The 56,375-nt window shown below is 72.1% G+C and carries 55 protein-coding genes (1 of these 55 cut by a window edge); 16 read left to right on the top strand and 39 right to left on the bottom strand.

Annotation, left to right across the window (positions count from 1 at the left end):
* The 3 genes from ACWCYO_RS04495 to ACWCYO_RS04505 all read right to left on the bottom strand — a co-directional run.
* Positions 1-2,543, bottom strand: a 2,543-nt coding sequence (locus tag ACWCYO_RS04495; protein WP_449783303.1) for an nSTAND1 domain-containing NTPase, incomplete at its 3' end; no start/stop codon positions are given.
* A gap of 3 nt (positions 2,544-2,546) precedes the next feature.
* Entirely contained in the window at positions 2,547-2,909 is a 363-nt protein-coding gene (locus ACWCYO_RS04500; RefSeq protein WP_270150025.1) for a CU044_2847 family protein, read from the bottom strand.
* Between the two features lie 358 nt (positions 2,910-3,267).
* Complete coding sequence (locus tag ACWCYO_RS04505) at positions 3,268-4,020, bottom strand: MerR family transcriptional regulator (RefSeq protein WP_270150026.1); 753 nt, start codon at positions 4,018-4,020, stop codon at positions 3,268-3,270.
* Positions 4,021-4,114: 94 nt separating this feature from the next.
* Here ACWCYO_RS04505 and ACWCYO_RS04510 point away from each other — a divergent pair, with 94 nt between their 5' ends.
* A complete protein-coding gene (locus ACWCYO_RS04510) occupies positions 4,115-5,263 on the top strand; it encodes an erythromycin esterase family protein (protein WP_449783304.1) in 1,149 nt (382 codons plus the stop codon).
* On the opposite strand, the gene ACWCYO_RS04515 is transcribed toward ACWCYO_RS04510, so the two are convergent.
* A complete protein-coding gene (locus tag ACWCYO_RS04515) occupies positions 5,182-5,511 on the bottom strand; it encodes a LysR substrate-binding domain-containing protein (protein ID WP_449783305.1) in 330 nt (109 codons plus the stop codon). The genes ACWCYO_RS04510 and ACWCYO_RS04515 overlap by 82 nt on opposite strands.
* On the opposite strand from ACWCYO_RS04515, the gene ACWCYO_RS04520 reads away from it, so the two are divergent.
* The 9 genes from ACWCYO_RS04520 (at position 5,449) to ACWCYO_RS04560 (ending at position 21,110) form a co-directional block, all read left to right on the top strand.
* Positions 5,449-5,721 carry a hypothetical protein gene (locus ACWCYO_RS04520; protein ID WP_449783470.1) on the top strand — a complete coding sequence of 91 codons (273 nt, stop codon included), beginning with the start codon at positions 5,449-5,451 and terminating at the stop codon, positions 5,719-5,721. The two genes, ACWCYO_RS04515 and ACWCYO_RS04520, sit on opposite strands and share 63 nt — an antisense overlap.
* A gap of 160 nt (positions 5,722-5,881) precedes the next feature.
* Positions 5,882-6,997, top strand: a complete 1,116-nt coding sequence (locus tag ACWCYO_RS04525; RefSeq protein ID WP_270150030.1) for a PP2C family protein-serine/threonine phosphatase — start codon at positions 5,882-5,884, stop codon at positions 6,995-6,997.
* Between the two features lie 440 nt (positions 6,998-7,437).
* Positions 7,438-8,805 carry an MFS transporter gene (locus ACWCYO_RS04530; RefSeq protein WP_270150032.1) on the top strand — a complete coding sequence of 456 codons (1,368 nt, stop codon included), beginning with the start codon at positions 7,438-7,440 and terminating at the stop codon, positions 8,803-8,805.
* Between the two features lie 41 nt (positions 8,806-8,846).
* Positions 8,847-10,115, top strand: coding sequence for a non-ribosomal peptide synthetase (locus tag ACWCYO_RS04535; RefSeq protein ID WP_270150034.1), 1,269 nt, complete (start codon positions 8,847-8,849; stop codon positions 10,113-10,115).
* A 204-nt stretch (positions 10,116-10,319) separates the two neighbouring features.
* Positions 10,320-13,406 carry a non-ribosomal peptide synthetase gene (locus ACWCYO_RS04540; protein ID WP_449783306.1) on the top strand — a complete coding sequence of 1,029 codons (3,087 nt, stop codon included), beginning with the start codon at positions 10,320-10,322 and terminating at the stop codon, positions 13,404-13,406.
* Positions 13,403-14,578: an acyl-CoA dehydrogenase family protein gene (locus tag ACWCYO_RS04545; protein ID WP_270150038.1), complete on the top strand. Its 1,176-nt coding sequence runs from the start codon at positions 13,403-13,405 to the stop codon at positions 14,576-14,578. Before ACWCYO_RS04540 ends, ACWCYO_RS04545 begins: the two co-directional genes overlap by 4 nt.
* Positions 14,579-14,587: 9 nt before the next feature.
* Positions 14,588-16,390 (top strand): AMP-binding protein, encoded by a 1,803-nt coding sequence (locus tag ACWCYO_RS04550; RefSeq protein ID WP_449783307.1) that lies wholly within the window; start codon positions 14,588-14,590, stop codon positions 16,388-16,390.
* Between the two features lie 74 nt (positions 16,391-16,464).
* On the top strand, positions 16,465-18,243 hold the full coding sequence (locus ACWCYO_RS04555) for a non-ribosomal peptide synthetase (protein WP_449783308.1): 1,779 nt from the start codon (positions 16,465-16,467) through the stop codon (positions 18,241-18,243).
* Positions 18,240-21,110, top strand: a complete 2,871-nt coding sequence (locus ACWCYO_RS04560) for a condensation domain-containing protein (protein WP_449783309.1) — start codon at positions 18,240-18,242, stop codon at positions 21,108-21,110. Before ACWCYO_RS04555 ends, ACWCYO_RS04560 begins: the two co-directional genes overlap by 4 nt.
* Before the next feature lie 81 nt (positions 21,111-21,191).
* On the opposite strand, the gene ACWCYO_RS04565 is transcribed toward ACWCYO_RS04560, so the two are convergent.
* The 6 genes from ACWCYO_RS04565 to ACWCYO_RS04590 all read right to left on the bottom strand — a co-directional run bounded on the left by ACWCYO_RS04565 (position 21,192) and on the right by ACWCYO_RS04590 (position 27,949).
* Entirely contained in the window at positions 21,192-21,656 is a 465-nt protein-coding gene (locus ACWCYO_RS04565) for a hypothetical protein (protein ID WP_449783310.1), read from the bottom strand.
* 65 nt (positions 21,657-21,721) lie between these two features.
* Positions 21,722-23,098, bottom strand: coding sequence for a vWA domain-containing protein (locus tag ACWCYO_RS04570; protein ID WP_449783311.1), 1,377 nt, complete (start codon positions 23,096-23,098; stop codon positions 21,722-21,724).
* On the bottom strand, positions 23,095-24,342 hold the full coding sequence (locus tag ACWCYO_RS04575; RefSeq protein ID WP_449783465.1) for an AAA family ATPase: 1,248 nt from the start codon (positions 24,340-24,342) through the stop codon (positions 23,095-23,097). Before ACWCYO_RS04575 ends, ACWCYO_RS04570 begins: the two co-directional genes overlap by 4 nt.
* Before the next feature lie 42 nt (positions 24,343-24,384).
* Complete coding sequence (locus tag ACWCYO_RS04580) at positions 24,385-25,740, bottom strand: hypothetical protein (RefSeq protein WP_449783312.1); 1,356 nt, start codon at positions 25,738-25,740, stop codon at positions 24,385-24,387.
* A gap of 582 nt (positions 25,741-26,322) precedes the next feature.
* Entirely contained in the window at positions 26,323-26,823 is a 501-nt protein-coding gene (tpx, locus tag ACWCYO_RS04585; protein ID WP_449783313.1) for a thiol peroxidase, read from the bottom strand.
* A gap of 124 nt (positions 26,824-26,947) precedes the next feature.
* A complete protein-coding gene (locus ACWCYO_RS04590) occupies positions 26,948-27,949 on the bottom strand; it encodes a phosphotransferase family protein (RefSeq protein ID WP_449783314.1) in 1,002 nt (333 codons plus the stop codon).
* A gap of 244 nt (positions 27,950-28,193) precedes the next feature.
* On the opposite strand from ACWCYO_RS04590, the gene ACWCYO_RS04595 reads away from it, so the two are divergent.
* Both ACWCYO_RS04595 and ACWCYO_RS04600 read left to right on the top strand, forming a co-directional pair.
* Positions 28,194-28,931, top strand: a complete 738-nt coding sequence (locus ACWCYO_RS04595) for an alcohol dehydrogenase catalytic domain-containing protein (protein WP_449783466.1) — start codon at positions 28,194-28,196, stop codon at positions 28,929-28,931.
* A 160-nt stretch (positions 28,932-29,091) separates the two neighbouring features.
* On the top strand, positions 29,092-30,099 hold the full coding sequence (locus tag ACWCYO_RS04600; RefSeq protein WP_449783315.1) for a hypothetical protein: 1,008 nt from the start codon (positions 29,092-29,094) through the stop codon (positions 30,097-30,099).
* Here ACWCYO_RS04600 and ACWCYO_RS04605 read toward each other — a convergent pair.
* The gene (locus ACWCYO_RS04605; protein WP_449783316.1) at positions 30,096-30,419 is read right to left on the bottom strand and encodes a hypothetical protein; all 324 of its coding nucleotides are present in this window, start codon (positions 30,417-30,419) and stop codon (positions 30,096-30,098) included. The two genes, ACWCYO_RS04600 and ACWCYO_RS04605, sit on opposite strands and share 4 nt — an antisense overlap.
* 52 nt (positions 30,420-30,471) lie before the next feature.
* Between ACWCYO_RS04605 and ACWCYO_RS04610 the strand changes: the two genes are divergently transcribed.
* Positions 30,472-30,717 carry a helix-turn-helix domain-containing protein gene (locus ACWCYO_RS04610; RefSeq protein WP_270147924.1) on the top strand — a complete coding sequence of 82 codons (246 nt, stop codon included), beginning with the start codon at positions 30,472-30,474 and terminating at the stop codon, positions 30,715-30,717.
* 54 nt (positions 30,718-30,771) lie between these two features.
* On the opposite strand, the gene ACWCYO_RS04615 is transcribed toward ACWCYO_RS04610, so the two are convergent.
* From ACWCYO_RS04615 to ACWCYO_RS04630, 4 genes are all read right to left on the bottom strand, one after another.
* Positions 30,772-30,948, bottom strand: a complete 177-nt coding sequence (locus tag ACWCYO_RS04615) for a hypothetical protein (protein ID WP_270147922.1) — start codon at positions 30,946-30,948, stop codon at positions 30,772-30,774.
* Complete coding sequence (locus tag ACWCYO_RS04620) at positions 30,945-31,466, bottom strand: hypothetical protein (protein ID WP_449783317.1); 522 nt, start codon at positions 31,464-31,466, stop codon at positions 30,945-30,947. Before ACWCYO_RS04620 ends, ACWCYO_RS04615 begins: the two co-directional genes overlap by 4 nt.
* Positions 31,467-31,912: 446 nt before the next feature.
* On the bottom strand, positions 31,913-33,097 hold the full coding sequence (locus ACWCYO_RS04625) for a helix-turn-helix domain-containing protein (RefSeq protein ID WP_449783318.1): 1,185 nt from the start codon (positions 33,095-33,097) through the stop codon (positions 31,913-31,915).
* 99 nt (positions 33,098-33,196) lie between these two features.
* Positions 33,197-33,829 (bottom strand): HAD family hydrolase, encoded by a 633-nt coding sequence (locus tag ACWCYO_RS04630; RefSeq protein WP_449783319.1) that lies wholly within the window; start codon positions 33,827-33,829, stop codon positions 33,197-33,199.
* 57 nt (positions 33,830-33,886) lie between these two features.
* On the opposite strand from ACWCYO_RS04630, the gene ACWCYO_RS04635 reads away from it, so the two are divergent.
* Both ACWCYO_RS04635 and ACWCYO_RS04640 read left to right on the top strand, forming a co-directional pair.
* Positions 33,887-34,147: a hypothetical protein gene (locus tag ACWCYO_RS04635; RefSeq protein WP_449783320.1), complete on the top strand. Its 261-nt coding sequence runs from the start codon at positions 33,887-33,889 to the stop codon at positions 34,145-34,147.
* Between the two features lie 94 nt (positions 34,148-34,241).
* Positions 34,242-34,772: a hypothetical protein gene (locus ACWCYO_RS04640; protein ID WP_449783321.1), complete on the top strand. Its 531-nt coding sequence runs from the start codon at positions 34,242-34,244 to the stop codon at positions 34,770-34,772.
* 53 nt (positions 34,773-34,825) lie between these two features.
* Here the strand turns inward: ACWCYO_RS04640 and ACWCYO_RS04645 are convergent, their stop codons facing one another.
* The 10 genes from ACWCYO_RS04645 to ACWCYO_RS04690 form a co-directional block, all read right to left on the bottom strand.
* On the bottom strand, positions 34,826-35,062 hold the full coding sequence (locus tag ACWCYO_RS04645) for a hypothetical protein (protein ID WP_449783322.1): 237 nt from the start codon (positions 35,060-35,062) through the stop codon (positions 34,826-34,828).
* Between the two features lie 23 nt (positions 35,063-35,085).
* Positions 35,086-35,367 (bottom strand): hypothetical protein, encoded by a 282-nt coding sequence (locus ACWCYO_RS04650; protein ID WP_449783323.1) that lies wholly within the window; start codon positions 35,365-35,367, stop codon positions 35,086-35,088.
* 11 nt (positions 35,368-35,378) lie between these two features.
* Complete coding sequence (locus ACWCYO_RS04655) at positions 35,379-36,872, bottom strand: GH25 family lysozyme (RefSeq protein ID WP_449783324.1); 1,494 nt, start codon at positions 36,870-36,872, stop codon at positions 35,379-35,381.
* Entirely contained in the window at positions 36,872-37,285 is a 414-nt protein-coding gene (locus ACWCYO_RS04660; protein WP_449783325.1) for a DUF1003 domain-containing protein, read from the bottom strand. The genes ACWCYO_RS04655 and ACWCYO_RS04660 overlap by 1 nt, the downstream gene beginning before the upstream one ends.
* Positions 37,282-37,821, bottom strand: coding sequence for a phospholipase D-like domain-containing protein (locus ACWCYO_RS04665; RefSeq protein ID WP_449783326.1), 540 nt, complete (start codon positions 37,819-37,821; stop codon positions 37,282-37,284). The genes ACWCYO_RS04660 and ACWCYO_RS04665 overlap by 4 nt, the downstream gene beginning before the upstream one ends.
* Before the next feature lie 79 nt (positions 37,822-37,900).
* A complete protein-coding gene (locus ACWCYO_RS04670; protein ID WP_449783327.1) occupies positions 37,901-39,889 on the bottom strand; it encodes a glycosyl hydrolase family 28-related protein in 1,989 nt (662 codons plus the stop codon).
* A 14-nt stretch (positions 39,890-39,903) separates the two neighbouring features.
* On the bottom strand, positions 39,904-40,209 hold the full coding sequence (locus tag ACWCYO_RS04675; protein WP_449783328.1) for a hypothetical protein: 306 nt from the start codon (positions 40,207-40,209) through the stop codon (positions 39,904-39,906).
* Between the two features lie 26 nt (positions 40,210-40,235).
* On the bottom strand, positions 40,236-41,441 hold the full coding sequence (locus ACWCYO_RS04680; protein WP_449783329.1) for a hypothetical protein: 1,206 nt from the start codon (positions 41,439-41,441) through the stop codon (positions 40,236-40,238).
* The gene (locus ACWCYO_RS04685) at positions 41,438-42,514 is read right to left on the bottom strand and encodes a hypothetical protein (protein ID WP_449783330.1); all 1,077 of its coding nucleotides are present in this window, start codon (positions 42,512-42,514) and stop codon (positions 41,438-41,440) included. The genes ACWCYO_RS04680 and ACWCYO_RS04685 overlap by 4 nt, the downstream gene beginning before the upstream one ends.
* A 25-nt stretch (positions 42,515-42,539) precedes the next feature.
* Positions 42,540-43,787, bottom strand: a complete 1,248-nt coding sequence (locus ACWCYO_RS04690) for a hypothetical protein (RefSeq protein ID WP_449783331.1) — start codon at positions 43,785-43,787, stop codon at positions 42,540-42,542.
* Between the two features lie 351 nt (positions 43,788-44,138).
* Between ACWCYO_RS04690 and ACWCYO_RS04695 the strand changes: the two genes are divergently transcribed.
* Positions 44,139-44,543 (top strand): hypothetical protein, encoded by a 405-nt coding sequence (locus ACWCYO_RS04695; protein WP_449783332.1) that lies wholly within the window; start codon positions 44,139-44,141, stop codon positions 44,541-44,543.
* A 43-nt stretch (positions 44,544-44,586) separates the two neighbouring features.
* Here ACWCYO_RS04695 and ACWCYO_RS04700 read toward each other — a convergent pair whose 3' ends face one another.
* The 14 genes from ACWCYO_RS04700 to ACWCYO_RS04765 all read right to left on the bottom strand — a co-directional run.
* A complete protein-coding gene (locus tag ACWCYO_RS04700) occupies positions 44,587-48,705 on the bottom strand; it encodes a hypothetical protein (protein ID WP_449783333.1) in 4,119 nt (1,372 codons plus the stop codon).
* A 3-nt stretch (positions 48,706-48,708) separates the two neighbouring features.
* Positions 48,709-48,996 carry a hypothetical protein gene (locus ACWCYO_RS04705; RefSeq protein WP_449783334.1) on the bottom strand — a complete coding sequence of 96 codons (288 nt, stop codon included), beginning with the start codon at positions 48,994-48,996 and terminating at the stop codon, positions 48,709-48,711.
* 26 nt (positions 48,997-49,022) lie between these two features.
* Positions 49,023-49,412 carry a hypothetical protein gene (locus tag ACWCYO_RS04710; RefSeq protein ID WP_449783335.1) on the bottom strand — a complete coding sequence of 130 codons (390 nt, stop codon included), beginning with the start codon at positions 49,410-49,412 and terminating at the stop codon, positions 49,023-49,025.
* 40 nt (positions 49,413-49,452) lie between these two features.
* Positions 49,453-50,037, bottom strand: coding sequence for a hypothetical protein (locus ACWCYO_RS04715; protein WP_449783336.1), 585 nt, complete (start codon positions 50,035-50,037; stop codon positions 49,453-49,455).
* Between the two features lie 87 nt (positions 50,038-50,124).
* Positions 50,125-50,838 carry a hypothetical protein gene (locus ACWCYO_RS04720; RefSeq protein WP_449783337.1) on the bottom strand — a complete coding sequence of 238 codons (714 nt, stop codon included), beginning with the start codon at positions 50,836-50,838 and terminating at the stop codon, positions 50,125-50,127.
* Positions 50,835-51,005, bottom strand: coding sequence for a hypothetical protein (locus ACWCYO_RS04725; protein ID WP_449783338.1), 171 nt, complete (start codon positions 51,003-51,005; stop codon positions 50,835-50,837). Before ACWCYO_RS04725 ends, ACWCYO_RS04720 begins: the two co-directional genes overlap by 4 nt.
* A gap of 11 nt (positions 51,006-51,016) precedes the next feature.
* Positions 51,017-51,517, bottom strand: a complete 501-nt coding sequence (locus ACWCYO_RS04730) for a hypothetical protein (RefSeq protein WP_449783339.1) — start codon at positions 51,515-51,517, stop codon at positions 51,017-51,019.
* 12 nt (positions 51,518-51,529) lie between these two features.
* Positions 51,530-51,907 (bottom strand): HK97 gp10 family phage protein, encoded by a 378-nt coding sequence (locus ACWCYO_RS04735; protein WP_449783340.1) that lies wholly within the window; start codon positions 51,905-51,907, stop codon positions 51,530-51,532.
* A 10-nt stretch (positions 51,908-51,917) separates the two neighbouring features.
* Positions 51,918-52,325 (bottom strand): hypothetical protein, encoded by a 408-nt coding sequence (locus ACWCYO_RS04740; RefSeq protein WP_449783341.1) that lies wholly within the window; start codon positions 52,323-52,325, stop codon positions 51,918-51,920.
* Positions 52,325-53,254: a hypothetical protein gene (locus ACWCYO_RS04745; RefSeq protein ID WP_449783342.1), complete on the bottom strand. Its 930-nt coding sequence runs from the start codon at positions 53,252-53,254 to the stop codon at positions 52,325-52,327. The genes ACWCYO_RS04740 and ACWCYO_RS04745 overlap by 1 nt, the downstream gene beginning before the upstream one ends.
* A gap of 49 nt (positions 53,255-53,303) precedes the next feature.
* A complete protein-coding gene (locus ACWCYO_RS04750; protein ID WP_449783343.1) occupies positions 53,304-53,657 on the bottom strand; it encodes a hypothetical protein in 354 nt (117 codons plus the stop codon).
* A 53-nt stretch (positions 53,658-53,710) separates the two neighbouring features.
* Complete coding sequence (locus tag ACWCYO_RS04755) at positions 53,711-54,151, bottom strand: hypothetical protein (protein ID WP_449783344.1); 441 nt, start codon at positions 54,149-54,151, stop codon at positions 53,711-53,713.
* Positions 54,152-54,248: 97 nt separating this feature from the next.
* Positions 54,249-55,748, bottom strand: a complete 1,500-nt coding sequence (locus tag ACWCYO_RS04760) for a hypothetical protein (RefSeq protein ID WP_449783345.1) — start codon at positions 55,746-55,748, stop codon at positions 54,249-54,251.
* An 82-nt stretch (positions 55,749-55,830) separates the two neighbouring features.
* Positions 55,831-56,375, bottom strand: partial view of a hypothetical protein gene (locus ACWCYO_RS04765; protein ID WP_449783346.1) — the final stretch only. The gene runs 1,042 nt beyond the window's last position; the window shows 545 of its 1,587 coding nt (coding positions 1,043-1,587); the start codon falls outside the window, past its right edge; it ends in the stop codon at positions 55,831-55,833.

Here is a 56,375-nt window from a genome sequence, read left to right on the forward strand (position 1 = left end):
GTGGCCCGGACGGTGCCGGTGGCCGCGTCCCACAGGCGAACGGTCCGGTCGGCGCTGGCGGTTGCGAGGGTGTGGCCGTCGGGGCTGAACGCCACTGAGCGCACCTCTCCGGTGTGGCCGGTGAGGGTGGCCCGGACGGTGCCGGTGGCCGCGTCCCACAGGCGAACGGTCCGGTCGGCGCTGGCGGTTGCGAGGGTGTGGCCGTCGGGGCTGAACGCCACCGAGTAGACCGAGTCGGTGTGGCCGGACAGGCGTCGCCGCAGTGGGAGGGCCGCGGCGTCGTCCAGGCTCTCGACGGATTCGGGAGTGTGGCCGGTGCGGTACGCCTGGACGGCCAGCAGCGAGGCGAGGTCGGGGTTGGTGCTGATGAGGGTGCCGGACTGGAGGGCGAGCTGCCGGGAGAGGGCCGTCTGCCGTTCGGCGACGGCCGTCCGCTGCTGCCAGACGGCGTATCCCGCAGCGGCGAGTGCGAGGACGAGGACCCCGGCCAGGATCGCGTTGAGGCGTCTGCTGCGCCGGATGACGGCCTGCTGGCGCTGCCTGCTGGCGGTGAGGAAGGCGGCGATCCCGCTCGGTAGGCGGCGGTGCCGGGACCATTCAAGGCCTTCCGCGAGCGCCGTCCCGGCGAGCAGGTCACCGGGGTCCTTCCGCTCGGCCCAGCGGGCTCGCCGTTCCCGGGTGTGTCCGAGCCACTCCTGGAAGCGATGGTCCTGGTTGACCCACTCGCGTAGTGTGCCCCAGTCGCGGATGAGCGCGTCATGGATGAGCTCGGCCACCGGCTGTCCGGCCGGGGCGTCGGGTCCTTCGGGTGCGCGGGGCGTGTAGGTGGTGATGATCCGATGGCCGGTGAGGGCGGCGAGGACGGCGTCGATGGCCCGCTCGCTGCCGGGAACGGCGTCGGGGTCGGCTGCCAGGTCGCGCAGCTCCCGCAGGGGGACCTGTGTTCGGATGGCCGGAACCTGGTGGCTCGGGTCGGCCGGGCGAACCAGGGAGGTCAGGATCCGCCGTGCGATGGGCCGGTGGCCGGGGGCCAGCTGGTCGAGGGCGGTGTCGCACCAGGTGGTCAGGCTTCCGGTGACCGCGCCGATGCGCCGGTAGGCGTCGTGGGTGAGGTAGCCGTCCTGGCGGCCTTGCCAGAGCCGGCTGAGAGTCAGCTCCAGCAGGGGCAGGACGGTGACGGGCGCCTGGCGGGTGGCGGATCCCTCGGGGGTGGTGGCCAGGACGTCGGTGACGATCTGCTCAGGCAGTCCGGGCTGGAAGCGGGCGCCCACGTCCTGGGCGGGCAGGGTGATGATGTCGCGCAGGTCGTCCTCGCTCAGGCTGCCCGGCACGTTGAGGAGCCCAGGCATCGCGGCGTGCAGCAACCTTGGTGCAAGGGCAGCGAGTTGATGGTAGAAGTCATCGCGCATGATCAGGATCACCTGGAGCCGGGCGATCGAGTCGACCGCCGCGGTGAGCTGGTCCGCGATGGCCGGGCAGCGGTCCGGCCGTCGGCCGTCGGCGGGCTGGGCGAGGAACTCCTCGAACTGGTCGATGATCAGGATGATGCGCTGACAGTCGGGGTCGGCCGCGAGTCTGCGGGTGACGGCGGTGGCGATCCCGTCGGTGGCAGCCCCGGGGAGCCCGGCGTGTTCGAGTTCGGCCGTCAGATCCTGCCTCGGTCTGGCGAGCACGGGTAACCACCGTTCGCTGCCAGGAAGTTCACCTGCGGCGAGGGCGGGTAGGACGCCGGCCTGGATCAGGGACGACTTGCCCGATCCGGAGGGTCCGAGCAGCAGCGTCAACCGCCTGTGCCGGGCCAGGTTCGCCAGCGCCTGCCGCACCGCGTCCCTGCGGCCCTCGAACCACCTGGCCTGCTCCGCGGTGAACGGCTCCAGCCCCCGGTAGGGGCACACGTCCCGCTCGGCCAGGTCGGGCCGGATCTCCCGCAGTGTCCGTGTCGGTGTGGCATAGGCGATGCCCTGCCCCCGCGAAAAGGCGTCGGGGGCGGTGATCTCGGTGACCATGCCGACGACCAGGCCTGTCACCTCGTCCAGGACCGGGCCGCCACTGAATCCGGTGGTCAGGTCGTTGGCATCGGTCAACTGCAGCAGCGCGCCCCGGCCCGCGGCGGGCGGCAGCAGATCACCGGCCACCCCGAAGCCGAAGTGCCCGCCCGGCGGGGCCTGCGCGGGGAACCCGAACGACCGCACCCGGTGGCCCCGGCAGCCCGCCGCAGCGCCCAACGGCAACGGCTCCGTACCCGTAGCGGTCCCGTTCAGGCGCACGACGGCGACGTCGTCGCCTTCCGGGGGCCGCCAGGCCTCGTCCAGGACCCGGCCCTCCACCCGCGGCGCGGCGTCCGGGTGCGGGAAGACCAGCCGCACCCGCCCACCGGGCCCGCTTCCGGCGGCAGCCACCACGTGCGCGCAGGTGACCAGGAGGCCCTCGGCCACCAGGAAGCCCGCCCCGACCACCTCACCGCCCACTCCGAGGACCTGGGCCACGGCGGACAGCAGTGCCGGCGTACGGTCGCCGTCCGGCCCCTTGCCGTCGATGTCCACCGGTCACCCCGGACTCTCGCCCGCGCCCGGGTGGTCGGCCGCATTCCTGTTCCACGTCATGGTCACCATCAGATGACCGGTGGCAGCGGCCTTGGTGATCACGGCCCCGGCCTCGACCGCGAGGTCGACGCCGAACGCGACGGTGATCCCGTCGGGGCAGGCCTTGCGGAGCTCGTCGAGGGTGGCCCGCGCCGCCTCGGTGACCGGCTGCAGAGCCCCCTGCAGACTCTCCGGCAGCTCTTGGATGGCATCGCCGACACGACCGGCCTTCACCGGCCCCTCCGGCCTTGCCGGGGTCTCGATCAGGACGCAGCCCCCGCCCTCCAACGGCATCCGAGCCAGAGCTGCCACGATCTCCTCCTTCACCCCGTCGCACTCGTCGACACGTGGGCTTTGGTGCCTCTCAGACGACGGCGGGCGGTACGGGGTACGTCGGGCCGCCCACAGCACGTGAACCGTTCACCCGCCCTGAGGGGGCATCGCACGCCGCCACCCAGTGTCATCGTCATCAGCGCCAGTACCTGCCGCACTTGGAGTGGGCCGTGTGAATGAAAGGCCCGTCGGTGGCCGCGGGTGGACCGCCTGACGGCGGTTTCGAGGCGTCTCATCCAACCGGCGCACCCGCACGAGCACCCCACTCCCGCCTCAGGCCAGCCCCGTGACCTGCGACTTCAGGTTGGAAAACACCCAGTGCGCCCGACGAGTTCCTCGGCATCCTCGCCCGTCACCCCGAGTGGGACTGGCGCGGGGGCCCGAGCCCGGAACGGCCCGAGGGGCCGGTGGACAGCGCCAGGTAGGCGTCCAGCCGGGCGGCGGCGGTGAGCATCGCCCGGCCACGGTCGGTGAGGCGCTGCTGCCAGCCGTCGAGGGCGGCGGCGAGGCCGCCCGTCCCGCCCGCCGTGCGGATCTCCCGGACCACGGTGGCGATGTGGGCCAGCGGGTAGCCGCCGCGCCGGAGCAGGTGGGCGAGGTCGGCGTCGCGGATGTCCTCGGGGCGGAAGAGGCGGTGGCCGGTGGCGCGGTCGCGGGGCGGGGTGAGGATGCCGGCCGCCTCCCAGGTGCGCAGGGTGGCGGGGGTGACGCCGAGGCGGTGGGAAAGTTCGCCGATGCTGAGCGGGCCGGGGAGCGCACCACGGATTTCACCGGGGTCCTGTTCGGCGGACAGGTGGTCGACGGCCCGGCGGACGGCGCTGAGCGTCTCCCGGTCGCGCAGCAGCTGGGCGTGGCCCCGGTCGACGGCGGTCAGCGCCTCGTCCGGGCGGTCGGCGTGCAGGGCGGTCATGACCTGGCCGGCGATCGCGTGCCCGTGGGCACGGACCAGGGCGAGGAAGGCCCGCAGGGCGGCGGCGTGCAGTTCGGTGTAGATCCGGTAGCCGCTGGGGGTGCGCTCGGCGGGCGGGAGGAAGCCATCGTGCTCGTAGTTGCGTACGGCCTGGGTGGAGATGCCGTGCTCGCGGGCGAGGTCGGCGGGGCGCACGGCGAGTTCCTCCGGTTTGAGACTTCTTGGCGGCAGTCACGGGCTGGCATCGGTGAAAGTCTCAACCGATCCTTCAAGGATACGCTTGAGGTCCATGAGTCAGGACATTGGAGACTTCCTCACCCCCTCCTGCGAACTGCTGGCGCTCGGCGAACCGACGCACCAGGAACCGGCCTTCGGGCGGGTCCGCAACCGGCTGTTCGTCCAACTGGTCGAGCGGGGCTTCCGCTCGATCGCCCTGGAGACCGACCGGGTGGCCGCGCTCGCCGTGGACGACTACGTCCGGCACGGCGTGGGCACCCTCGACGCGGTACTGGACGAAGGCTTCTCGCACGGCTTCGGCGCCCAGCCGGGCAACCGCGAACTCGTCGCCTGGATGCGCGAGTTCAACCGCGACCGGGAACCCGTCGAGCGACTGGCCTTCCACGGCTTCGACATCCAGACCGAGAACACCACCGCGCCCAGCCCGCGCCGCTACCTCGAACACGCCCGCGACTTCCTCCAACTCGACCTCGACATCGCCGGGTTGACGGGCGAGGACGAGCGCTGGGAGCGCGAGGAGGCGATCCTGGACGCCGCGATGTCGCCCGGGGCCACCCCCGAGGCCGAGCGGCTGCGCCGCATCGCCGACGACCTGGTCAACCAACTCTACGTACGGGCACCGGACTTGATCGACGCCAGCTCGCACGCCGAGTGGCTCCGGGCCGGGACGCACCTGCAGGCCGGGATCGGACTGCTGCGCTACCACGCGCAGTCGGCGCTCCAGGGCCTCGGGATGAGCGCCCGGATCTCCGGCCTGATCAGGATGCGGGACGCCCTGATGGCGCAGAACCTGCTCGACATCCGCGCCGTCGAGGCCCGGCGCGGGCCGACCCTGGTGTTCGCCCACAACCGCCACCTCCAGCGGAACCCGAGCGCCTGGTCACAGGACGAACTGGACTGCGGCTGGAACGGGGCCGGCCACATCGCCGGCTCGCTGCTGGGCGAGCGCTACGTCTTCGTCGCCGGGAGCCTCGGGCGCAGCGAGGCGATGGGGCTGGGCGCGCCGGCGCCGGGGACGTACGAGGCGCTGCTGCAACCCGGCATCGAGGCCTGGCGGTTGGTGGCCCCGCTGGAGCCGGGTGTGGCCCGCACCCGTACCGACACCACCCCGCGGCAGGGCTACTTCCCGCTGGACCTGGAGACCCTCGACGGGGCAGCCGCGCTGCTGCACCTCGCCGACGGCGCGGCGGCGGCCGGGTAGCCACCCCGTCGCGGGCCCGGGTAGGCGTTGCGCAGGTGGGCCAGCAGGGCGGCGGTCGGCGGTGCCGGCGGCCGCCCGGTCGGCCACGCCAGCGCGATCCGTACCCGGGGCACGGGGTCGGTCAGCCGCCGGACCGGCAGGCCGGCGGCCGGCCCCGGGGCCGGCAGCACCGCCACGCCCAGCCCGTGCGCGGCGAGCGCGGCCCGTGCGTGCGGCAGCACCGCCTCGCCGACCCTGGTCAGCCGCACCGTGCCCGCACCGCCTCGGGCCGCAGCCTGCGCTTCTTCGGAGCCCGGTTGGAGGGCGTACGGCTGCGGGCGACGGACGCGGACTGGTCGTACGGGCAGGGGCCGCTGCCGGTGGAGGGGCGGGCGGAACACCTGCTGCTGGTGGCGTACGGGCGGCGGCTGCCGGCGGGGCTGCTGTCCGGGGCGGGGGCGGAGCGGTTCACGCGTTGAGGCGGGCGCGGCCGGGGCCCTCCGTGCTCGTTGCGGCGGGGTCTGGGGTTCGTCGTGGCGGGGTGTGGGCGGTCCCCTGACCGCACCGCCCTGCGCCTCGCCGTCGCCCGTGCCTACGATCGGTTCATCGCAGGAGGGCGAGAGGGAAGCCAGGTCGCCGATGGCCCCGAGGTCCGTGCAGTGGCCGCCGTACGTGCGGGTCGCGCCGTGGTTGCTGATCGTCGGCGGGCTGGTGTGGAACTCGCTGGATCCGGCCGACTACTGGGGCGATCCGTTGCTGGCGGCCGCCGCCGTGCTGTCCGGGGCGCTGCTGACGCTGCGCGACACCGTTGCCGTCGGGGTGGCGAACGTGACCGGGATCCTGGTGCTCTCCCTGCGGGACGGGTCGTTCGGGACCCAGGACGGCTACCTGGAGCTGGTGAACACCGCCTTCACCGCCCTGCTCGGGGTCGGGGTGAACCGGGTGGTGGCCCGGCACGGGCGCAGGCTGGCGCGGGTGCGGTCGGTGGCGGAGGCGGCGCAGCGGGCGGTGTTGCCGGAGCCGCCGGGGCGGGTGGCGGGGCTGGAGGTCGCGGCCTGCTACCGGGCGGCCCAGGACGAGGCGCTGATCGGCGGGGACGCGTACGCGCTGCAGGCCACTCCGTACGGTGTGCGGGTGCTGATCGCGGACGTGCGGGGCAAGGGGCTGCACGCGGTGGGGGCGGTGTCGGTGCTGCTCGGGGCGTTCCGGGAGGACGCGCACCGGGAGCCGGACCTCGCCGCGCTCGCGGACGCGTTGGAGCGCACGCTGGCCCGGGAGAGCGCCGCGCTGGGGGAGGAGCTGCGGGTGGAGGGGTTCGTCACCGCGCTGCTGGTGGAGTTCCCGCCGGGGGAGGCCGTCGCGCGCACCCTGGACTGCGGTCACCCCGGGCCGTACCTGCTGGGCGACGGCGAACCGGGGGTGAGCCGGTGGGACGCGGCCGATCCGGGGCTGCCGCTCGGGATGGGCGCGCTGGGGGTGGCGCGCCCGCCGGTGGAGACCAGGCCCTTCCCGACGGGGTGCACGCTGCTGCTGGTGACGGACGGCGTGACCGAGGCGCGGGACGCGGCTGGGGAGTTCTACGACCCGGTGCGCGGGCTGGCCCCGCTCGGGCCCTTCGCCGGGGCGCGGGAGGCGGTGGACGCGCTGGTGGCGGATGTGGCCCGGTGGACGGGCGGGCCGCGCGACGACGACATGGCGGTGCTCGCGGTGACCCGGCGCGGGATCGGTGACGGGCCGGGAGCATGGCCGGGGTAGGCGTGGAGCTCGGGTAGGGGGCGGAGCCGGGGTAGGGGGCGCGATGGGCGCCGGATATGCGCTGGACAGGCGCCCCCGGGAGGTTGGCCACGGCTCCGGACGGTGACGCCGATATCACGATGAGGTTACCGAAGGTGCCTGCTCCACGGGATCCGGCCAAGTTGAGCGGTGCCCTCCGGTGGCCGGAAAGCGGGTGTCCGGATACCGGACGACGCAATGGACTTCCTGGTCGCGAAGTGGCCCGGATGCCCGGATGGACTGTGATGCCTTGGCCGACGGGCGGTGGCGGCCGCGTGCCGGATCGCCGCCGGAACATAAGGGCTCGTAAGGGAGGCACAAGGGCCGGTCACGGCAGTGGCGGGATCCGGCCGACCCGTGCTTCGTCCGGAAACGGACCAGGTGGTTGCCCCGTGTCGAATGGGTGACCGAGAGTCGCATCGATGAACGAGAAGCCTCGCCCCCGCCAGGCCCGTCTGTTCGGCCACCGCGACTTCCGGCTCCTGCTGACCGGAGCCGCGGCGGCCCAGACGGGCAGTCAGGTCACCCTGGTCGCCCTGCCGCTGGTGGCGGTGGTGGTGCTCGACGCCACCCCGTTCGAGGTCGGTCTGCTCACGGCCGCCGAGACCGCCGCGTTCCTGCTGGTCGGCCTGCCGGCCGGTGCCTGGCTGGACCGGATGCGCAAGCTCCCGGTGCTGATCCGCGCCGACGTGGTGCGCTGCGTCGCGGTGGGCTCGATCCCGCCGGCGGCGGCGCTCGGGGTGCTGACCATGCCCCAGCTCTACCTGGTCGCGCTGGTCACCGGGGTGGCCACGGTCTTCTTCGACGTGGCTCACCAGTCCTTCCTGCCCGCCGTCCTGCCGCGTGAGCAACTGGTCGGTGGCAACGGCGCGTTGGAGACCGTCCGGTCCTCGGCGCAGATCGCCGGGCCGGGCCTGGGCGGCGGGCTGGTCCAGCTGCTCGGCGCGCCGGTCGCCATCGTGGCCGACGCCTGCGGCTACCTCGCCTCGGCCCTGCTGCTCACCCGGATCCGGGTCGAGGAGGCGCGGCCGGAGCCGGAGCCCGGACGGTCGCTGCGCGCCGAGGTGACCGAGGGCGTGCGCTTCGTGCTCGGCCACCCGCTGCTGCGGGCCATCGCCACCGCGACCGCCATGGCCAACCTGTTCGGCGCCGTCCTGGCGGCCGTCCAGACGGTGTTCTGGGTCCGGGTGCTCGACCTGTCGCCCGGCGCCATCGGCGCCCTGCTGTCGGCCTCCGCCGTCGGCGGGCTGGCGGGCGCGCTCTGCGCGGGGCGGCTGTCCCGCTGGGTCGGGCAGGCCCGGCTGATCTGGCTGGCCACCGTGGTGACCGCGCCCTTCGCGGTGCTGTGGCCGCTGTCCAGCGGCGCTGCGGGCGTCCTGCCGTTCGGCCTCGCCTCGGGCGTGGTGCTGTTCGGCGCGGTGGCCTACAACGTCGCGCAGGTGAGCTTCCGGCAGAGCGTCTGCCCGCCCGAGCTTCTCGGGCGGATGAACGCCACCATGCGCTTCCTGGTGTGGGGCACCATGCCGATCGGCGCGCTCGGCGGCGGGGCGGTCGCCGACTGGGCCGGCCCGCGCGCCGCGCTGTGGGTGTGCGCGGCGGGCTTCCTGGTGGTGCCGGTTCCGCTGCTGCTGTCGCCGCTCCGGGGGATGCGCGAGCTGCCCGCGGCGCCGGCGGAACCCGGGGCCGTGGACGCCACGGACACCACGAACGGCGGGCCCGCTGCGGACATCCGGCCCACCCCGGACACTCCGGACGCCGAGCACTCCGCCGCGAGTCCCACCGCCCCCTGATCCCCTGACCCGAGCCGACACCGGAAATCGGAGACCGTTCCGTGCACGCCAGCATCACCGCCGCCTACCTCGCCCGGTACCGCTCCGCCGCCGCCGAATCCCCGGTGGAGCTGCTCCCGCTGACCGGCGCCCAGCGGCGGTTCCTGATCACCCGCCGGCTCGCGCCGCGGTCCCGCTCCGACCTCGCCCCGCTGTTCTTCGCCTACCCGGGCGGCACCCTCGACCTCGACCGGCTGGGCCGCGCCGCCGCCGCCGTGGCGGCCGGCCACCCGGCGCTGTGCGGCGCCTTCGTGACCGTCCGCGGCACACCCGTGCTGCGCACCGGCGGCCCCTCGGTCGAGGTCGCCCCGATCGCCGTCACCCCCGGCGGCAGCGCCGAGGGCGCGCTGCGCGAGGCGCTGCTGGACTGGCCGCTGGACGGGCCCGCGCTGCGCCTCCTGGTGGCCCGAGAACCCGACGACGGCGAGGAGTTGCTCGCCCTCGCGCTGGACCACGCCGCCTGCGACGAGCAGTCGATCGGGGCGCTGGTCGGCGAGCTCACCGAGGCGTACCGGCAGGACGAGCCGCCCGCGTCCGCCCTTGGGGCCTGCCCCGACCAGCGGGCCGTCGCCACCTTCCGGGAGGCCGTCGAACTCCAGCTGGCCGCCGAGGAAGCCGCCGCCGGGCCCGCCGCGCGCGCTCACTGGGGGCGCCGGCTCGGCGCGCTGACCGGGGCGGGCGGCGGCGCCGCGAAGGCCGCCGGCGTGCTCACCGAGCGGCTGCCCGCCGTCGAGGGCGGCGCCCGCAGCGCCCTCTTCCCCGCCCTGCTGGACGCCGTCGGCGCCGCCGCCCGGCGACTGCACCGCGCGGACGGCCCGCTCGCCCTCGGCTACCCGTGGGGCGGCCGCCCGCCCGGCGCGCCCGCCGTGCTCGGCTGCTTCCTCAACACCCTGGTGCACGCCGTCCCTCCGCAACCCGCCACCGACCTGGAGGCGCTCTGCGACGACTGGTGGGACGACCTCGACCACGCCGGCACCCCCTTCGACGAGGTGGTCCGGGCCGCCCGGGCCGCCGGGTCCCCCTGGTCGGGCGGGCTGGACGCGATGCTCACCTTCGAGGACCTCCGACGCCGCCCGCCCCTGGTGCTCGGCGGCGTGCCCGGCCGGGAGGTCCACGTCGCCGGACGCCCGCTCGCCGCGCCGCTGGCCGTCTCCGCCTCGCACGGCGACGACCTGACGGTGCGCCTCGCCTGGGACAGCGAGCGCTTCCCGGCCGCCGACGCCGAGGCCGCCTTCGGCGATCTGCTCGCCGTGCTGCGCCGCCACCTCTAGGGCCTGCCCTAGCGCCCGCCCTGGGTAGCCGACAGTCTCCTCGACCCCGGCCCCCAAGACCGTCCTTCCCCGAAGACCGAAGACCCCCCGGCCCGCACCCTCACCCCGGTGCGGCCCGGCCCCCACCGGCCGTACCGGGACCACCCCACGCCCCGCACCCGGCCACCGCAGTGCCAACACGCCCACCACACAAGGGAATCATCCATGTTCGCACTCTCTCCCTCGCAGGAGATCGTCTGGCTGCACGAGCAGATGCAGCCGGGCAGCCGCGCCTACAACTTCACCGGAGTGCTCGACCTGTGGGGCACCCTCGACCGGGACGCCCTGCACACCGGACTCGCCGCCGTCCTGGCTCAGCACCCGGGCCTGCGGCTGGAGCTGGTGGCCCGGCCGGAGGGCGTGCCCGGCCAGCGGGTCGCCGAGGAGTGCCAACCCGTGCTGCGTCACAGCGACTTCACCGCCGAGCCGGACCGGGAGGCCGCCTTCCGCCGACTGCTCGCCGCCGAGGCCGAGGAGCCGCTGGACACCGAGCGGGCCCCGCTGCTGCGCTGGCACCTGGTCCGGATCGCCGAGGACCACCACCGGCTGATCCACGTCGAGCACCACCTCGTCCACGACGGCCACTCCTTCGCGATCTTCCTGCGCGACCTGTTCACCGTCTACCGCGCCCGCGTCCTCGACCAGCCCTACGAGCTGGCCACTGCTCCGTCGTACGAGCAGCACGCCCGCACCGAGGCCGACCCGCAGGACCGTGAGCGTGCCCTCGCCTTCTGGACCAGGGAGCTGACCGACGCCCCGCGCGAGGTCACCCTGCCCGGGCTGGCCCGGCCGGGCGTCGAGCGCCGCCACCGCGGCGGGCAGCTGCGCCAGTCGATCGGCGCCGACCTCGCCCAGCGGCTGCGCGAGCGCAGCAAGGCCGACGGCCACACCCCGTTCAGTACCCTGCTCGCCCTGTTCGCCGAGCTGCTGCGCCGGCACAGCGGTCACCGCGAGGTGACCGTCGGCACCGCCGTCGGCAACCGCCCGGAGGGCTACGAGGGCACCGTCGGCATGTTCGTCAACACCGTCCCGCTGCGCCTGCGGCTCGACCCGGCCGCCTCCGGCACCGACGCCGTGGACGAGGCGACCGACGTCCTGATGCGCGCCCTGCCCCACCAGCACCTGCCCGTGCAGGAGCTGACCCGCCGGCTCGGGCTGCACACCGGCGGCACCGACAACCCGCTGTTCAACGTGATGTTCAGCGCCCACGACGCCGCGCTGCCCGACGTCCAGGCGCCCGGCCTCGACGTCTCGCTGTACGAGGGCTTCAACACCGGCACCACCCGCTTCGACCTCGACCTGGTGCTGCTGCCCGACGACCGCCGGGTGGTCGGCGAGAAGCACGGCGCCGCCGGGATGACCCTGATCTGGGACTACGACGCCGACCTGTTCGGCGAGACCGAGGCCGTGCTGCTCTCCGAGCGCCTGCTGGAGCTGCTGCGCCACTACCTCGACCGGCCCGAGGCGGTGCTCGCCGAGCTGGCCCCCGCGCCGCAGGCCGAGCCGGCCGCCACGCCCACCCCGGCCGACCTCGACCCGGCCGCCGCCCACGACCCGACCGCGCTAGCCCTGCTGGCCGGCAACGAGCGCACCAGCTACGGCGAACTCGACCGCCGCGTCGGTGAGTTGGTCGACCGGATGCGCGCCGCCGGGGTCACCGCCGGGCAGCCGGTGGCCGCCGTGCTGCCGCGCGGCACCGACAGCGTGGTCACCCTGCTGGCCTGCCTGCGCCTGGGCGCCGTGTACGCGCCGCTGTCCACCGAGGACCCGGCCGCCCGGCTCGGCCTGCTGCTGGAGCGGCTCGCCCCCGCGCTCGTCCTCGCCACCCGGCAGAGCGCGCTCGCGCTGCCCGCCGAGGGCGTCACCCCGGCCCTGCTGGACGGCCCCGCCTTCCCGAAGGCCGAGCCCGCCGCCGTCCTGGACGGCGCCGCGTACATCGTCCACACCTCCGGCTCCACCGGCGTGCCCAAGCCCGTCCTGGTCGGCCGCGACGCGCTCGCCGGGTACGTCGCCGCGATCGCCGACCGCTACCGACTCAGCTCCGCCGACCGGGTGTTGCTGTTCGCCCGGCCGTCCTTCGACGTGGCCCTGGAGGAGGTGTTGCCGGCCCTCGCGGTCGGCGCCGCCCTGGTGGTGCCGCAGCGCGAGGTGCCCACCGGGCCGGAGCTGGTCGCCGTGCTCGCCGCCCGCGGCGTCACCGTCGCCAACCTGCCCACCAGCTACCTGCTCGCCGTCCGCGAGGACCTGCGCGAGGCACTGCGCGACGGCCGCTGGACGCCGCGGCTGCTCGTCCTCGGCGGCGAACGGCTGCCCGCCCGCGCGCTCGCCGGGCTGACCGAGGCCACCACCGTGCTCAACGCGTACGGCGTCACCGAGGCCACCGTCACCTCCACCGTCCACCAGGTGACCGCGGCCGACGTCACCGAGGACGGCGAGATCCCGCTCGGCACCGAGATCGACGGCGTGCGCCTGCACGTCCTGGACGAGACGCTGCGCCCGCTCCCGTACGGCTGCGTCGGCGAACTCGCCGTCAGCGGCGACCTGTTGGCCGAGGGCTACGTCGGGTTGCCGGAGCCCACCGCGGCCCGCTTCACCACCGTCCCCGCACTCGGCGGCCTGCGGGTCTACCGCACCGGCGACCGCGGCTACCGCGACACCGAGGGCCGACTGCGCTTCCTCGGCCGCGCCGACAACCAGGTCAAGCTGCGCGGTCACCGGATCGAGCTGGAGGAGATCGAGTCCGCCGCCTCCGCCGAACTCGGCGGCCGCTCCTGCGCGGTGGTGCTGCACACCGACCCGCGGACCGGCCCCCGCCTGCTCGGCTTCCTCGAGGGCACCGAGCGCCCCGACCAGGCCGCCCTGCACACCGCGCTCGCCCGCCGGCTGCCCGGCGGACTCGTCCCCTCCGGCTGGACGGCCGTCGCCACCATGCCCACCCTGCCCGGCGGGAAGCCCGACCGCGCCGCCCTCGCCCGGCTGGCCGAGGAGAGCCCGGAGGAGCCGGCGACCGCGCCCAGCGCCTTCGCCGACCCCGGCCAGGAGCTGATCGCCGCCGCCTGGCGCGAGGTGCTCGGCCACGACCGCTTCACCGCGGACTCGCACTTCTTCGAGGTCGGCGGCCACTCGCTGCTCGCCGCCCAGCTCGCCGCCCACCTGGAACCGCACCTGGGCAGCCGCCCGCCGCTGCGCACCCTGTTCCGCCACGCCGTCCTGGCCGACCAGGCCCGCGTCCTCACCGGAGGCGCCAAGTGAGCTCCCCCTCCGCCGTCTTCGAAGACGGCCACCGCGAACTCGTCGACGCCTTCGAGAGCTTCATCCGCCGCGAACTCGTGCCACTCGCCGCCGAGCTGCCCGAAACGGCAGACCAGGTCCCGACCGACCTGCGGGCCTACGTCCGCAAGCGCTCCGCGGCGCTCGGCTTCTACGCCGGCGACTACCCGGAGGAACTCGGCGGCTCCGGCATGCCGTTCACCGCCGTCGTGCTGCTGCACCACGCCGCCGGACGCAGCGGCTGCGTGCTCGCCCCGTACGCGCTGGCCGGCTCCGACGGCCCCAGCCCGCTGCTGCGGCACGGCACCCCCGAGCAGATCGAGCGCCACCTCGTCCCGCTGGTGCGCGGCGAGCAGACCCGCTGCCTGGCGCTCACCGAGCCCCAGGCCGGATCGGACGCCTTCCACCTCACCACCACCGCCGTGCGCACCGGCGACGACTGGGTGCTGAACGGGCGCAAGACCTTCGTCAGCAACGCCGAACACGCCGGGATCGCCCTGGTGGTCGCCGCCACCGACCTCGGCGACGGCGCCGGGCCGACCGCCGGGGCCACCGCCTTCGTGCTGCCGATGGACCAGCCCGGGCTGCGGATCGGCCAGCGGTACGAGGGGATGTCCGGCGAGCCGCTGTTCGAGCTGCTGCTCGACCAGGTCACCGTCGGCCCGGAGGCCGTCATCGGCGGCGAGGAGGGCATCGCCGCGGCCACCGCCCTCGCCATGGACAGCCTCTCCCGCGGCCGCCTGGTGGTCGCCGCGATGTGCAACGGCATCGCCGAGTACGCGCTGAAGGCCGGCGTCGAGTACGCCCGCGAGCGGCGCGCTTTCGGCAGGGTGATCGGCGAGTACCAGCACGTCCAGGAGCACCTGGTGGCCACCCGCGCCGAGGTGGAGTCCTCCAAGCTGCTCACCCTCGCCTGCGCCCGGCTGGTGGACGAGGGCACCGAGGCGCCCGAGAACGCGGCGCTCGCCAAGCTCACCGCCTCCGAGACCGCCGTCCGCGCGGTGGACCGCTCGCTCCAGGTGCACGGCGCCACCGGCTGGGTGCGCGGCCACCCGCTGGAGTTCCTGTACCGCTACGTCCGGATGACCACGATCATCGAGGGGACCTCCGAGGTCCAGAAGGTCATCATCGCCCGTGCCATGGGCCTGAACTGACGGTTACGCATGCATCTGGAGACGATGATGGAATCCCTGAGCATCGGGTACGGCCGTCCGCACCAGCACGGCGCGGTCCTCGACCTGTTCACCAGCTGGGCGCACCGCACCCCGCAGGCGCCCGCCCTGATCGACGGCGAGCGCACCCGGAGCTACGCCGAACTCGACCGCCTCGCCGACACCGTCGCCGAGGCCCTGCGCGGCAAGGTCGGCGAGGGCGACCTGGTCGGCGTCTGCCTCGGCCACTCCGTGGAACTGGTCGCCGTCACCCTGGCGATAGCCAAGCTCGGCGCCGTACACCTGCCGCTCGGCCCGCGCCCCGGCGAGAAGCGGCTGCGGGCCGTCGCCGAGCAGCTGCGCCCGGTCTGCCTGGTCGGCGAGGACGCCGTGCTGCCGCCCGGCGGAGAGCGGCTCGAGCTGGACCTGCCCGGCGGCGGCGTGCCGGCCGCCCTGATGCCCGGCACACAGGTCAGCGTGCCCGCCGGCACCCACTACGCCGTTCTCACCTCCGGCTCCACCGGTACCCCCAAGGCCGTCGCCGTCACCGAACCCGCGCTCGGCGCACTGCTGCAGTGGTACCGCGAGCTGACCGGCCTCGGCCCCGGCGAGCGGCACAGCCTGCTGATCGGGGTCTCCTTCGACCCGCACGTCCTGGAGCTGTGGGCCACCCTCACCTCCGGTGCCGCGCTGGTCGTCGCGCCCGAGGCGGTGCGCTGGGACTCCGGCGCGCTGACCGACTGGTGGCGCGAGGCCGGCATCACGGCCTGCGTGCTGCCCACCCCGCTGGGCGAGCCGGTCCTGGCCCGGCCCTGGCCCGCCGGGCTGGCGCTGCGCCACCTGCTCATCGGCGGCGACCGGCTGCGCCGCGCCCCCGGGCCGGACGTCACCGCGACCGTCCACAACGGCTACGGCCCCGCCGAGGCGACCGTCGTCACCACCGTGCACACCATGGCCCCCGGCGGCGACCACGGCGACGGCGCGCCGCCGATCGGACTGCCGATCCCCGGGGCCGTCGTGCTGGTCACCGACGAGCAGGGCCGCCCGGTGCCCAGAGGGACGGCCGGCGAACTGCGGATCGGCGGCCGGGGCCTGGCCGCCGGATACCTCGACCCCGAACTGACCGCCCGCCGCTTCGTCGAGGTGCCGCCCGGCGTGGACGGCGTCGACCGGGTCTACCGCACCGGCGACCGGGTGGTGATGCGCGCCGACGGCGTGCTCGAGTTCCACGGACGCCTGGACGACCAGGTCAAGGTCAGCGGGGTGCGGATCGAACCGGCCGAGGTCGAGGCCGCCTTCGAACGCGACCCCCGGGTGCGCCGCGCCGTGGTCGCCGCCGAGCCGGCCGCGGCCGGCGGCGCACGGCTGCTCGCCTTCGTCCAGACCGAGGAGGACGCCGAACCCACGAGCCTGCTGGACGCCGTCCGCCCCTGGCTGCCCGAGCAGGCCGTGCCCGCCACCGTGCGGCTGGTCGAGCACTACCCGCTGGACGCCAACGGCAAGGTGGACCGCGCGGCGCTGCTCGCCGCCGAGCCGGCGGCCCCGGAGGCGGTGGCGGTGACCGAGGACGGGGACACCCCGGTCGAGCGCACCGTGCTGAAGCTCTGCCGCGAGCTGATCGGCCGCGCAGACCTCGGCCCGGCCGACAACTTCCTGGACGCGGGCGGCAATTCGCTCGCCGCCGCCCGACTGCTGGAGGCCCTGGAGGAGGAGTACGGGGTGCGGCTGCGCGCCCCCCTGGTGCTGCGCCAGCCCGACCTGCGGGCGATCGCGCGACTGATCGAGGAGCGGATGCCGAGCGCGTCCCTCACCTGACGGCCCGCCGTACCTCCTGTCCTGCACAACGGCGCCCCGGCCGCACGGCCGGGGCGCCCGGAAGGGAACCCGCCATGACGCCCACGCTCCCCGCCCTGATCGCCCGGCAGGCCGAGCAGCACCCGACCGCCCTCGCCGTGACCGACGGCGACACCTACCTCACCTACCGCGAACTCCTCGACGCCTCCGGCCGGTTGGCCGCCGTACTGGCCGCACGCGGAATCGGCCCCGGCAGCACCGTCGGGCTGCTGTGCGCCCGCTCGACCCGGCACGTCGTCGCCCAGCTCGCCGTCTGGCGGGCCGGCGCCCTCGTCCTCCCGCTCGACCCCGGCTACCCGCGCCCGCGCATCGCCGAGCTGACCGCCGACGCCGGCGCGCGGCTCGTCCTCGGCGACAAGGCGCTGCTCGCCGAGGCCGGACTGCCCGTCGAGCACACCCTCGTCCTGACCGAACGCGGCACCGAGGCCACCGGCGGCGCCGTCCCCGACGCCGCGGAGCCGGACGCGCCCGCCCTGCTCTACTACACCTCCGGCTCCACCGGCCACCCCAAGGGCGTGCTCGTCCCGCACCGCGCCGTCACCGACCTGGTCACGGCCCCCGACGCGATCCCCGTCGGCCCGCGCGACCGGGTGCTCCTGCACGCCACCCCCTCCTTCGACGCCGCCACCTTCGAACTGTGGGCCCCGCTCGCCCACGGCGCCGCCGTCGCCGTCTCCCCGGCCGACCGGCCCAGCGCCGAGGAACTCGTCCGCGACGTCGAACGGTTCGGCGTCACCGTCCTGCTCCTCACCACCGCGCTCTTCCACCACCTGGCCGCCCGGCAGTCCCGGATCTTCGGCGTGCTGCGCACCGTGGCCGTCGGCGGCGAGGCACTCGCCCCCGAACACGCCGGCGCGGTGCTGCGGGCCTTCCCCTGGCTGGAGCTCCACAACGTCTACGGGCCCACCGAGGCCACCACCTTCACCACCACCCACCTGGTCACCCCCGCCGACTGCGAGGGCGGAACCGTCCCGATCGGACGGCCCTTCGGCGGCGCCCGCCTGCTCGTCCTGGACGAGCACCTCGCGCCGGTGGAGCCCGGCACCGTCGGCGAACTGTGGATCGGCGGCGAGCGGCTCGCCCAGGGCTACCTCAACCGGCCCGAGCTGACCGCCGAGCGCTTCCGCGACCTCCCGGGCCGGGGCCGCGCCTACCGCAGCGGCGACCTGGTGCGCCAACGGCCCGACGGCGTCCTGGAGTTCCACGGCCGCACCGACGACCAGGTCAAGGTCCGCGGCTTCCGGATCGAGCCCGGCGAGGTCGAGCACGCGCTGCTGCGGTTCCCCGAGGTCGCCGAGGCGGCCGTGGTGGTCCGCCGCGCCGGACAGGCCGACGCCGCGCTCACCGCCTGCGTCGTCCTCGCCGACGGCGCCGCGACGGCCGTCGAGACCCTGCGCACCCGGCTCGCCGAGCGGCTGCCCGCCCACCTGGTGCCCACCGCCTGGACCGTCCTCGCCGCACTGCCGGTCACCGGCAGCGGCAAGGTCGACCGGCGGGCGCTCGCCGACGCCCCGGATCCGGCCGCCGCCGGACACGCCCCCGCCGAGGCCGAACTCACCCCGATCCAGCAGGTCGTCGCCGAGGCCTGGAGCCGCGCCCTGGAACGCCCGATCACCGACCCGGCCGCCGACTTCCTCGCCGAGGGCGGCCACTCCCTGCTCGCCATGTGGGTCGTCGACGACCTGCGCGAGGACCTCGGCGTCGAACTCTCCCTCGCCGACTTCCTCGACCACCCCACCGTGGCCGGGCAGGCCGAACTACTGGAGCGCGCCCTGCGGGCCGCCGACGACACCCAGGGGGCGGCCCAGCGATGACCAGCGACCAGAACGACCTGCTGCGCCGCGCCCGCAACCGCCGCACCGCGCTCACGCCGGACCGCGCGGCCGCTGCCTCCGTCTGCGCCTCCGTCGACGCCGGCCCGGCCCCGCTCTCCCACGCCCAGCAGCGGATGTGGCTGATGGAGCGGCTCGGCCAGGGCGGCGCCCTCTACAACGTCCCGGTCGCCACCCGGCTGCGCGGGCCGCTCGACCCGGACGCCCTGGCCACCGCGCTCACCGCCCTCACCGAACGGCACGCCGTCCTGCGCACCCGCTACCCGCGCCGCGGCGAGCAGCCCTACCAGCACGTCGAGCCGGCCGGCCCGGTGCCGCTGCCGGTGGTGGACGCGGCAGGCTCCGGGCAACTCGTCGAAGAGGCCGGCCGACCGTTCGACCTCACCACCGGACCGGTGCTGCGCGCCCTGCTGCTGCGGCACGGGCCCGAGGACCACACCCTACTGCTGACGATCCATCACATCGCCGTCGACGGCGGCTCACTGCCCGTCCTCGCCGCAGACCTCGCCGAGCTGTACGCCGCCGCCCGCGACGGCGTCGAGCCCCAACTCCCGCCGCCCGGGATGCCGTACACCGAGTACGCCCGCCAGGAGCGCGCCCGCGACGCCGAACTCGCCGCCGCCGCCGACGCCCGCGCCGCCCACCTGGCCGGCGCCCGCCCGCTGCCGCTGCTGCGACCCGTCCCGCCCGGCGCCCGCGACCGCCGCGCCGCCCTGCACGCCGCCCCGCTCGAGCCGGCCACGGTCGAAGGCCTGCGGAAGCTCGGCGCCCGGCACGGCGCCACCCTGTTCGCCGTCGTCCTCGCCGCCGCCTTCGCCACCCTGCGCACCGCCGCCGGCCAGGACGACCTCACCCTCAGCTGCGCCAGCGGCCAGCGCGCCCGGCCCGAACTGCGCCGCACGGTGGGCCTCGGCGTCAACACCCTCGCAGTGCGGGCGGAACCGGCCGCCGGCGGATCCTTCGCCGACGCGCTCGCCCTGGTGCGCGGCGCCCTGCTGGAGGCGCAGCAGCACCACCAGGTGCCCTTCGACCTGGTGGTCGAGCGGCTCGGCGCGGCGGCGCGCGGCGCCGACGGCAACCCGCTGCCGTCGGTCAGCTGCGACCTCTTCCAGGCCCCGGCACCGCTGGCGCTGCCCGGGCTCGACGCCGAGGACGTCGAACTCGACCTGGGACTGGCCAAGTTCGACCTCTCCCTGGTGCTGGAGGACGGTCCGCGGCCGCGCTGCCTGGTCCAGCACGACCAGGCCGCGCTGGACCGGGCGACCGGCGCCCGGCTGGTGGAGGCCTTCGCCGCGGTGCTCCGGGCGGTGGCCGAGGACGCGGACGTCGTGCTTTCCGAGCTGCCCGGCGAGCTCCTGGTCTCGCCTTCCGCCCAACACCCGGTGCTGGAAGCTCTGTTGGCCGACCCCGAGGTGGCCGACGCGGCCGTCGTCGAAACCGGCGACGGCCCGCCGCTCGCCTACGCCGTGGTGCGCGGACCGGTCGCCCCCAGCGGCACCGACCTGCGCGCCCGGCTCCGGCGCTCGCCGGCGGCCGCCGAACTTCCGCTCGCCGTCACCCTGTTGGACCGCATCCCGCGCCGTGCGGACGGCGGCGTCGACCGCGCCCGGCTGCCCGATGCCGCTGTCGCCGCGCCCGGCGCCGCCGCCCCTGCGGCCGTCCCTGCCGCCGAGCGGACCGGGCCGCTCGACCTGGTCCGCACCGCCTTCGGCGAACTGCTCGGCAGCGTCCCGCCCGCCGACGGCGACTTCTTCGCCCTCGGCGGCCACTCGCTGATCGCCGTCCAGCTCGCCGAACGCCTGCGCACCCGGGTCGGGCTGCCGCTCACCGGCCTCGACGTCCTGGAACACCGCACCCCGCGCGCCCTCGCCGCCCTACTGGCAACCCGCGAGGAGGAACGCCGCGCCGCCGCCCTCACCCGCACCGGCGGTCACCCGACCGCCGGGCCCCGCACCGGCACCGTGCTGCTCACCGGCGCCACCGGCGGGGTCGGGGCCGCGGTGCTGCAGGAACTGATGGCCCAAGGGCGGCCGGTGCGCGTCCTGGTCCGCCCGGAGTCCGCCCACCTGCCGGCCCTGCACGGCGCCGAGATCGCCGAGGGCGACCTGGCCGACCCGGACAGCCTCCAGCGCGCCGTCAAGGGCGTGGACGCCGTCATCCACGCCGCCTGCACCTTCACCGAGCACGAGACCGACGTGGCCGCCATGCGGGCCCTGCTGGACGGCTGGTCCGGCGGCCCGTTCGTCTTCGTCAGCAGCATCGACGCGTACGGGCAGCCGTCCGGCACCGACATCGCCGAGGGCGGCCCCAGCGGCGCGCCGGTCACCGCGTACGGGCAGGCCAAGCTGGACTGCGAGCGGATGCTGTTCGAGACGGCCGAGGCCACCGGCCACGGCCCGGCCACCGTGGTGCGCGCCCCGATCGTCTGGGGTCCGCACCGGCGACTGCGCGACCAGCTCCGCTGGGGCTCCACCGGCGAGCTCTACCAGGCGGCCCTGGCCGGGCGGCCGATCGTCCTGCCGGAACCGGGAGTCGACGGGGGGAGCGGTTGGAACGGCGCCGCCTGGGTGCACTCCGCGGCCCTGGCCCGCGCCCTCGCCGCCTGCGCCCTGCCAGACGGTCCCGCCGCGGGCCGGATCGTCAACGCGATCAACGGGCACGTGTCCTGGGCGGAGTTCGGCACCGAGCTGATCCGGCTGCTCGGGTCGGCGAGCCGGGTGGAGCTGAGCGCCGACGCCGACCCGGAGCTGCGACGCCCCTGGCGCTACCGGTCGGAGACCCTGGCGGCCGCGCTGCAGCCGGAGCCGGGGGAGGACTGGCGCAGCGTGCTGGCGGCCATGGTGGGCTGAGCGGTCCGTGAACGGGCGGAGGGGCCTTCGGGCTCCTCCGCCTGGCTACCGCAGCCGCCGCGGTTGTCGCAGCGACCGCAGTCATCGCAGCCGCCGCAGCCGGGCCGCGGCGGTGGTGCGGATCCGCCGGGTGCGCCCGCCCGCGGCCAGGACACCCAGGCACGACCCGGCCGAGGCCGACTCGGCAGCCTGCAACTGGAGCCAGTTCGAGGCCGCGAGCAACTGCCGTTCCTCCCACGGCTCGTCCAGTTCCATCGCCCGCAGCAGCGCCCACTCGTCCAGCCGCCGCCGCGCGAAGCCGTCGGCGGAAACCGCTTGGGCCAGCTCCCGGCACCAGGCCGGGAAGGCCGGCTCCGTCAGCAACTCCGCCGCCCGCCGGTCCAGGTACTCGCACACCGCGCCGCTCGCCATCGCCCGATCGGGATCGGCGAGCACCCGCGCCACCAGCCCGGCCACCTCCTCCGGAGCCGCCCGCGCGAACTCCCGCCGGTAGCGCGCCAAGCGCAGGTGCTCGTCGGGCTCCGGCTCCGGCCCATCCGTCTTCAAGAGGTTCGCTTCCTTCCGTCATGCCCGGCGGCCGAGCCGGCCGGTCGGCGCAGAACCGGCCCGGCTCAGCCGATGGTGACCACGCGCGCCCACTCCGGCGGCGCATCCGGCCGGTACTCGCCGTTGTTCTCGTCGTACCGGCTCGGCCGCCGGAACAGACCGACCACCGTACGGCACGCCGGCGCGACCGTCGGCCACGGCGTCTGGCCGTCCGTCAGCACCACGACGACGTCCGGTTGCGGTCGGGTCCGCAGCGCCGCGGCGAAGCCCGTCCGCAGGTCCGTCCCGCCGCCGCCGATCAGCGGTATGCCCGCCGCCCGGCAGAGCGCGCCGACGGACTGGGCGGCGGCGTCGCAGGACAGCACGGTGACCTGGTCGTGGCGGCCGCCGACCGCCCGGCCGATCGCCGCCACCTCCAGCAGCGCACTGCCCAGCTCCCGGTCCGAGACCGACCCCGAGGTGTCGACCACCACCGACACCCGGGGCGGCCGCCGCCGCAGGCTCGGCAGCACCACACCGGGCAGCCCGACCGAGCGCCGCGCCGGGCGGCCGTAGCTGTAGTCCCCGCCCGCGCCCGGCCCGGACACCGCCGAGCGCATCGCCGCACCCAGCAGCTGCCGCCACGGCTGCGGCGGGTGGAACACCTCCTCGGCCCAGCGCCGCCAGCCCGCCGGGGCGTTCCCGGGGCGGCCCCGGATGCCCTCGGCGACCCGGAAGCGCACGGCGTCCCGCTCCTGGGCGGTCAGCCCGTGGGCGCCGTCCGGGCCGAGCTCCCACGGCCGGTCCACGCCGTCGGCGCCGCCGCCGCAGTCCAGCCAGGCCAGGCCCGGGCGGCGCAGGTCGAAGCTGAATCCGCGGAGGTAGTCCTCCATCAGCTTCCCCTCCGGCAGGCCGAGGAGCCTGGGGGTCAGCGCGCCCGCCGGTTTGACCAGGCCGTCCCCGAACGCGTCGTCGTTGATCTCGCAGTCGGCGGCGATGTTCATCCGCAGCCGGTCCGCCGGGTCCCTCAGGCCGAGGTCGCGGGCCAGGCGGTCGCTGCGCCCGTGGTGGTCGCGCAGCAGGTGCGACACCTCGTGCACCCAGATCGAGGCGAGGTCCTCCACAGCGGTGCGCTCGACGAAGCCGGGCGAGGCGTAGCAGCGCCAGTGGCGGTCCACGCCCATGGTCGGCACCTGCCGGGACTCCACCAGGTGCAGGGCGAACAACGCGGTCGCCAGATAGGGGCGGGCCCGGACGGCCTGCAGTCGGGCGGCGTAGAGCTTCTCGAGGTCCAGCGGGCGGAGCTCCGGCGGGCCGGCCTGCGGCTTGACCTGCCAGTCGGGGTCCCCGGGGGTGGGGGCGGGCCTGGCGACCTTGGGCCGGATGCGCCTGCCGAGGTCCAGCGGGGTCGGGGCGGGCCGGGTGTTCCAGCCGGTGTCCGGCGGCGTGGCGCCCGCGCTCATCGGCCGGCCGTGACGTTGGTGCGGGCGGCGACGCGACCGGCGGCGCGGTCGGCCCGCCGGGACAGGGCCACCGTCGAGGCGAGGTGCTCGATCGCCTCCGGGACCTCCCAGTCCTCCCGGCGCAGCGAGGCCAGCGTGGTCGCCGGGACGACCAGCACGTCCGGCGCGCCGCTCTCCAGCGCCCGCAGCAGCAGCGCCCAGGCGGCGTCCCACCGCGCCCGCTCCGGCCGGTTGCGCACCGCGGCCACCACCCCGTCCAGCACCACCTGGCGCAGGTCCCCGCGCTCGGGCAGCACCGCGCCCGCCGGGTCCGCGAGCAGCTGCTCCGGGTCCGGCAGGTCCATCCGGTCCATGCTCGCCATCAGCTCCAGCCCCGGACCGTCCCCGACCGTGCCCCGGACCAGCAGCGACAGCACCTCCCGGGAGGAGCCGGCCGCGGTGGCGAAAGCGATCAGCCGCAAGGTCATGTCCCAGCTGCGCGGGGACGGCCAGGCGCCGCCGCGCTTGGTCTCGCTGGTCGGCAGCCGGTGCACCAACTCCGGCCGCACGGTGAGTAGTTCGCACACCGCCCGGCGGGCGAAGGCGACCGCCGCCGGCAGCGCCGCCGGATCGAGCCGCGGAAGGGTGGCGACCGGCCACACCCCGCCGAGACCCCGCACCACCACCTCGTGGTCGTGCACCCACTGCAGGTGGACGAACCGGTTGGCCAGCGGCGGGCTCAGCTCCCACCCGTCGGCCGCCGAGGAACGGGGGTTGGCGGCCGCCACGATCCGTACGCCCGGCGGCAGTTGGAGCGCGCCGATGCGCCGCTCCAGGACCAGCCGGAGCAGCGCGGCCTGGACAGCGGGCGGCGCGGTGGACAGCTCGTCCAGGAACAGCAGCCCGCGCCCGGCCCGGACCAGGCGCACCGCCCAGTCCGGCGGGGCCAGCGGGACGCCCTGCTGTGCCGGGTCGTCACCGACGATGGGCAGGCCGGAGAAGTCGGAGGGCTCGTGGACGCTGGCGATGACGGTGGTCAGTGGCAGGTCCAGGGCCTCGGCGAGCTGGTTGAGGGCCGCGGTCTTGCCGATGCCCGGTTCGCCCCAGAGCAGGACGGGCAGGTCGGCGGCCACGGCGAGGGTGAGGGCCTCCAGTTGGTCGTCGGGACGGGGTTCGGTGCGGGTGTCGCCGAGCAGGTCGAGCAGTTGGCGGGCGACGTCGAGCCGGGCGTGCGCGGGCATGGGCATGGGCATGGACGTGGGCATGGGCATGGGTGATCACCTTGGGAAGTCGGAAGTCAGGGGTTTTCAGCGGCTGGCGGGGCGAGGCGGCCGGGGGAACGGGTAGACGGTGCCGCGGATCGGGCCCTCTGCGAGATGGAGGGCGTAGGAGACCTTGCTCTGTTCGGTCTTGGCTCGTTGGTCGACGGTCAGGCCGGCCCGGTAGAGGCCGTAGACGACCCGGCGCTCCGCCGCCGCCGCGAGCTCCTCCCGCAGCGGGCCGTCCCGCAGCGCCGCCTGCGGGCCGAGCAGACCCTCCACCACGGCCAGCGCCCCGGCGGTGTCGCCGTGGCTCAACCGCTCGCGCACACCGGCCAGTTCGGCCGGGTTGCGGTGCGCCTGGTCGATCGCGCGCAGGCAAGGCAGCGGGGTGCCGGACAGCGCGGCCAGCAGCTCCTCGCGACGCAGCTGGGCCGGGTCGTGGTCGAGCGCCGTCAGCACGCCGTCGACCACCGCGATCCGGTGCCGGGCGCCGCGGCACTCCACCAGCCGCAGCCCCCGGGGCGGTTGGGGGTGTCGGGCGGCTCGGTGCCCAGGCACCAGCGCGGCCGCGACCAGCGGGTGCAACCGGTCGGGCTCGATCGCCCCGCTGTGCAGCAGGTCGGCGTCGGGCAGTACCCAGGTCGCGGCGTCGGGCAGCAGCGGCAGGGCGCGGACCGCTCCGGTCGCCTCGGCGGGCGGCGCGTCCGGAGTGAGCAGCAACCGCCGCCGACGCCCCAACCGCACCACCACCGGCCCCGCGGGGAGTCCGTCGGCGCGCAGCAGCAGCTCGGCCTCGGCGGCCCAGCGGTCGACCGCACAGCGCAGATCGGACACGCCAAGTCCCTCCTGGTGGAGGTCACTTGGCGCACCGAGTCCGGCGCGCAGCGCCAACTCCCCACTGCGGCTCGCGTCCCAGAGGTGCCGGTGCAGGTCGAGGCGGAACCGGCGGCTGGGGCGTGGGCGCGGATGCGGGGCGGGGCCGGCGTCGGAGCCGTCCCAGAGTGCCAGGCTGACCCGCTGCCCGAACTCCGCCCAGGCGGGCGGTGTGCGGACCACCAGGTGCACCCGACGCTCGCCCGGGTACCGGACCAGCGGCACGGTCAGCCCGGCGCGCAGCAGCCCGTCGGGTGCGGTCCTCGGCAGGTGCCAGCGCAGCAACTCCGGTGCCAGGCAGCGCAGATCGGCCCGTAGTCGGTCGGCGAGCTCCCGGCCGTGGGTGCGGGTGACGCGGTGCAGCTGGAAGTCGATCTCGACATTGGCCGCGGCGCAGGCCCCGGCCCAGTCGCCGGACAGTCGACGTGCGGTGGCGGCTTCGATCATGAAGGGCGGTACGGCGTACTCGCGTACGCGCCGCCAGAAGGAGAGGCGGGAGTCGTCTCCGTTCGCGGTGTGAGTGTGCATCAGCACTCACCTTGAGCGAACGAGACCTCCGATCCGTGATCAACATAGGTGGTCATCGCTGGGGAGCTTAGCGCCCGCCGACGCCGTTCGCCACACCGTTTCCGCGCCGACCGTGGCTCTCCCTGTCTGTCGTCGGGATCAACCCGCCGTCCGGCTGGTCGATTTCACCCACTTTCGTCCCCTGGTGGGTCGCGACCTCGGCAGTCGTCGGCGCACACCGGCCGCCTGTCGCCCATCCGGCAGCTCCGACGTCAGGGGGGCAGGCATGGCTGTACGGCCGGCTGGACGCGGGGCCGTCGGCAGGATCCGGACCGCGATCGGCGCGCTCCCGGGCGGCGGCGCTCGGCAAGCAGGTCGTGCTCTGGTCCGTCGACCCGGCCGACTGGTCCCGACCGGGGACGGGGTCGATCGAGTGGCTGCGGATCGAGGACCGGGCCCCTCCGCCGGTGGTGACGACGGTCCGCGGCGACGTCTGGATCCTGCGGACCGGTGAGCGTGTGCGGTCTCCCGGCGTGGGAGCCGGAGAACGCGGACCCGCCCCACACCGGTGTGCGGTGTGGGGCGGGTCGCTGGTGGGGTGCGTCAGTTGAGGGCGGCGAGGGCGGCCTCGTAGTTCGGCTCCTCGGCGATCTCGGCGACGAGCTCGGTGTGCAGGACGGTGTCGTTCTCGTCGAGGACCACCACGGCGCGGGCGGTGAGGCCGGCGAGCGGGCCGCTGTCGATCGAGACGCCGTAGTCGTTGTGGAAGTCGCGTCCGCGCAGGGTGGAGAGGGTCTTGACGTTCTCCAGGCCTTCCGCGCCGCAGAACCGTGCCTGGGCGAAGGGCAGGTCGGCGGAGATGCACAGGACCACGGTGTTCTCGAGCGCGCTGGCCTTGGCGTTGAAGGTGCGCACGGAGGTGGCGCAGGTGGGCGTGTCGATGCTGGGGAAGATGTTGAGGACCTTGCGCCGTCCGGCGAAGTCCTTCAGCGAGGTGTCCGTGAGGCCCTCGCCGACCAGCGTGAACGCCGGCGCCTGGCTGCCCGTCGCGGGCAGCGCGCCGCCGACCTCGATCGGGTTCCCCTTCAGCGTGACCTGAGCCATGAAAAGCCTCCTACCGGCGGTGTGCGGGTGACAACGTCGCCGATCCTACTGCCAAGGACCTGGCGGTGGCTCTGGCCGCCTGGGTGGGGCGGGTCGGGGGGATGCTGCCCGGCGCCCGTACCGGCTACGCGTAGCGATCGAACAGGGCCTGCAGGTAGTCCTCCAGGCGCCCGGCCAGCACCGGCGCGCTCAGGTCGGTGCGCCCCAGCTCGCGCCAGGGCACGGCGACCTTCTCCGCGTCCGGGGCGAACGCCAGGGCGTCGAGCAGCCGCCAGTAGAGGTGATCCCGGCCGTCGGCGGTGAGGGTGCCGCCGGCCTGCTCGTAGGCGTCGGCGAGGGCCAGGCCGGCGGGTGCGCCGTGGAGGAGGGCCAGCGTGGTGCTGCAGTGGGCGACGTCCAGGTCGGACGGACCCCAGGAGGTCTCCACCCAGTCGACGACGCCGCTGATCGCCAGCTGCGGTCCGTGGCCGGTGAACAGGACGTTGCCGGGGTGGAAGTCGCGGTGCAGGAAGCAGGCGTGGTGTGCGGGCGCTTCACGGTCGATCAGCTCCACCGCCCGCTTCCACAGTCCCGCTCGTTCGGTGGCGGCGGGCACCTGTACGCGTTCGGGGCTGGTCCAGGCCTGCCAGGGCCGTGGACGTTCCTGATCGGGCACCTCGAGGGTGTGCAGGGTCGCCAGCTGCCCGGCCAGCAGGGTGGTGCGGCGCGCCACGTCGGCGTCCTCGTGCACCCGTACGCTGCCGGGCAGATGGGTCATCACCAGCGACGGGTCGTCGCAGTGCGCGCCCGTGGCGTCCACCGCGCGCAGCCGCGGCGCGGGGATGGCGCCGGCCTCGAGCAGGCGCAGTACGCCGGCTTCGCGTTCCAGCATGGCCGGGGCGTGCCGGCGGTAGAACGGTTTGACGAAGGAACGCAGCACCAGCGTGTAACCCCCGCCGCCACTGCCGTCGTCGCTGCCCCTGCCGTCGTCGCCGTCGTCGGAGGGTTCGATGTCCAGGCGGCGCATCTGCGAGGTCCAGCCGCCCTGGAGTGCCCGTACCCGGGTGATCCGCTCACCGGGCGCGAGCACGCCCTCCACCCACCGGCGGGTGCCGGCCCATTCCTGCAGCGCGTCGTCCTCGATCACGGACGACCACCCTACGCCCGCCCGGATCGGGGTCTCGTCAGGGTGGTGTGACGGTTTCTCAACTTCCGTACAACACACGTCTCGAGAACCATATTCCGATGCTGGTCGAAGTTTGACAGCCGGTCCGGTCCGCGCTTGGGTGGGACTCGAACCGCACCCGCCGGCTCATCGCATACCGTCCATTGATGGGGAGAGCGCCATGCCCAGGAAAGTCGTCTTCACCGCTCCCGGCGCGCCGGAGGTCATGACCGTGCGAGAGGTGCCCCTGCCCGAGCCCGGGCCGGGAGAACTGCGCATCAGGGTCCAGGCCCTGGGCCTCAACCGTGCCGAGGCCCTCTTCCGCTCGGGCAACTACCTGGAGGAGCCGAAGCCGCTCGCCACTCCCGGTTACGAGGCGGCCGGGACGGTGGATGCCGTCGGTGAGGGCGTCAGCGGCTTCAGCGTCGGCGACGCGGTCGACTCCATCCCCGCCTTCTCCCACGATGACGCCTCTAATACACACAATGAGGCCGCTTCGCCAGGCACGGGTGGATGGGAAGCCTGGCGAAGCGACCCGGCGCTGAGGACCATACGGACCGGTCGGTCCACACGGCATATGCCACCACAACCCCCGCTATTGGGAGGGTGTTGGCACTGGCAGCACGGTGGCTACGATGCTCGAGCATCCGACCATGCAAGTGCCCCCCAGCCCCCACCTCCCAGTGCCCGTTTCCGTCGGGCACTGAGGGGCGGGCGTCGTAGAGACCCGGCCGCAGCGGGCAGCTGGCGGCCGGGTCTCTCTGTTTGGTCAGCCGCCCCAGGTGGAGTCCATCGGAGCGTAGGAGACCGGCGTTGTGGCCGGGGCTGGCTGCGGCGGGGCAATGCCGCCCCAGGTGGAGTCGGCGACACTTCGTTCGGGCGCCGCGGTGGACGCGGCCGATGCGAGAGCCCCGGCGGCTGCGAGGGCCGCAGTGATGGCGACCGCAACTGCGACGCGCCGTAGGGTCGTGCGGGCGGACATAGGAGACCCCTTCCGCTGCCAGGGGCAGCCGTGGTGTGGGGGAATTGCACGGAGGGCGCTGTTTTCCCGTGCGCCCCAATGTTCGCGATCGTTCCGGTTTGAATCAAGTCTTCACCCGTTATCATCTGAAAATTGCATCCAGATGCAAAAGGGTAAAAGCCATCAAACAGGGATCATCATGGTCAATTCGGTCACGCCGGATAGTCGACTCTTTCTCACGCCTGCAGCCAAGGCCCTCTACCTGCGAGTGCTCACGGGTGAGCAGACCGACCCTCCACAGAGCCCGGAGCGCGACCAACTACTTGGGGTCGGCCTGATTGCCCCGCACCCGCACAAAGAGGACGAGTACGTGGCCCTTGATGTGCAGGCGGCCGTCCGGGACTGGCAGGACAACCTGCAGACGGTGGCTAGTCAGCTCCTGGTAGAGGCGCAGTCCGTGCCGAGTCAGATGCGGGACCTGGCGACCGCCTACCAGCGCATCCATCCGAGCCGGCCCGGCGTTGGCGTGGAATACGTGACCGGCTACGAGGCCATCAACCGGACACTTACACCGCTCCTGGAGTCCTGCGAGAAGGAGCTGCTGACGGCCCAGCCGACAGGCCCCCGCCCGGCTGAGATGCTGGCGTTGTCGTACCAGCGGGACCTCGGCGTCATCAACCGCGGCGCCGATATGCGGACGATCTACCTGCCCAGCGTTCGGGCTGACGGTCCGACGTGTAGGTGGGCCCAGGTGGTCACCGAGCAGGGTGCTCAGGTGCGGACCAGTGTCGACTTCAACCGGGCGATCATCATTGACCGCAGGGTTGCCATCACCTCGGTCCTGACGCCTTGGGAAGGTGAGGGGAAGGCGCCCGACCGGGCGATGTTCGTCACCGATGAGGGCTTGGTGGCCCTTTTGGTGTCGATCTTCGAGCGGGACTGGGCGCGGGCCCAGATCTGGGACGGCATGCAGCAGGATGTGCCCCGGCTCACCGCCATGCACCAGCGCATCCTCGTCGGCCTCAGTCAGGGCAAGGAGTATGAGGAGATCGGAGAGGAGATGGCGGTGTCGAAGCGCACCATCGCCTCGCGGGTGGCGGCCCTTCGGGAGCTGACGGGCAGTGCGAACGTTGTGCAGCTTGTGTACTGGTGGTCCCGGAACGGCGGCTAGTCAGTTGGTTTGATGACGGCCGTGTAGGGAGTGCCTCCGAGGTTGAACTTGAACGACATCTGGCCGTCACGGTCGATGAAATCGTGGACCCGGTCGGGCTCGGCGAGGAACCAGCGGTAGGCCTGGCGCTCGGTCGGGCTGATCGGCAGTGAGTCGAGGATCGCCCAGAGTGCCGCCGTGGCGGAGCTGAGGCTTTGGTGCTCCTTTGGTTCGACGATGCCGTCAACGGTGAGGTTGTAGGTCGCGCTGGCCAGTGCATGCTCCTGGTTCCGGTCCCCCCGGTTGCAGGTAGTAATCGTATCGAACGTGCAATCGATCAAATGGTGGCTTTGGTATGCAGACTTTTGATCATGATCGCGCCAGCGTCAAGGGGTGCCGACCCCATCCCGCCGCAGACCCGACGCCCACCAGCTACAGGAGCGCCGCGCGGTCGGCGAACGGATCCGGCACCTGCGCCGCTCGCACGGCATGACGCAGGAGCGGCTGGCCGAGATCATCGGGCGCGACCGGCAGACCATCCGTCACTACGAGCACGGAATGACCTCGGCCGGAGTCGACGACCTTGTAGCCATTGCCCGGGCGTTCAGCGTTCCGACGTGGAGGCTGTTCTACGGGTGACCGGGGCCCGGCTAGCCGGCCGTACCGCCGTACGGCCGGCCAGGGGCTGTGGTGCTACTCCGTCGGCGGGTTTGGCGGCGGCGGGTTGTTCGGATGGGACGGCTGGCAGTGCAGCACCAGCGCGATGTGGGCGGTGAGGTCCGCAACCCAGGGCCCCCGCCCCCAGCCCCGGCACGTCACGCACTGCCCGTACTCGACCGGGGCGACCAGCATCTCCCCGACGGCGCTCACTCGGTGCCTGCCAGGTGCCGCGTGCTGCGGTAGCCCGCCAAATTCACCCGACTGCGGATCCACTCGCGGGCGCTCTCCGGGGTCGAGAACCGGAGGGGACGATACCCGGAACTGGCCACCAGGCGGCCGGACATGGCGTCGCGGATCCCCCACATACGACGCCCCAGCGTGTCAGCCTCTACCCGCACCACGCTGTACCGAGCCGCGACCCGCTGAGCATGAGTCAGGCCGTCGCCATGCCAAACTCGCACGGTCGCCTGGCCGCCACCGTCCAGCCCCAGAGTCCAATCGACGACCCCGGCCCCGTCCATCATGCGCTCCAGGTCCGCCGTACTGCCGGACGCGAGCATCCAGCTCATGGCCTTGAGCTCGTACTCGCTGATCGGCAGATGGCGCACGGTCGCCCACAACACGTCGAGAGCCTCCAGCGCGGGCTTGGTGACACGCTCCAGGTGACCGTCCACCGCGACCGTCAAGGTGTCATCGGGGTTCATGACCTGGTCCTCCTCCGGCATCATGGAACGGGTCCTTGTTCAGGGCGTCCGTCGCGACGGCACAGGGCCACGGGGTGTCGCACCGACCGCTGTCGCTGCGATGCTCGTCCAGTCGCATGCGGGCCGTCGTTGCGGCAGCGTGCTCCTGCGAGTCCCGGCGGGCTCGCCGATGGCGTCCGCGCGGGTCGATGTTCACAAGCTCGGCGGTGCTCACGGCACGTCCGCGAGGCAGGAGTGGTGGGCCACGACGGGCCAACCGAGCGGGGCCGTCTTGGAGCCGGTCGACGTGTAGACCCAGCCGGCCGCAATCATTGGGGGCTCGGGCGACCCGCAGCTGATGGAGGCCTCCCCGTGCAGCCGAGCGGGGCTTATTGACCCCGGCTCGACAACCACTGCTGTCGGTGTCTCTGTCACGGCCCTAAGCGTCCCCGGTGGCTACCCCCGAAAGTGCCACAACCTGTGGCACCCCCTCAGACTGCCTTGGCCCACCGCGCGAACTGCAACAGTTGCTCGTCCCGACCGCGCGACAGCCTGACCATCGTGGCCAGCTCCGCCCGCACTTGGCCGTGCTCCCGGACGTGCTGCGGCGCGATCCGCCGAGCCACCATCAGCGACTCCTTGGCATGCTGGGGCCGGCCCAGGAGCATCTGGGCCCGGCCGAGGTCGATGTAGTAGTGCGACCGACGCTCAGCCGGAAGCTCCTGCGGGGGCGCCCAGCGGGCCGCCGCCGCTACCGCGTCACGGAGATCCTGCGGCTCGCCCAGCTCCACCGCCACCGAAAGCCGGTGGATCTCCAGGCTGTCAGGCCCTACTGCGGTGCCGTCGTAGAGCCGCTCCCGGACCCGGCACGCCAGTGCCTCGGCGTCCCGCAGATGTTCCCGGGCCTCGTCCGCGCGCCGCATTCGGCCGGCAGCGACCGCCGCGCGCATGTGCAGGGCTGCCGCAGCCGCGGCGAGCGGCTCCGTCGTCGGGGATGGCATCCGGTCGATGGCGGCACGGAGCGACCGGAGGCCGGGACCGAGCCGGTCGGCGGAGAAGTAGATCTCCATGCGGACGTACGCCGCGGCAGCTTCGAGGGCGGGTTCAGCGACGATCGACGCGGCCCAGCGCATCAGCTCCACCAGCCGGGCCGAAAGGTCGCCGTAGCCGTACTTGTAGGCCACCGCGTCCGCCGACCTTGCAGCTAGCGCGAGGAGACGGGCGGCCTGTTCGCGCTCAGTTCCCCGAGCCTGGTCGACGGCGCGGAACAACTCTCCGAGAAGATGCGGCACCTGCTCGGCGAGGTGCGCGTACTGCGACTGCACACGGGCCTCGACCACCCGGTCGACGTCAGCTGCCAGCTCGTGGAGTGGCCGAACCGGGCCGTCGTCCGGCAGGTCGTACGCGGCGATCACGCGCTGCAGCTCGGGGATGGCCTCGTGCACCCTGCTATCGGTACGACCAGGGCCCTCCAGCAGATCCTCCGGCGTTCGGCCAAGGGCACGGGCCAGCGCGTCCAGAACCCCGTCACCTGGTGACCGCTCGCCGCCCTCGACCTTGCGAATCGTGCTGTACGAGACGCCGGTAAGCTCCTCCAGCCGACGTCGTGTCAATCCGGCCGCCAGGCGAGCAGTTTCGATCCGCTGACCGAGTGCGGCAGCAGTCGTTCCGGGCATACTCTGGGCTCCGTTCCGTGGTCGCACTCGGAACGGTACCGGCGCCACGCGGGCGCTGGGCGGATTCGCCCCGACGGTCACGCCGCCGGGGCAGTCCTGCTACTGACCGACCAGCAGATCAGCCAGCTCAGTCAGCGAAGCGACCGTCCAGTCCGCATCCGGCGCGCTGGTGGTAAGACCAATCGGACCGCGGCGAAGGTGCGCCGCCCGCAGGCCAGCGGCCCGGGCGGGCGCGACGTCGTTTGCCGGATGATCGCCGACGTACACGATCTCGTGAGGCTCACCGGGTGCCCAGGCCACCACCCGATCAAAGAAGGCAGAGCTTGGCTTGGACACCCCCCACTCGCCAGACGTCGCAATGGCGTCTGCCGGCAGGTCGAGCCCGCGCAACAGCGCAGATACCGCCGGGTTCTGGTTGCCCGCGATCCCTACCCACACCCCCGCCGCTCGCAGCCGGGCCAGAGCTGGGCGCACGTCCGGGTACAGGTCGGATTCGTCGAGGTGGTCACCCTGCCCGGCGGCCTGCCGGGCCTGCCACTCGGCAGCGACGTCCACGCCCGGCCGGGCGATCCGAATCGCGTCGGCGTTGTCCCGACCCTGGGCCAACACCGCACCGACCAGGGCGGACATCGTGTGGGCAGGGATACCAAGCCATCGGGCCCAGTCCCCCCAGTACCGGGTGTCGCTGGTCAGGGTCTCGCCGATGTCGAACACCACAGATCGCACGGTCACGCCGCGAGCCTAGCGGGGGCGGGGTGTCCTGTCGGTGGTCTCTCGTACGATGGCGGCATGCCCAAGCCTCTGCCGCTCCCGGATGATCTGCTGCCCCTCCATGTTGCCGTGGTGGAGGCCGACCGGGCGATGACTACGACCCGAGAGGCCGGCGGCGACGTAGATGCCGCACGAGACACCTACATCGACCGGGCACTCACCCTCCGCGCCCACCCCATCTGGGAGGAAGCCCGGGCCGCGGCCTGCTACGCGCAGACCTGGCAGGCTTCCCTGGACGCCGCCAAGGCCTATATCGACGGCGAGCCAGCCGCGGCCTGACCCGTTTGGTCACAGCTCGGCCAAACCACCCCCAAACGGCACGCCCACGCCGATACGGTCCCCCCACCACCCGCACCACGTCCCAGGGGGGACCATGCGCCGCACCACCCTCACCCTCCTCACCGCCGGCTTCCTCGCCGCCACCGCCGCCTGCTCCAGCAGCACCACGGACAGGCCGGCCGCCCCAGCCCCGACCCTCACGGCCGCAGGCACAGCGACCGCAACCGGGAGCCCGAAGGCCGCCCCGGACGCCGCCGGTCAGGACGCCGCAGCCATCGCCGCGAAGATCAAGAAGGCGGTCCACACCGTCACCACCACCACAAACGTCACCGCCGCGGACGACCCCAACAAGCTCCTCGGCCGGCCACACCAGTACTTGAGCGCGACCGTTATCACCGACAGCCGCATCGAGGACACCCACGCGTCGGGCGCCGACCGCGGCGCAACCGTCGAAGTCTTCGCCTCCGCCGAGGACGCGAAGGCCCGCGCCGCCTACATCGAGGCCATCGGCAAGGCCCAGCCGATCTTCGCCGAGTACGACTTCGTCCACGGCGCGGTGCTTGTGCGCGTCGCCAAGGCGCTGACCCCGGACCAGGCCGCCGAGTACGACAAGGCCGCCGGCTGACGACACTACGAAGCGCCCCCGCCCGGCACGTGGCCGGGCGGGGGCGCGGTGGTTCAGTGAATGAGCGGGACCACGGAGGCGACGACAGCGATGATCGCGCCGATCGCCGAGATGGTCGGCAGCGGCCAGCGGTTAGCCTCCAGGTGCCGGATGCGGGATTCGTGGTCCGCGATCGTCTCCCGATGCTCCCGCTGGTCGCCGAGGATCGCGTCAAGCTTGGCCTCCATCCGGATCTGGCCGTCAGCGATCCGCCTCACCTCCGCGTGCGTCTGCGCCGGGCTGATGTACACCCCGGCGTCCGGCGGCGGGGTACTCACTCGTGGCTCCCCATCGGCGGGTCCGCCGGCGGCAGCACGGTCGGAGCGGACGGCCCCGCCGCAGGCGCCGGCGCCATCTTCAGCCAGGACGGCAGCCACGCGTCGACCTGCGGCAGCGCCAGAACGCGGGTGATCGCCGCGGCGACCGCGAGCACGGTCCCCAGACCCGGCAGGGTGTCCGGCAGGCCAGCGGTACGAACCAGCAGCGGCAGGCCGGCGGCCAGCGCCGGAACGACGGCGAGCACCGTACGGGCGGTACGGCGTGCGGAGTCGGACATGGGGCAGCTCCTCAGCTGGTCGGGGTCGCAGGGGCGGTCGTGGACGCGGGAGTGCCGGCGACGTCGACCTGGACGTGGACCGTCGCGGAGGCGATCGCCTGCTGCACCGCGGCGACCACGGCGGCGGTGTCGACGTCCGGGTGCTGGGCCGTGATCTGGGCGGCCAGCGCAGTGATCGCGGCAGTCTGGGCGGTGAGGGTCGTCTGCAGCTCGGCGAAGGCCCGCGCGTTGGCACGGTCGCTGACGTCCTTGCCAGCGACGAACCAGTACGCGGCGAGGTCTCCATCCGCGGTCCAGTCGTCGCGCAGGTGCGGCAGGTGGTAGTTCCAGATGACGTGGGCGATCTTCGCGGCGTCGTCGTCGGTGATGGGCATGTCGTCCTCCTGGGACGGGGCGTTAGGGCGTGGGGCGCCGGCCTGCACCCACGCGTACAGGGGGCCGCCGGGGCAGTCGGTGGGGTAACCGTCGCGGTGGCCACGGATCTCGGGGCCTGCGGCGGCGTTGGCCTGGTAGTCCTCGATCGCGTCGCGCAGACCGTTCAGCTGGGCGTCGGTGGGCACGGTGGAGCCGGTCGAGCCGAGGAGCGCGCAGATCGCGTAGTGCTGGGCGTTGAGTTCTGTGTTGCCGTTCGCGCCAGACCACACGTTGTGGCCGCGGCCCTCGAACCGGTACCCGTGCTCACACACCAGCTCGTTGTAGGCGATGTCGAGCCAGTGTTCCTTCGGGTCAGCCATGTGAGCTGCCTGGACCTTGCGGACGTACGCAGCGCACGTCGCGTGATCGTCGAAGGTGTAGGACTCGCCTAGGTAGTGGACCTTCACGCCGAGCGCGCCAGTCATCGGCGTGTACGACCCCGACGGTGCGACCGCACCCCACTGATCACGCGTCACCCGGCCCGGAGGCATCCACGGCCCGGGGGCGGCCGGACCGGGAGAAGGAGCAGGTGCCGACGCACCAGCCCAGACGCGCAGGTCGTCGATGGTGCTGCAGTACACGTTGGTGTCGAGCGGTGCGTCCGTGAACTGGTGGAACCGCCACGGCGCCTGGATTCGCGGAGAACCGGGGGTGACGTAGTCGGCGATCCACAGGAAATTCGCGCAGTTGTCGTCGGTGCGGTGCCACCAGTCGACGCTCGTGTACAGCCCCACGCGGTTGTTCGGATACCTGGCCTTCACGGCAGCGAGCCAGGCGTTCTTCGCCGCCGTCGCAGCGCTGTCCGAGACCGGCTGACCGTACGGCTCGAAGTCCAGGACCAGCAGTTCGCCAGCTGGGACGGGGCCGACCACGCGACAGAAGTGGTCGATCTCGCCCTGGACGTCGTTCTCGCAGTGGATGAAGTGGTAGTGCCCGACGATGATGTTCCGACGCCGGGCTTCGGCCACCTTTGCCGCGTAGCCGGTTTGCTCGGTCCGGGCGCCCTCCGACGCCTTCACGATCACGAACTCGGCGTCGTCGGGTATCGAGGACTGGTAGTCGGAGACGTCGTAGCCGCGGGCGTTCGCCATCAGCCGGTCCCCTTCCCAGTCGCCGGATCGTTGATGCCGAGGTGCGTAGCGATCGCCCGGTTCCAGGCGAGCGCTTCCTCGTTCACGTCGTAGTCGTGTTCTGCCCGCAGCCGGTCGTGTTCAGCCTGCCGGTTCTGGCTGAGCAGCAGGATCGGGCCGGTGAAGCCTGCCTGGAAGCTGTAGACGAGGTTGAGCAGGACGAACGGGTACTCGTCCCAGCGGGACCATCCGTGCACGGTGTTCGCGGCGATCCACGCCGCAGTGAACACTGCCTGGCCGATGATGAACCGCCAGCTACCCATTCCACCGGCGAGGCTGTCAGCTACGCGGTCGCCGAAGGCGCGGTCATCGTGCCGGGCTTGGTTGGCGGGATGCCGGTGCGCCGATGCTTCGGTGGAGTCTGTGCGTCTCATGCGGCAGCTCTCTTGGGGGTGTTGAGCATGTGCTGGTGGATGGCGTCGATGCGGGCGCGGGCTTCGGCGGCGACAAGCGGGTCCCGGATGACGGTGGCTTGGTTGTCCTGGAGTGCTTCGCCGGAGTGGCTCCAGTTGGTGGAGCCGGTGACGACGTCAAGGCCGTCGACGATCAGCATCTTCATGTGCATGATCGCGCCGTGCTCGCTGCGGCCGATCGCCACACTGGACGCCGGGTAGCTCTCGCGTGCTAGCAGCGTCCGCTCGTGCACGCCGCCCGCCTGGCTGGAGTCGAGGGTGAGCTGGACGAAGACCTTCTCATCGGCGAGCTTCGTGCGGATGGCGTTCGCGAGTTCGTCGTCGTCGAAGCCGTACAGCGCCGCCACCAGCGAGCTGGTGGCGGACTGGACGAGGTCGAGCAGCATGCTGTGGACGTCGTCGACCGGGCTGTAGAAGGTTCGTACAGACGATGGGTATCCCGGGGGGAACCCGCCAGTCTTGTGTTTGTCGAGCGCGTCGAGGTTGGGCAGCGCCATGAGTTTCCTTCGGGCATGAAGAAGCCCCCGGCCAATGGCTCGAGGGCGTTGGGATGCGTTTGCGGGGCTGCGTCGCCGCCTATCCGATGGCGGCCCAGTAGGAGTACTGCGCCGCCGCGTTCGAGGCGGGAGTGATGTTCGCCGGCAGGGCTGTGGTCAGGCCGGTGCCGTTCGTGCAGAAGCGCAGGGTGCTGGTGGATGCCCCGGAGTTCATGAGCGTCGCGTTGAGATCCTGGCCGCGGTAGACCGACGGCATCGTGGTCGCGTTGAACATGAATGCGACCCAGTACTGACCGGGCGTGACCGCCACGTTGATCGTCTCGGTGAACATGCCGGTGCTGGTGACCCTGGCATCCACGCCGACCGACGCGAGGAGCGAACCGGCAGAGCTGTACAAGCCGACGAAATTCTGACCCGAAGTCGGCGAAGCACCCGCCGTGTTGATCCCCCACAGCAGCTTGGTCACGGTCACCGCCCTGGCGACATAGAGCGCCGCCAGGTACAGCGTGCCCGCGGTCCCGGCCTTCCCGGAGGCCACGTTCGCGGGATCGAAGACCCAGGCCTGCAAGCCGGTCTCCTGCGGGCCGACGATGCCGAGGGCGTGCGCGCCGACGCTCAGGCTCTGGCCGACACTCAGGGTCTGATCGGTGGCCAGGGTGCCGGCGGCCGAGCGGTACAGGTTGGTGTCGGCCGTGGCGCTGCCGGAGCCCCACTGCATCTTGCCGGCCACGTCGCGCTGGAACCGGGCCACAGTGTCGCCGGTGGCCCTGCTCTTTGCTGCGAGTCCGGTCGCGCCGCCGGAGACGTAGTTGAGCAGCGCATTGGTGGTGTTCGTGACCGAGTTGGAGAGCTGGAGTGCGATGGCGTCTGCGCTCTGGGAGATCGATCCCTGTCCGGTGGTGGCCCAGTTGAACGCGGAGGCGAACGTCTGCGTGTTGGTGGCGCCAGTGGCCTCCAGGACGTTCGGGGACCGCCACCAGTTGGAGTTGGTGCCGTCATCGCGGATACCTGCGGAGATGCCCTGGAAGAAGCCGCTGTTGAGGGCGACGTTCCGGCTGGATCCGACGATGCTGAACCCGTACTGCGGGGAGGCGTTGCCGGTGTTGTCGTCGTTCGTTCCGGGGAAGACGGTCGCACCGTTCACGATCACGGGGACGGTGGAGCCGGAGTTCACACAGATCCCGGCATAGCCGGAGGTGGTGGACGACCTGCCGTCGCGGCGCAGGAGCAACCCGGTGAAAATCAGCGGAGTCGGGCCCGTGGCGTTGATGTTGACGCCGTGGTAGGCGTTGCGGTCGGTGCTGCAGCTGACGAATGTGCAGCCGCCCGAGCCAGCGCCGCTGCCGGTGGAGCCGGTGATCGTGAACCCGTCGTAGGCGTTCCACTCCGCGCGGCACGAGAGGAAATGCGAGTTGGCGTTGGGGCCCAGGTACCAGCCGGATTTGCCACAGCCGATGGCCTGCACGTCCATCCAGGTGGAGTCCGTCATGCTGATCGAGAACCCATAGCCGAGGCAGGCGTTGGCGACAACGCGGGTGACGCGCCAGGAGTACGGGGTACCGGAGGCGTTGCTGACGGTGGCGATGCCATGGTTCGGCATGCTGCGGATCTGCACGTTGTCGATCGTCAGACCATGGACGTAGCCCTGCGCCTGGATGCCGTCGATGGTCGTGCCGGTGAGGTTCGAACCGTCGATCGTCAGGTTCGCGATGTGCGCGTCCACGTTCGGCAGCGCGTATCCGCCGGTGGTCTGGTCGAGGAGAAGGAGCACGGCGGCGCCGGTGAAGCTGGCGACCGGTTTGATGGTGCACGTGGTGGCGTCGATGTGCGTGCCGGTCCAGCCGAGGAGCCGCACCTGCGGTGGAATCGTGAGCGGCGCGGAGACGGCGTAGTTGGCCGGTGGCGGCGGCAGGTACACGGTGCCGCCGATGGGAGCGGCGTTGAGGGCGTTCTGAATGGCTGCGGTGTCGTCGGTGACGCCGTCGCCCTTGGCACCGTAAGGAGGCTCCATGACGTTCAGCCAGTCCAGAAGGCCGGCCAGGGTGATGCCGTACACGCTCGCGGTCAAGGTGGGTCTCCTGGTCAGATCAATTTGCCGAGGATCACGTAGGTCTGCTGCACGCCGACCGGCATGACGAGGACGTGGTCGCCTGCAGCCGGGGTGTAGGACGACAGACGCTGGTACGGCCCCGTGAGGGTGGAGGCCCCGTTGATGTAGGCCTTGGGCTGGCCAGATGTGTAGGCCGGGTCGATGACCGCGGGAAGTGCGGCGAGTGGCCAGCCGGAGTCGATTCCCGCGGTGCGGACTTCCAGGCGGCCCAGGCGCTGCTGCATGGCCAGGAGTTCGGCGGGGAAGCGCTGCTCCAGCGGGCGCGGATAGAGGGGCATCAGTGGGTCGCTGACCTTCCTGGGGGTTATCCGGTGACGACGCCGGAGGTCTGGAGCTGGATCGTCTCGGACTGTTGCGTGCTGGCGGGACGGCAGGTCCAGCCGACGACCCGGACCTGCTGCTGCAGTCCGGGGGCGCCAGTGGAGGTGGGCGGGTGCAGCGGCGAGGTGGCGACCAGGGTGGTGGTGTCGCCGAGGACGATGTCTCGCAGCCGTGGGTAGCCGGATCCGCCGATGGTCACGACCGGGTTGGTCATGGCCTGGGTGCGCAACTGGACCTCGCCGTCGGCGAAGCCATCGATCTGCGACTGCGCGGTGACCCAGGAGCCTTGCCAGGAGACGGAGGATTCCATCAGTGGGTAGCCGGCGCCGAGGTCTCGGGCGTCGGATCCGTGCGGGTAGGCGGACTGCCATTGCAGGGCTGCGCCGTTGGGTGGGGCGGTTGCCCAGATGACGTTGCTGCTCTGGCTGCCGGTGCGCTGGTAGCCGTAGTCGATCAGGTTGCCGGGGTAGGTGAGGGTGTAGCCGGATGACGGGGCCGGGCGGCCCATTCTCAGGTAGGCGAGGCGCAGGAAGACCGCCAGATTACCGGAGGAGTCGATGCCGGGGACGAACGCGAACTCGAGGTTGCCGGAGGCGCACATGTCCTGCCAGGCGCTGCTGACCTGGGTCAGGTCCGAGTAGGCGTACGAGGCCGTCCACGGCACGCCGGCGATCGCGGCTGCGCCCTGCGGAACCACCAAGCGGGACACGGCGCCGTTGCGGGCAACCATCGCCAGGTACGCGGAGGTACGGGTGGCTGGCGGGGACACCGATGAGATGAAGGCCGACTTCTTGGAGGTGCCGTAGCGGACCAGGTCGATGAACGCCTGAAACAGGTCGACCTGCTGGTAGATGATCGTGTCGGTGATCAACCTGCGCGACCACAGACTGTCGAGGGTCTGCGCGGAGATCGGGAGCGTTCCCTGCTTGCGGCCCTGGTCCGGCCAGTCCCAGACGATCCCGGCCCACACGGGGTAGCCGTCTTGGAGGACCCAGAGCACGGCGCGGCGGCATTCGAGGGCCGCGACCGCGGGTGCGTTGGCCGCGTACGTCTGGCTGAGGGTGAGGGTTCCGGTGAGAGTGCCGGAGCCGTTGAGTTGCATCCCGAACGACTGGACGGACAGGGGGAGGTTGTCGGCGAGGACGGCTCCGGTGATCAGGTCGGTAGCGGCGTAGGTGTAGGCGCTCACAGGGTGACCGGTTGAACCCGCAGGAGGATGCGGCTGTTCTGGCCCACCACCGTCGTCCAGTTGTTGGTGCCGACCATGTTCTGGGCTGTGACCTTGACGGTGTGGGTGCCAGCGGACGGGGTGTCGCCGGTGGCGCCGCTGGTGAAGTACGACCAGGATCCGCCGGCGTAGAGTCCGGCGTCGGTGGGGCAGTTCGGGGTGAAGTAGTTGTCGAGGACTGTGCTGTCGATGTACATGCGGAACTGGACGGTGAAGTTCGGCGTGCCGTTGTTGTTGGAGGACACGGCGCCCCACTTGAACAGAACCTGGATGTCGGTGGCGCCGTCGGTGGTGATGGTGCCGCTGAGGACCGTCGTCTCGGTGCCGTACCAGTTGAAATTCGAGGTCAGTGTGTTGATGATCGGCGACCAGGGCAGCACCTTCATCTGCTGCGCGCCGGCGTTGTTGTTGTGGTAGAAGCTCCCGGACGGCTTGTCCCAGGCGATCTGCCCTGCGTAGCCGGTGACAGTGCCCTTCGGGGCGACGAGGATGCCGCCGGTCGTCGTCGTGAAGGGCCTCTGGTCGGCGAGCATGCCGCTGGTGATGGAGGTGGCGGCGGCCGGAACGGTGAGCTTCGACAGGGTGATGGAGTTCGCCGGCGCGGCGGGCGTGGACGGGGTCGCCGCTGCTACGCCCGTGATGATCTGCACCGCGCCGAAACTCGATGAGGTCCCGACGTCGGAGACGTAGGCCACGATGATGTCGATCCGCGGGTTCGACGGGTCAGCGGTCTGCACCGTCAGCGTCGCAGACGACGCGAGGGTGGAAACGTAGCCGCCGGCCGTCGGAGTCGCCGTGTTCGGCACGACGTACGAGCCGGGCTGCACGCTGACCGTCATGCCTGCGCCGGCGGACACCAGCAGGCCGGCGCCACCGATGACGCCGCCCAACAGGCCGATGCTGCCACTGGTGACGATGCCAGGGTCGAAGAAGTACGCGGTCACAGAGGAGTTGCGCAGGTCATTACCACTGCTGCCGTCGTACGTCTTGCCGGTCAGCCACAGCGGCACGGACGTTGTCACCTGCGTTGCCATCGGTTCCCCTCTCGGACTGCGGGGTTCAGACCCAGCTGTCCCGCCAGTAGTAGGTGGTCATGGCCCCGGACCCGGCGGTGCCGCCGAAGGCGATCTGGCTGGTTCCGGGGGCGAGCTGCCACCAGGACGATGCGATGTCGGCTGGCCAGTACGTGCCGCCGGTGGATGGCATGCCGGGCGAGGTCGAGGTCACGGTCGGGTTGACGAAGCCCTGCCGGTTGAGGAAGTCGACGACGAAGGTGTCGCCGGCGCCCAGGGTCAGTCCGGACCAGGACACGGTCTGGTTGGTGGCGAGGTTGGTGAGCGTCGGGCCGGTCACGGGGCCGGACATGACCGCGACCGGCGGCGTCTGGAACGACCCGGCGTTCGTGGCGGCTGCTGCGCCCGGCGGAGCGGATGCCGCCAGGGTGAACGGCACCGTGAACGGAACCATCATGCCCCCGCCGCCCCCGGCAGGCGCCAGGCTGATCGGCAGAGACCGCTGCACGGTGGAGTACTTGCGGGGATCGGGGGCGACCAGCCCGACCGTGAACGTGACGTCAGTCAAAGTCGGGTAGGCCTCGGTGAGTTTCCCAGAACGCCTCACGCACACGAACTTGGGGACCGGCTCGTCGTAGCGCAGCATCGCCAGGTCACTGATGGGCACGGCCTGTTGCAGCAGTGCGCGGGCCTGGTCCCGTAGAGCCTGGGTCGGTGCGGATGCGGTGACAGTCCAGGTGAGGGTGCGGGGCGCGTAGTACTGGGGGGAGGCCCATCCGCCGTGGTCGCCGGCACGTGCGATGACGCCCGCCCCCTGGACGTCGGGGCCGTCCCAGCCGTCCAGCTTCTGCCACAGCCACGAGATGCCGCTGCTGTCCACCTTGCCGAACTCGATGTCGATGCCGGCGTAGGTGATGCCGCCGGTCCAGAATCCGACGTCGCCCGCGGGGACCGGCAGTGTGAGGCCGCCGACGACGGTGAAGTCCTCGACGCCGAGGAAGACGTTGCTGCCGTACTGGCAGGACCAGTTGGCGACGTAGACACCCTGTGCGGCAGTGGCGGGGATGTTCCAGGTGCAGGCGTACTGGCCGACGCCGATGCGCCACACCTGGCCGGACACTGGCCGGTTGGCTCCCTGATAGGTGTAGGGCCCCGCGATGTCCGGGGCGAACCCGACCTGCTGCCCGTAGGTGATGTCGAGCTGCACGGCGGACGGGTCGGCCAGTACGCCGCCAGCCTCGTTGTAGAAGTTCAGGTACAGCGTCCACGGCTGGCCTGCAGCGGCTGGCGCCACCCGTCACCACCTCCAGTGCCTCGCGCTGGTATCGGTCACGGTCGGGCAAAGCCCCGGGCTGGTGCGATCGGACCGCTGCCACACTGGCGGCACCAAACCGCCACAACCCCGGGGAGGGGTTCCGTGCGTCGCGCCCATGCGGCACTCGCCGCCGTCCTGCTGACCACCGCGTGCGCCAGCACCACCACGGCACAGCCCGCGGCCCCGCCGTCGACCGGGGTGCCAACCCCGACCTCCTCGGCGACGACCGCTGCTTCAAGTCCGCCTCCGCCGCTGGCCTCGACGGCGTCCCCGAGCCCGACGGCAAGTGCGACACCGACCCCTGCTGCTGTTTCGGCGGGACACTTGGAGGTGGCGGTGCCTGCCGCGCGGCTTCCCTACAAACCGGCAGAAGGGGCGCCCGCACTCGACGACGTCGAGGTCATGAAGACCGCTGCCGACCCGTGCGGGATCCCGGCCGACGACTCCGGCAACGAGGCCCAACTCCTCAACGCCCAACTCGACGTGAACGTCGTCATCGTGACGTTCGAGTTCACCAACCCCTGCCTGACACCGGTGAGTTACTCCTTTCACGTCACGCAGGCGATCGGCAGTGAGACGGGGCCGTCCGGAGGGCCGGGAGTCGATGCGACGACCGCGCCCATCCAGCCCGGGCGGTCGATCAAGTTCGACGTCAACGTCGTGCCTCGATCGACCCTGACCGCCGCCCAGGTGGAACAGCTGTGGATGGGTGTGACACGGATCGCCAAGGCGTGACCGCGACTGGAGGCCGAGCCTCATGCTGGGCCCGCATCAGGGGTCAGGCGCCGCTCAGCGCCAGCGTGAGCCGCCGCTGCATGTCGGCCTGCTGCTCCACGGTCGGGAGTTGCGTGCCGTGGTAGTGCTGCTCGACCGTGACCTGCCGGCCGATGGCCGCACCCGCGGGCCCCTGTCCGGCGAGATGCCGGACCAGGGCGACGAACGCCTGCGACTGCTCTGGCGTCAGCACGGCCTCAGGCTTGCCCAGGCCGTTGACCGGCATGGTCCCAGGCATCAGCCACCCGCCCTGGTCGTACCCCTTTGGCGGCAGGCTGGGGTTGGCCTGCTGCACGCGGCTGATGTTGCCGTAGGCGGCCACGATGTACCGGACCGCAGCGGCAACGTTGGCGACCGGGTCATAGATGTCGGTGCTCGTGCCGGGCACGTGGTGGCTCAGGAACGTGGACATGATCGTCTGGGCGAGGCCGCGGGACGGGTCCCCGTTCTGGGCGTTGATGTCGGTGTTGTTGATGGCTTTGGGGTTCCAGCCGGACTCACGCTCGATCAGCGTGTTGAGGCCGGCTCGCCATTCGTCCTGCGTGCCTGGTGGGGGCACCCCGGCGGCCTGGAGCGCCGCGTCGATGATGGCCAGGTGGTCTCCGGTGGGGATGGGGCCGCCACCGCCGCCATTGCTTCCGCCCGATGAGGGGTGCTTGCCGAGGATGGCCTGCACCATGGTGTGGATCAGCGACGTCGGGATCCCGAGCATCAGCTTCGCGTAGGCACCGCTGGCGCCCTGGGTTCCGACGAGCTTGGCCAGGGCATTGGTCAGAGCTTCACCGTTACCCGTGGCCACCGCTGCAGTGATCTTCGCAAGGTCTAGGCCCTTGTCGATCAGACCACCGACAAATCCCTTGATACCGCCGATGATGCCGCCACCCGAGAAGTGGTTGGCGACCGACTGCCGGCCGCCGCCGTACGCCTCGTTCAGCGCCAGTACGGCACTCGGACCGATCGCCTGCACTGCCTCCGGCACCAGCACAGCCTCACCCGGCGAGAGCATCGCCGGAACGGTGTCCTGGCCGGGAGCGTAGCCGGGGACTATGCCGCCTGCGGCAAAGCCTGTGATGATCGGCAGGTCGAGGGCATGCATACCGAGCGCGCCGGTGACCTCGTTCCAGAGCTTCGCGATCCCGTTGTCGTACACAGTGTTGACCAGGAAGGCCACGGGGTCCTTGAAGATGGCCGCGAGAGTGTCCCAGACCTTCTTGAGCCCACCGACGAAGGCCTCGGTGCCCTGCTTGATGCCGCTCCACATCGGTTCGAAGACCCCGTGCCACAGCCAGGAGGCCTTCTGCTCGATCCAGTCGACCGCCTCGCGCCAGTGCGACACGAAGCCGAGGATCGCCGCGACCACCGAGACGATCGCGCTGATCACCGGACCGATCAGCTTGCCTGCGAACTCGACGAGAACGCCGCCGAGCCGGAGCACCAGGCTGACCAGCGGAAGCAGCGACTCGATCAGCTTGACGCCGGCCGGTATCAGAGGGAGGAGCGCTTGAAGGGTCTGGACCAGCCCGACCTGCAGATCCTTCGCCAGGAACTGCGCGAGCTGCAGGACGACCGGCATCAGCGCCTGGAACAACGGCGTCAGATCCTGTCCGATCTGGCCGATGATCTGCCCGATGATCGGCAGCAGTGGCGAGAACGCCTGGACCACGCCGGTGATCGCCTGCGCCACCGGCAGCAGCAGCGGACCGAGCGCCTGGAAGATCGGGCTCAGCCCCTGACCGAGCGCGCCGGCCAGTGTCGTCACGGCCGGCAGCAAGGCCGCGAGCGCGGGCGCGAGCGCCTGCGCGGCCTGGCCGACCACGGTACCCAGCAGCGAGCCGATCGGTGCCAGAGCCTGACCCAGGGTCGACAGCCCGGACGACAGCGGGCCGACGAACGGCCCGATCGCCTTCACCACGGCCGTCAGACCGTTAGCGATCCCCGCGACCGCGCCACCCAGCCCGTCAGCCGCACCCTTCTGCGCGCCGAGCTTGGCGAGTGCACCGACGAGGTTTTGGACAGCCGGAGCGACGGTCTGGGCGAGCTTCAAGCCGTTGTCGATCAGCCCCTTAAGGACGTCCTGACCCGCCTGCGACTGCAGCGCCGAACCGATCGTGCTGAAGACCTTGCCGATCTCCGCACCCATCGCGGACACACCCGCCGTCAGCGCCGGCATCGACTGCGACAGACCCGTAACGAACTGCGCCAAGCCCGGGGCGACCGCGTTCTGCGCGGCCTCCTTCATGCGCGTCAGTGCGCCGTTCATCCCCAGGATCTGCTCGACCACGGCCCGCATCGCCGGAGTCATCCGCGACAGATCCTTGGCGAGCTGGTTGGCGGCCTCGTTCTCCGTCGCCTTCATCGCGGCCCACTGCAGCTGCTGCTCCTGGACCACGTTGGAGACATTGCGCTCCGCCAAGGCGACGCTGCGGGCGTCCATCTGCCGCTGGTAGGCGGCCTCCTGTACGGCCGCCGTCAGCTGCATCTGCGCTTCCTTGACCTGGGAAGCGTTGTTGAGCTGTGTGTTCGTCAGGTTCTGCTGCGCGATGGCGTACTGGGCCTGCGCGTCGGTCTGCCCGTACTGGGCGGCGACGACGGCCTGCTTCGCCTTGATGATCTCCTGGGAGCCGTCGATGCCCTCCTGGTTGGCCAGGTTCGCCTTGTACTGGGAGGCGGTCAGCTGGTCCTGCGCGTCCACGAGCCGCTGCTGAGCCTGGGCGACAGCCAGGGCGGCCTGCTGCCGGTCCAGTTGCGTGGAGTAGGCGTTCTCGTTGGTTAGCTTCTGCTGGTACAGGGCCTGCTGGATGCCGAGCTGGGCCTCCTGCACGCTCAACTTGGAGTCGGCGAGCTGGTCGTCCAGTTCCCGCAGGTTCTCCCGCGCCCGCTCCCACGCCTGATTGAGGTTGTACTGCGCTTCGCTCAGCGCATAGTTGGCCTGCTGGACTCCCTGCTCGGCCTGCACCACCGACTGCAACGCCTGCACCTGCTGCGCGGCAGCGGAGCGCTCCACCGACGCCAGGTTCATCTGCGCGGACTCGATCGAACGGGCCGAGGTGATCGCGTCCTGCGCCTGCTGCATGCGCGCGGTGGTGACCTGCTCCTGCGCCCCCTGCCGCGCGACGGAGTTGCTGAACTGGATCGCGGCGGTCTGCTGAGGCAGCATGCCGATGTTCAAGGCCGCCTGGTGGGCATCGCCCAGCGCCTTGGCGACGGGGCCGAGCGACAGCGCGCCGGCTCCCGCGAGGAGGCCGCCGCCCATCGCGGCGCCACCGATGCTGGGCAGGAGGCTGGTGATGCCTCCGACGATGCCCAGCGGCGCCTTGTACTCGGACAGGCCACCGAGACCGCCCTCGCCGCCGGAGCCGCCGACGTGCGGCTTGGCGGACTCCGAGTTCAGCCTCTTGAGCCGCCCCTCGGCCCGGTCGACACGGGCGTTGAACTCGCCGTCATCCAGGCCGAGGCGCGGCTTGGCTTCCTTCGAGTCGAGCTCGGCCAACTTCGCCAGCAGACGGTCCAGGTCCGCCATGGCGCGCGTCAGGCCCGCGGACGCCTGGACCCGGATCTGCGCGTCCCGGGTCTGCAACTCGTCGAGGCGAGCGCGCAGGATCTCCAGCCGGGTCTGCGCCTTCGCAATGTCGGCGGTGACCTTCGGGGTCGCCTCCTTGGTGCTCAGCTCCTCCAGCTTCGCCGTCACGGCGTCGATCTGGGCCTGCGCCGACGCCATCTGCGGGGTGACCGAGGGCCGGGCGATGACCGAGTTCAGCCGGTCGATCTTCGCCTCGATGGCCTCGACCTTGGCCTGCGCGTCGGAGATATCGGCGCGCACCCGCGGCGACGGGTCAGTCGCGGACAGGGCCTGGAGACGCTCCCGGATCTCACCGATCTTCGCGCTGGCCTCGCCGTCCTCCAACCGCACGCTCGGCCGGGCCGTGCGCGCGCCGAGCTCATCGACCGTGGCCCTTGCCCTTTCGGCACCGGCGTCGAGCTCTCCGGTATCGAGCTGGACCCGCACCCGGGCCCGCGCGCCGGCAGTGGCTTCCTCCAACTTGGCGAGGAGTTCCTCCCGGAACCCCTCGGTGTCCGGGGACACCGTCACAAAGGCGCTGGCAATGCGGAAGCCTTGAGGCATGGCTCACCCCCCGGGCGATCCGTAGCTGAACAGGCCCGCAAAGGCGGGGTCGGCCGCGAGTGCCGTACGGGTACCGGGGTTGATCTCCTCGCGGCGGCCGGGCGCCATCTGCGGCATGCCGCCGGTGTCGCCGTCCTCCTGCTGGGCGGTGGCCCTGACCCTCATCACGCCCTCGTACGCGGGCATCCGCCATGCGAGCCGAAAGAACGTCGGGCCGTCGAGGACAGTGATGTCGGAGACGCGGTGGAAGACGCTGAAGTCCGAGGCCAGGTCGTCGAGATGGTCCAGCACCCAGCCAACCTGGACCACCCGGTCGACTACGCTTTTGGGAGCTCCAGAGCGCCCATGGTCTGCCGGGTGGCAATGGCCGTGATCTGTTGGAACTGCTCCGGGGTGAGCTGGTCGTACTCGCGCAGCGCCCGGTAGCCCTCCTCGCCCAGAAGACTGCCGAGGAGGAAGTCCGCGGCAACGGCATCGCCGGAGTCCTTGGCCAGGTGCATGTACTGCAGCGCGATGTTCATGCGGGGACGGGCCGGGATCGTGTACTCGACGTCGTCGATGTAGAACAGCGGCACCCGCTCCTCGTCCACCTGCGGCGTGGTTGTGAGGCGCAGCACCTCGAAGGCGGGCTCGGCGGGGGCGGTCGGCGCAGGGGGCGGAATCGGCCCTCTGGACGGCTTCTTGCTCGCGGTCACCTTAGCGGCCACAGGGTTCTCTCCTGGAAGGCGGGGGACGTCAGGGAGTTGCTCACGCCGTCTGGTCGACGATGTGGACTGGCGGGATGCTGCTGCTCACGTAATACGCGGAGAACGTGCAGTCGTATGCCTGTTGGGTCTTCTTGTCGTACGCGAGCTGCGCCTTCACCTGGGACAGCACCTTGCGGACGATGACGCGACGCAGCGCCGGCTGGCCGCTGGAGAGCATCGGAGCCCAGCCGTCGATGATCAGCGCCGCGTAGCTGGGCTGCGTGGACGCCGAGGTGACGGGGATGTCCAGCGTCGAGTAGCCCGAGTTCGTGGCCAGGGTGCCGATGTTGTTGAGTGCCGTCTGCAGGTTGGCCAGCGTCATCTCCGCCAACTTGGCGGTGACCTGCATCTTCATGGCGGTGAGCCGGGCGCCGACATCCATGGTGATCTGGTCGACGGTGAGGGAGGTGTAGGTGTTGTCGACCTCCCAGGTGACACCGCCGTCGGTGCCGCCAACGTCGGTCCAGGGAGCACCGGGCGGCGTGGTCGGGCCGTTGGGGGTCACGGCGGAGTCGAGAGGCTCGGTCGAGCCGAACGCGGCGACGTACAGACGCGCCGGCCCAAGGACCAGGTTGGCGGCATTCACTGCCAAAGGGATCATCCCCTACGTGATGGGTGCGGGCATGAGAAAGGCCCGCACGAAGCGGGCCGGAAACTGGGCGCTGGAACGCGGTTAGAAGACACCGCTGTTCTGGAGCAGTGCGATGCCGGTGACGCTCGCCGGGGTACCGAAGTCCACGAAGATCGAGCCGCTGGGCTGGTTCTCGTCCGTGGGGAACGGGCCGACGATGTTGATCGCGTTCGAAGCCAGCGACGCCGTGATCGCGGAGACCGGCTGACCCTCGATGGTCGTCCCGATGTTCACGATGACGGTGCTGCTGCCCGCGGTGCTGTTGCTGGACTGCGGCGCCAGGCCGGTGTTCGTGGGCGGGGCGGTCAGCACCAGGTTGGTGCCGATCGCAGTCGGCGAGCCGGCGGTCTGCTGGCGGGTGTAGCTGGCTCCGCCGGCCTGGGTGACGTAGGCGTACCAGCCGGTGGCGTTGCCTGCGGCGGCCGGGGACGTGACCGTGATGGTCGACGTCGAGCCGGTCGTGGTGACGCTGGAGGAGGCGGAGGCGACGGTCTCGCCTGCGGCGTTGGTGTAGGACACCTCGACCTGGTAGGTGCCGGCGGCGACCGTGCCGCCGGTGGTGGCGGTCGACACGCTGGGTGCGGCGGGGGCGGTCAGCTGGCCGAGCTGGACGTGCAGCACCTCGCGGCCGGTGTTGACGAAGCTGACGCCGGTGTTGGCGCCGAGAGTCGTGGAGTTGAGCAGTGAGGTGAGGTTGAGGGGCGCGGCCGAGCCGGTCTTGGGCTGGGCGGTCGCGGTCAGGCTGAGACGGGTCATGCGACGACGTCCTCCTTCGGCTTGGACGCCTGCTTGGCGGGTGCGGGGACCACGGTGGGCTGCGGGGCGGTCTCCTCGACCAGGAGGCCCTGGGCGCGGAGCACCTGCACCTCGTCGTCGGGGACCTCGACGGGGTCGGGGAAGAAGGTCGTGCGGACGAGGGGCATGGGGTCCTCGCTCAGTAGAGACGGTCGTTGACGGTCACCCAGGACAAGGCGAGATCGGCCTGGAATCGGGCGTAGTCGCCCTGGTCGTCATAGAGACGGCGGAAGGCGCTGGCCAGATAGGCGGTCTGCACAGCTGCCGCGGGGTAGGCGATTCTATTGGCTGTGATCTGCAAGGGCCGTGCGATGGTGCGCCTGTCCCAGGTGGCCCGGCGGATGGCGCCGGCCAGGGCCGCGGCTTGCCCCCACGGCGGCTTGTTGCTACCGGGGACGGTGGCCCAGCAGTCGAGCTGCATCACCGGCCGGTTGACGGGCAGCTGCGGGTCGGGGCCGCCGCCGACCACGGCGACGGTGACGAACCCGGTGGCGACCCACGGGGCCGGGCTGCCGTCGGCGTTGACGTCGGGGGGCAGGGTGGTGCCGACCATGGACGGGTTGAAGCCGGGGATGGTGGCAATCCACGCAGCTGCTACGAGCTCATCGGTGCCGTCCAGCGGAAGAACGGGGGAGGTCACCGCAGACTCCCGCTACTCGCCGCGCTGCTGGAGCAGAGCCGGGCGCAGGAACGGCTGCGGTCGGCTGCCGGGGTGGTGGACTTCCCGGACCGGGTGGGCGGCGCCCTCCCAGTGGAGGGCCTGTTTGCCGTTGGGTCGGATGACGTGCGGGCCGGTTCCGAGTTCGACGTAGGCGGCGTAGGTGCGGCCGTCGGCGCCGCCGGTCGCCGAGATGACCAGGTCTGGGCCTTCGAGGTGGTGTTCGATGCTGGCGGCGAGTGCCCCGGTTTTCTCGGGGCAGTACCGGGCGGCGTCGGCAGCGATGGCCGGGCCGAGCTGCTCGGTGAACAACCTTGCGACGGCGAGGGCGACTTCGTCCTCCCAGGCACCGTCGGCCTCCACACGGGTCACGGGCACCTCCTCAGTCCGAGCCGGTGGTGACACCGGACCGCATGCGCAGGGTCAGCGTCTTTGGGGGCGGGTAGTAGCCGATGCCGGGCTGCTCCTGGATGTTCTCGATCATGAAGTAGCGGCCGGTGGTCTCATCCCGAATCGTGTCCGTGGTCCGTACGTCGGCCCAGTTCGGCACGGTGCAGGTGATGCTGCGGATGATCTGCTGGCGCTGCGTTGCCGCGTCGAACGCGACCTGTTCGGTCTCCGCCAGAGCAGCGGGAACACCTGTGTAGGTGGGTACGCCCACGTCCGTCGCATCGCCGTAGGCGTTGACACTGGTGCCGCGCATGATGGTGATGGTTCGGTTCCAGAAGCGCAGGACCCCGGCTGTGCCCGTTGCCCCGCCGGTGCCGAAGTTGGGGCGCCGCCGGGCCATCAGACCACCCGCTGGTAGTCGTCGAGGAGCATCTCGACCTCCGTGGCCAATGCCCCGGTTCCGCCCGCTAGTTGCCCGGACAGGGACTGGGTGGCGATCGCGTCGATGCCCTCCAGGGCCTCCACTGCGGCGGCCAGCACTGCGGCGTGGATGACGTTCGCCGGGAGCGCCGACACGACCGCTCCCGCCGGATGAGCCTGGGTGAGCGGCTGCGCGAGCTGAATCGTGCCGGGCCCGGTCTGCACTGCCGTTGTGGTGTTCGGCAGGATCGTCGGCGTGGTGGCGGCAGCGCTGCTCACGGCGATGGTTTCCGTGGCGGCGCCGTCGTAGCAGAATCCGGCCACCCCGTGCGGACCGCCCCAGCCGGTCACGTCATCGACGCTGATTACCGTTGCCCCTGCCGGGGCTGCCGCCGTGAGGCCAGCGTGTGCCCACCCCGACGAGTACGACGACTGCACCTGCCAGCCGCCGCGTCCCTGACGCCAGTCGATCCAGCCGGGGGCCACGTCGATGACGCTGCCGCCCGACGGGCCCGTTGCCGGACCCGAGCCGGCGAACGACACCGGGGTGCGAAGCCGGAACTGGCCGGCGGGCACCGGCGACCAGGCGGCCGGGAACGCGCGCGACGGCGAGACGAGTACCGCCCAGACATCCGACACGTGCCGGTGCCTGGCGATCAGCATGCCCAGCTGGGTATGCCGGTCGACGCCGACCCGCGGACTGCCGGGACCCGAGTGCGTCTCCGTGACGACCACCGACCGCAGCGGCTGACGGCAATAGGAGTCGACCACGGAAGTCGCACTCCAGCACACCTGCTGGAGCTGGGCGAGCTGGGACGGAGAGTCCGCCGTCAGCGTCGGAATGACCTTCCAGGAGATCCCGGCCGGCTGCGCCAGCAGCATCGCTGGCGTGATGTAGGGCGTGGCCATGCAGAGTCACCCCCGGGGAACGGCGTGGCGGATCGAACGAGGGCGTGTCCTACTCGGCCCCCGGCCCATCGGGTCGAGCAGAACTGGTCCTGCGGGCCCGGGAACTCCTCGCCGGGACGGCCTCGTCGACCTCGGCGACCTGCTTCACGGCGTTCACTGTCTGCGCGGCCTGCACCAGCTGCTGCACCGCGTCGAGGAGCGTGGCCGGGTCCTTGCGACGTTCGATCTCCTCGATGACGAGGCGCTGCTGGCGCTCGACGTCGGTTTCCCAGGCCGGGAAGCCGCGCAGTTCCTCGGCCAGTTCCTCGGGCAGGTCGAAGCCGCCATGGCTGGGGTCGGCCTCGATGCGGCCGTGGCGGGGGTCGTCGAGCGCGGTCGCGCCCGTACGCGAGTAGAGGCGCATGCCTGTTCTCCTTGAGGGTGAAGGAATGGGTTCGGCTGTCGGCCCGGGGTGGGTCAGCGGCCGAACAGGCTGAAACTGACGCCCGTGAACGTCGGACTGCTGGTCCCGGTGATGGTCCACCGGATTCGGCCGTTGTAGGTCAGGTTGTAGCCGGTCGAGATGTTGCCTGCGACGGTGCCAGCGAAGTTGAGAACGGCACCGGAGATCGCGGTCGCATTCGAGGTGAGGACCCAGTTCCCGAACGCGTCACGAACATCAAAGAAGACTGCCAGCCCCGGGGAGGTGCCGGTCGGGGCGTTCGCGACGTTGACGACGAGGAGGCCGTTGGACACTGCCGAGATGTCGATCAGGCCGCCGGTGGCGTTGTTGACCTGGTTGGTGATGTTCGCCGTGACGGTGTCCGAGTTGCCGGTCAGCGTGAGCCCGTCGGCGCGGAACAGCTCTTGCGTGGCGGTAAAGTTGGGGTACGGGACACCCGCGCGTGCCGGGGGCATCGGACCTCCTGGTCGTCAAGGGTCGGGCCGGGAGCTGGCTGCTCCCGGCCCTTGCGGGCGCTGCCGCCCGGCTGGCGGCCCCGCGCCACGGCGGGTGTTAGGCCACGTTCTGCAGAGTCGCCATCGCGACCGGAGCGCGGTTCAGGAAGGCGCCGACGCTTCGGATTTCGAACTCGCGCCTGGGACCGCCACCTGCGGTGTTGGCGATGCGGGAGATGCCGTAGTCGAACTGGGCGCAGTCACGCAGGGCGCGGTACTCCAGGACGCTGGAGATGTTGGCCTGCGGGAACGGCACCCTGTCGGTGCGGGCGATGATGGTGCCCGGCGGGAGGGAGGTGTGGACCTCGATCGGCACGGTGACGCCGCCCGCGGGGGCGTTGACGATCTCGCCGACCCGGCCGCCAGCGGTGACGGAGACACGGCCGGAGGCATCGGTGTTCAAGTAGGTCGTCGCCGACGACGAGCCGAGGATGAGGTTGGCGATCTCCTGGGCCTGGGCTGCGTTGACCATGATGGCGGTCGGGGAGCACTTGACCTGCTGCCACAGCGGCAGGAACAGCAGGTTCTCGATCTCGGTGATCGACCCGCCGGTGAGGGTGAGCGCGGCGCCGTTCAGCGAGTTGTTGATCGACGGGTTCGCGGTGCCGGTTCCAGGCTGGGACCACTGGCCGGCGCCGTTGTAGTCGCCGGCGAGGGAGGCGAGGAAGCCGTCGTACTCGGCGGGCGCGGCGGAGCCGTTGTCGGCGGCGGCGTTGTACGTCGGGGAGGCGTTGGAGGTGCCCTGCCAGGAGGTGGACAGGTCGGGAGCCGCCGTGAGCGCGGGCAGCGCCTGGTTGGAGCTGATGACCTTGGTCATGGTGACCGTGTTGACCGTGGTGGTCGTGTAGTAGTACCAGGTGGTGCCGTTGCTGGACTGGAACCAGTCGTAGCAGACCGCGCCGCGCACCGAGGCGACGGTCGCGGACACGGTGTTGGTGGTGCCGGCGCCGGTGGCGATGCTCGCCGAGTTGCCCTGGCTGTTGCCGTTGCCGTAGTAGTAGCCGGTTCCGGTACGGGCGGCGACGCCGACGTACACGGTGGTCGTCGCGGCGATGGTGCCGCCGGTGGTCGACGTGGTCAGGGTGGGTGCGGCGGGCCGGGCGAGCGGGAACGACTGGCCGCCCATGAGCTGCCGGTCGTCGCCGATGAGGACCTGGTTGAGGACCTGGAACGTCGCGATCGCGAACGGGTCGCCGTATCCCTGTGCCAGGTCGTAGGCGTCCTGCGTGACGAGGCCAGCGAAGCCGGTCGGCTTGTAGCGGGCCTGGAAGTCCTGCTCCAGGAACTGGACTTCATTCGCGGCGTAGTCGAAGCCCATCGCGGGCGAGGGCTGCGAGTTGGTGAGGTTCATGATGGCGCGCCACACGGCGAAGTTGTTGCCGTTGGGGCTCATCACGCGGGCGACGATGTCGCGGAACGGGGTGACGACCGGGATGAGGGAGACGAGCTGGCTCAGGTCGTACGAGTAGATGCCGGTGTTGTTGAGGATGCCGGACGTCTGGGCCTTGCTGATGGCGGCCAGGGTGTCCTCGGTGACGTTGGCGAGCGGTGCGCTCAAGGGGTGCCTCCTGGGCATGCGAAAGCCCCCGGGGCGCTTGGCGCTCGTCCGGGGGCTGCGGGGTCTGTGGGTGCGGGCGGGGCTACCGCTGGTGGATCGCCTGGAGCGCGGCGATGGCGGCGGTCTGCATGTCGGTGGCGGCCTGGTTCTGCTCGATGGCGGTACCTCGGTAGAGGACGCCCTTGAGCTGGCGGGCCTTGGCGACGTCGACGGCTGCGGGTGCGCCGTGGTCCTGGCCGCGCAGGTGCTCGGCTGGTGGGAGCGCTCCGTTGGTGAAGACCTTCGGCTGGGCGGGCTGCTCCTCCAGCACCCCGACGCGGCCCTTGAGCGTCTCGACGAGGCCCGCCAGCTCCAGGACGGCATCGCCGGTCTTGGCGATCCGCTCTTCCTGGTCGGCGCTGTGCTTCGTCAGGACGCCTTCGACCGCAGCCAGGAGGCTGCTCTTGAACATCTCAGTGAAGGTGGTGCCGTCCTCGACGGTCTTGGTGACCGTCTCATCGTCGGACGGCGCGTTGGCGGGGGTTCCGGCCTCGGCCGCGGGCTGCGGTTCGAGGTCGGGGGTGTTGTCGGTGCCGGTGGCAGGGGCGTCCGCGCTGTCGGAGCTGTCGTCGGAGTCGGTGTCCATGT

This window comes from Kitasatospora sp. NPDC001683 (assembly GCF_053596495.1).

What these genes read in the sequence shown, in the direction of transcription:
- ACWCYO_RS04720 (WP_449783337.1), bottom strand. Translation starts at nt 50,838, where the DNA reads ATGACCCGTCTCAGCCTGACCGCGACCGCCCAGCCCAAGACCGGCTCG.
- ACWCYO_RS04700 (WP_449783333.1), bottom strand. Translation starts at nt 48,705, where the DNA reads ATGCCTCAAGGCTTCCGCATTGCCAGCGCCTTTGTGACGGTGTCCCCG.
- ACWCYO_RS04510 (WP_449783304.1), top strand. Translation starts at nt 4,115, where the DNA reads ATGAGTCAGGACATTGGAGACTTCCTCACCCCCTCCTGCGAACTGCTG.
- ACWCYO_RS04665 (WP_449783326.1), bottom strand. Translation starts at nt 37,821, where the DNA reads ATGGCGCTGCCCAACCTCGACGCGCTCGACAAACACAAGACTGGCGGG.
- ACWCYO_RS04555 (WP_449783308.1), top strand. Translation starts at nt 16,465, where the DNA reads ATGACGCCCACGCTCCCCGCCCTGATCGCCCGGCAGGCCGAGCAGCAC.
- ACWCYO_RS04540 (WP_449783306.1), top strand. Translation starts at nt 10,320, where the DNA reads ATGTTCGCACTCTCTCCCTCGCAGGAGATCGTCTGGCTGCACGAGCAG.
- ACWCYO_RS04530 (WP_270150032.1), top strand. Translation starts at nt 7,438, where the DNA reads ATGAACGAGAAGCCTCGCCCCCGCCAGGCCCGTCTGTTCGGCCACCGC.
- ACWCYO_RS04525 (WP_270150030.1), top strand. Translation starts at nt 5,882, where the DNA reads ATGGCCCCGAGGTCCGTGCAGTGGCCGCCGTACGTGCGGGTCGCGCCG.
- ACWCYO_RS04685 (WP_449783330.1), bottom strand. Translation starts at nt 42,514, where the DNA reads ATGGCAACGCAGGTGACAACGTCCGTGCCGCTGTGGCTGACCGGCAAG.
- ACWCYO_RS04560 (WP_449783309.1), top strand. Translation starts at nt 18,240, where the DNA reads ATGACCAGCGACCAGAACGACCTGCTGCGCCGCGCCCGCAACCGCCGC.
- ACWCYO_RS04675 (WP_449783328.1), bottom strand. Translation starts at nt 40,209, where the DNA reads ATGCCCCTCTATCCGCGCCCGCTGGAGCAGCGCTTCCCCGCCGAACTC.
- ACWCYO_RS04550 (WP_449783307.1), top strand. Translation starts at nt 14,588, where the DNA reads ATGCATCTGGAGACGATGATGGAATCCCTGAGCATCGGGTACGGCCGT.
- ACWCYO_RS04655 (WP_449783324.1), bottom strand. Translation starts at nt 36,872, where the DNA reads ATGGCGAACGCCCGCGGCTACGACGTCTCCGACTACCAGTCCTCGATA.
- tpx (WP_449783313.1), bottom strand. Translation starts at nt 26,823, where the DNA reads ATGGCTCAGGTCACGCTGAAGGGGAACCCGATCGAGGTCGGCGGCGCG.
- ACWCYO_RS04660 (WP_449783325.1), bottom strand. Translation starts at nt 37,285, where the DNA reads ATGAGACGCACAGACTCCACCGAAGCATCGGCGCACCGGCATCCCGCC.
- ACWCYO_RS04755 (WP_449783344.1), bottom strand. Translation starts at nt 54,151, where the DNA reads ATGCCCCCGGCACGCGCGGGTGTCCCGTACCCCAACTTTACCGCCACG.
- ACWCYO_RS04650 (WP_449783323.1), bottom strand. Translation starts at nt 35,367, where the DNA reads ATGTCCGACTCCGCACGCCGTACCGCCCGTACGGTGCTCGCCGTCGTT.
- ACWCYO_RS04595 (WP_449783466.1), top strand. Translation starts at nt 28,194, where the DNA reads ATGACCGTGCGAGAGGTGCCCCTGCCCGAGCCCGGGCCGGGAGAACTG.
- ACWCYO_RS04725 (WP_449783338.1), bottom strand. Translation starts at nt 51,005, where the DNA reads ATGCCCCTCGTCCGCACGACCTTCTTCCCCGACCCCGTCGAGGTCCCC.
- ACWCYO_RS04620 (WP_449783317.1), bottom strand. Translation starts at nt 31,466, where the DNA reads ATGATGCCGGAGGAGGACCAGGTCATGAACCCCGATGACACCTTGACG.
- ACWCYO_RS04600 (WP_449783315.1), top strand. Translation starts at nt 29,092, where the DNA reads ATGCAAAAGGGTAAAAGCCATCAAACAGGGATCATCATGGTCAATTCG.
- ACWCYO_RS04745 (WP_449783342.1), bottom strand. Translation starts at nt 53,254, where the DNA reads ATGGCCACGCCCTACATCACGCCAGCGATGCTGCTGGCGCAGCCGGCC.
- ACWCYO_RS04750 (WP_449783343.1), bottom strand. Translation starts at nt 53,657, where the DNA reads ATGCGCCTCTACTCGCGTACGGGCGCGACCGCGCTCGACGACCCCCGC.
- ACWCYO_RS04740 (WP_449783341.1), bottom strand. Translation starts at nt 52,325, where the DNA reads ATGGCCCGGCGGCGCCCCAACTTCGGCACCGGCGGGGCAACGGGCACA.
- ACWCYO_RS04570 (WP_449783311.1), bottom strand. Translation starts at nt 23,098, where the DNA reads ATGAGCGCGGGCGCCACGCCGCCGGACACCGGCTGGAACACCCGGCCC.
- ACWCYO_RS04635 (WP_449783320.1), top strand. Translation starts at nt 33,887, where the DNA reads ATGCCCAAGCCTCTGCCGCTCCCGGATGATCTGCTGCCCCTCCATGTT.
- ACWCYO_RS04575 (WP_449783465.1), bottom strand. Translation starts at nt 24,342, where the DNA reads ATGCCCACGTCCATGCCCATGCCCATGCCCGCGCACGCCCGGCTCGAC.
- ACWCYO_RS04580 (WP_449783312.1), bottom strand. Translation starts at nt 25,740, where the DNA reads ATGCACACTCACACCGCGAACGGAGACGACTCCCGCCTCTCCTTCTGG.
- ACWCYO_RS04640 (WP_449783321.1), top strand. Translation starts at nt 34,242, where the DNA reads ATGCGCCGCACCACCCTCACCCTCCTCACCGCCGGCTTCCTCGCCGCC.
- ACWCYO_RS04625 (WP_449783318.1), bottom strand. Translation starts at nt 33,097, where the DNA reads ATGCCCGGAACGACTGCTGCCGCACTCGGTCAGCGGATCGAAACTGCT.